At 46.9% G+C, this 57,671-nt stretch carries 48 protein-coding genes (1 of these 48 running past the window's edge); 33 read left to right on the forward strand and 15 right to left on the reverse strand.

Features of this window, described 5'->3' with window-relative positions; translation table 11 throughout:
• The first annotated feature begins 587 nt into the window (after positions 1-587).
• The 7 genes from KTG12_RS00005 to KTG12_RS00035 all read left to right on the forward strand — a co-directional run bounded on the left by KTG12_RS00005 (position 588) and on the right by KTG12_RS00035 (position 12,209).
• Complete coding sequence (locus tag KTG12_RS00005; protein ID WP_005649723.1) at positions 588-1,802, forward strand: ROK family transcriptional regulator; 1,215 nt, start codon at positions 588-590, stop codon at positions 1,800-1,802.
• A gap of 134 nt (positions 1,803-1,936) precedes the next feature.
• On the forward strand, positions 1,937-2,854 hold the full coding sequence (locus KTG12_RS00010) for a dihydrodipicolinate synthase family protein (RefSeq protein ID WP_005649724.1): 918 nt from the start codon (positions 1,937-1,939) through the stop codon (positions 2,852-2,854).
• A 13-nt stretch (positions 2,855-2,867) separates the two neighbouring features.
• Positions 2,868-4,070 carry an AGE family epimerase/isomerase gene (locus KTG12_RS00015; RefSeq protein WP_005649726.1) on the forward strand — a complete coding sequence of 401 codons (1,203 nt, stop codon included), beginning with the start codon at positions 2,868-2,870 and terminating at the stop codon, positions 4,068-4,070.
• The gene (locus KTG12_RS00020; protein WP_005633703.1) at positions 4,057-5,307 is read left to right on the forward strand and encodes an MFS transporter; all 1,251 of its coding nucleotides are present in this window, start codon (positions 4,057-4,059) and stop codon (positions 5,305-5,307) included. The genes KTG12_RS00015 and KTG12_RS00020 overlap by 14 nt, the downstream gene beginning before the upstream one ends.
• Positions 5,308-5,401: 94 nt before the next feature.
• The gene (locus KTG12_RS00025; RefSeq protein WP_005633705.1) at positions 5,402-7,021 is read left to right on the forward strand and encodes a sialidase family protein; all 1,620 of its coding nucleotides are present in this window, start codon (positions 5,402-5,404) and stop codon (positions 7,019-7,021) included.
• 6 nt (positions 7,022-7,027) lie between these two features.
• Positions 7,028-9,037: a family 20 glycosylhydrolase gene (locus KTG12_RS00030; RefSeq protein ID WP_155143947.1), complete on the forward strand. Its 2,010-nt coding sequence runs from the start codon at positions 7,028-7,030 to the stop codon at positions 9,035-9,037.
• A gap of 4 nt (positions 9,038-9,041) precedes the next feature.
• Complete coding sequence (locus KTG12_RS00035; RefSeq protein ID WP_005649729.1) at positions 9,042-12,209, forward strand: cyclically-permuted mutarotase family protein; 3,168 nt, start codon at positions 9,042-9,044, stop codon at positions 12,207-12,209.
• 1 nt (position 12,210) lies between these two features.
• Here KTG12_RS00035 and KTG12_RS00040 read toward each other — a convergent pair whose 3' ends face one another.
• The 5 genes from KTG12_RS00040 to KTG12_RS00060 all read right to left on the reverse strand — a co-directional run bounded on the left by KTG12_RS00040 (position 12,211) and on the right by KTG12_RS00060 (position 16,162).
• Positions 12,211-12,810, reverse strand: a complete 600-nt coding sequence (locus KTG12_RS00040) for a TIGR00730 family Rossman fold protein (protein WP_005633713.1) — start codon at positions 12,808-12,810, stop codon at positions 12,211-12,213.
• A gap of 87 nt (positions 12,811-12,897) precedes the next feature.
• Positions 12,898-13,641 (reverse strand): TIGR02757 family protein, encoded by a 744-nt coding sequence (locus KTG12_RS00045; RefSeq protein ID WP_005649731.1) that lies wholly within the window; start codon positions 13,639-13,641, stop codon positions 12,898-12,900.
• Positions 13,642-13,644: 3 nt separating this feature from the next.
• Positions 13,645-14,352, reverse strand: coding sequence for a DNA alkylation repair protein (locus tag KTG12_RS00050; RefSeq protein WP_005633717.1), 708 nt, complete (start codon positions 14,350-14,352; stop codon positions 13,645-13,647).
• The gene (locus tag KTG12_RS00055) at positions 14,349-15,311 is read right to left on the reverse strand and encodes a 2-hydroxyacid dehydrogenase family protein (RefSeq protein ID WP_155143949.1); all 963 of its coding nucleotides are present in this window, start codon (positions 15,309-15,311) and stop codon (positions 14,349-14,351) included. The genes KTG12_RS00050 and KTG12_RS00055 overlap by 4 nt, the downstream gene beginning before the upstream one ends.
• A gap of 44 nt (positions 15,312-15,355) precedes the next feature.
• On the reverse strand, positions 15,356-16,162 hold the full coding sequence (locus KTG12_RS00060; protein WP_005633721.1) for an alpha/beta hydrolase: 807 nt from the start codon (positions 16,160-16,162) through the stop codon (positions 15,356-15,358).
• A gap of 719 nt (positions 16,163-16,881) precedes the next feature.
• Between KTG12_RS00060 and KTG12_RS00065 the strand changes: the two genes are divergently transcribed.
• From KTG12_RS00065 to KTG12_RS00085, 5 genes are all read left to right on the forward strand, one after another.
• Positions 16,882-18,114: a nucleoside recognition domain-containing protein gene (locus tag KTG12_RS00065; protein WP_005649734.1), complete on the forward strand. Its 1,233-nt coding sequence runs from the start codon at positions 16,882-16,884 to the stop codon at positions 18,112-18,114.
• A gap of 124 nt (positions 18,115-18,238) precedes the next feature.
• Positions 18,239-18,685 carry an rRNA maturation RNase YbeY gene (gene ybeY, locus KTG12_RS00070; RefSeq protein WP_155143959.1) on the forward strand — a complete coding sequence of 149 codons (447 nt, stop codon included), beginning with the start codon at positions 18,239-18,241 and terminating at the stop codon, positions 18,683-18,685.
• A gap of 269 nt (positions 18,686-18,954) precedes the next feature.
• Positions 18,955-20,118, forward strand: coding sequence for a 6-bladed beta-propeller (locus tag KTG12_RS00075; RefSeq protein WP_155143961.1), 1,164 nt, complete (start codon positions 18,955-18,957; stop codon positions 20,116-20,118).
• A gap of 300 nt (positions 20,119-20,418) precedes the next feature.
• Complete coding sequence (locus KTG12_RS00080; protein ID WP_155143964.1) at positions 20,419-23,052, forward strand: sensor histidine kinase; 2,634 nt, start codon at positions 20,419-20,421, stop codon at positions 23,050-23,052.
• Between the two features lie 8 nt (positions 23,053-23,060).
• Entirely contained in the window at positions 23,061-23,816 is a 756-nt protein-coding gene (locus tag KTG12_RS00085; RefSeq protein WP_122116558.1) for a LytTR family DNA-binding domain-containing protein, read from the forward strand.
• Between the two features lie 22 nt (positions 23,817-23,838).
• On the opposite strand, the gene KTG12_RS00090 is transcribed toward KTG12_RS00085, so the two are convergent.
• The 3 genes from KTG12_RS00090 to KTG12_RS00100 all read right to left on the reverse strand — a co-directional run bounded on the left by KTG12_RS00090 (position 23,839) and on the right by KTG12_RS00100 (position 25,528).
• Positions 23,839-24,261, reverse strand: coding sequence for a hypothetical protein (locus KTG12_RS00090; protein ID WP_005633806.1), 423 nt, complete (start codon positions 24,259-24,261; stop codon positions 23,839-23,841).
• A 12-nt stretch (positions 24,262-24,273) separates the two neighbouring features.
• Entirely contained in the window at positions 24,274-24,933 is a 660-nt protein-coding gene (locus KTG12_RS00095; RefSeq protein ID WP_138272575.1) for a hypothetical protein, read from the reverse strand.
• A gap of 97 nt (positions 24,934-25,030) precedes the next feature.
• Positions 25,031-25,528 (reverse strand): PH domain-containing protein, encoded by a 498-nt coding sequence (locus KTG12_RS00100; RefSeq protein WP_005645125.1) that lies wholly within the window; start codon positions 25,526-25,528, stop codon positions 25,031-25,033.
• A 105-nt stretch (positions 25,529-25,633) separates the two neighbouring features.
• Between KTG12_RS00100 and mnmG the strand changes: the two genes are divergently transcribed.
• From mnmG to deoC, 5 genes are all read left to right on the forward strand, one after another.
• On the forward strand, positions 25,634-27,511 hold the full coding sequence (gene mnmG / locus KTG12_RS00105) for a tRNA uridine-5-carboxymethylaminomethyl(34) synthesis enzyme MnmG (RefSeq protein ID WP_138272576.1): 1,878 nt from the start codon (positions 25,634-25,636) through the stop codon (positions 27,509-27,511).
• 85 nt (positions 27,512-27,596) lie between these two features.
• Positions 27,597-29,402 carry an excinuclease ABC subunit UvrC gene (gene uvrC / locus KTG12_RS00110; RefSeq protein ID WP_122204104.1) on the forward strand — a complete coding sequence of 602 codons (1,806 nt, stop codon included), beginning with the start codon at positions 27,597-27,599 and terminating at the stop codon, positions 29,400-29,402.
• A gap of 4 nt (positions 29,403-29,406) precedes the next feature.
• The gene (dtd, locus tag KTG12_RS00115; protein ID WP_138272577.1) at positions 29,407-29,859 is read left to right on the forward strand and encodes a D-aminoacyl-tRNA deacylase; all 453 of its coding nucleotides are present in this window, start codon (positions 29,407-29,409) and stop codon (positions 29,857-29,859) included.
• Between the two features lie 6 nt (positions 29,860-29,865).
• Positions 29,866-30,198: a nucleotide pyrophosphohydrolase gene (locus KTG12_RS00120; protein ID WP_005633817.1), complete on the forward strand. Its 333-nt coding sequence runs from the start codon at positions 29,866-29,868 to the stop codon at positions 30,196-30,198.
• A gap of 4 nt (positions 30,199-30,202) precedes the next feature.
• The gene (deoC, locus tag KTG12_RS00125; protein WP_005633819.1) at positions 30,203-31,138 is read left to right on the forward strand and encodes a deoxyribose-phosphate aldolase; all 936 of its coding nucleotides are present in this window, start codon (positions 30,203-30,205) and stop codon (positions 31,136-31,138) included.
• Positions 31,139-31,312: 174 nt separating this feature from the next.
• On the opposite strand, the gene KTG12_RS00130 is transcribed toward deoC, so the two are convergent.
• Together KTG12_RS00130 and KTG12_RS00135 are read right to left on the reverse strand one after the other, a co-directional pair.
• The gene (locus KTG12_RS00130) at positions 31,313-32,158 is read right to left on the reverse strand and encodes a Bro-N domain-containing protein (RefSeq protein ID WP_046452874.1); all 846 of its coding nucleotides are present in this window, start codon (positions 32,156-32,158) and stop codon (positions 31,313-31,315) included.
• A gap of 240 nt (positions 32,159-32,398) precedes the next feature.
• A complete protein-coding gene (locus KTG12_RS00135) occupies positions 32,399-33,373 on the reverse strand; it encodes a polyprenyl synthetase family protein (RefSeq protein ID WP_005633823.1) in 975 nt (324 codons plus the stop codon).
• A 99-nt stretch (positions 33,374-33,472) separates the two neighbouring features.
• Between KTG12_RS00135 and polA the strand changes: the two genes are divergently transcribed.
• The 6 genes from polA to KTG12_RS00165 all read left to right on the forward strand — a co-directional run bounded on the left by polA (position 33,473) and on the right by KTG12_RS00165 (position 41,317).
• Complete coding sequence (gene polA / locus KTG12_RS00140; RefSeq protein ID WP_138272578.1) at positions 33,473-36,295, forward strand: DNA polymerase I; 2,823 nt, start codon at positions 33,473-33,475, stop codon at positions 36,293-36,295.
• 334 nt (positions 36,296-36,629) lie between these two features.
• Complete coding sequence (locus tag KTG12_RS00145) at positions 36,630-37,301, forward strand: hypothetical protein (RefSeq protein ID WP_046452503.1); 672 nt, start codon at positions 36,630-36,632, stop codon at positions 37,299-37,301.
• Positions 37,302-37,445: 144 nt separating this feature from the next.
• Positions 37,446-38,549, forward strand: coding sequence for a redox-regulated ATPase YchF (ychF, locus tag KTG12_RS00150; protein WP_022321415.1), 1,104 nt, complete (start codon positions 37,446-37,448; stop codon positions 38,547-38,549).
• A gap of 21 nt (positions 38,550-38,570) precedes the next feature.
• A complete protein-coding gene (locus tag KTG12_RS00155; protein ID WP_022321416.1) occupies positions 38,571-39,986 on the forward strand; it encodes a DUF1080 domain-containing protein in 1,416 nt (471 codons plus the stop codon).
• A 111-nt stretch (positions 39,987-40,097) separates the two neighbouring features.
• A complete protein-coding gene (locus KTG12_RS00160; protein WP_022321417.1) occupies positions 40,098-40,355 on the forward strand; it encodes a hypothetical protein in 258 nt (85 codons plus the stop codon).
• A gap of 38 nt (positions 40,356-40,393) precedes the next feature.
• Positions 40,394-41,317, forward strand: a complete 924-nt coding sequence (locus KTG12_RS00165; RefSeq protein ID WP_046452501.1) for a TolB family protein — start codon at positions 40,394-40,396, stop codon at positions 41,315-41,317.
• A 383-nt stretch (positions 41,318-41,700) separates the two neighbouring features.
• On the opposite strand, the gene KTG12_RS00170 is transcribed toward KTG12_RS00165, so the two are convergent.
• Positions 41,701-42,843, reverse strand: a complete 1,143-nt coding sequence (locus KTG12_RS00170) for an acyltransferase (RefSeq protein ID WP_005645146.1) — start codon at positions 42,841-42,843, stop codon at positions 41,701-41,703.
• Between the two features lie 24 nt (positions 42,844-42,867).
• Entirely contained in the window at positions 42,868-43,986 is a 1,119-nt protein-coding gene (locus tag KTG12_RS00175) for an AraC family transcriptional regulator (protein WP_138272579.1), read from the reverse strand.
• 202 nt (positions 43,987-44,188) lie between these two features.
• Between KTG12_RS00175 and KTG12_RS00180 the strand changes: the two genes are divergently transcribed.
• Positions 44,189-45,145, forward strand: coding sequence for a fimbrillin family protein (locus KTG12_RS00180; protein ID WP_138272580.1), 957 nt, complete (start codon positions 44,189-44,191; stop codon positions 45,143-45,145).
• Between the two features lie 437 nt (positions 45,146-45,582).
• Here KTG12_RS00180 and gadC read toward each other — a convergent pair whose 3' ends face one another.
• A complete protein-coding gene (gene gadC / locus KTG12_RS00185; RefSeq protein ID WP_122204928.1) occupies positions 45,583-47,163 on the reverse strand; it encodes a putative glutamine/gamma-aminobutyrate antiporter GadC in 1,581 nt (526 codons plus the stop codon).
• 199 nt (positions 47,164-47,362) lie between these two features.
• Here gadC and KTG12_RS00190 point away from each other — a divergent pair, with 199 nt between their 5' ends.
• Both KTG12_RS00190 and KTG12_RS00195 read left to right on the forward strand, forming a co-directional pair.
• Positions 47,363-48,136 carry a potassium channel family protein gene (locus KTG12_RS00190; RefSeq protein ID WP_022321422.1) on the forward strand — a complete coding sequence of 258 codons (774 nt, stop codon included), beginning with the start codon at positions 47,363-47,365 and terminating at the stop codon, positions 48,134-48,136.
• An 81-nt stretch (positions 48,137-48,217) separates the two neighbouring features.
• Positions 48,218-48,436, forward strand: coding sequence for a hypothetical protein (locus KTG12_RS00195; protein WP_122204927.1), 219 nt, complete (start codon positions 48,218-48,220; stop codon positions 48,434-48,436).
• A gap of 86 nt (positions 48,437-48,522) precedes the next feature.
• On the opposite strand, the gene glsA is transcribed toward KTG12_RS00195, so the two are convergent.
• Complete coding sequence (gene glsA, locus KTG12_RS00200; RefSeq protein ID WP_122204936.1) at positions 48,523-49,488, reverse strand: glutaminase A; 966 nt, start codon at positions 49,486-49,488, stop codon at positions 48,523-48,525.
• Between the two features lie 2 nt (positions 49,489-49,490).
• Positions 49,491-50,930 (reverse strand): glutamate decarboxylase, encoded by a 1,440-nt coding sequence (locus tag KTG12_RS00205; RefSeq protein ID WP_122205676.1) that lies wholly within the window; start codon positions 50,928-50,930, stop codon positions 49,491-49,493.
• Positions 50,931-51,119: 189 nt separating this feature from the next.
• Here KTG12_RS00205 and KTG12_RS00210 point away from each other — a divergent pair, with 189 nt between their 5' ends.
• The 7 genes from KTG12_RS00210 to KTG12_RS00240 all read left to right on the forward strand — a co-directional run.
• Positions 51,120-52,352 carry an MFS transporter gene (locus KTG12_RS00210; protein WP_138272581.1) on the forward strand — a complete coding sequence of 411 codons (1,233 nt, stop codon included), beginning with the start codon at positions 51,120-51,122 and terminating at the stop codon, positions 52,350-52,352.
• Between the two features lie 18 nt (positions 52,353-52,370).
• Complete coding sequence (locus KTG12_RS00215) at positions 52,371-53,273, forward strand: DMT family transporter (RefSeq protein WP_173022990.1); 903 nt, start codon at positions 52,371-52,373, stop codon at positions 53,271-53,273.
• Positions 53,274-53,394: 121 nt separating this feature from the next.
• Positions 53,395-53,847 carry a DUF4252 domain-containing protein gene (locus tag KTG12_RS00220; RefSeq protein ID WP_005633868.1) on the forward strand — a complete coding sequence of 151 codons (453 nt, stop codon included), beginning with the start codon at positions 53,395-53,397 and terminating at the stop codon, positions 53,845-53,847.
• A complete protein-coding gene (locus KTG12_RS00225; RefSeq protein ID WP_005633870.1) occupies positions 53,837-54,355 on the forward strand; it encodes an RNA polymerase sigma factor in 519 nt (172 codons plus the stop codon). Before KTG12_RS00220 ends, KTG12_RS00225 begins: the two co-directional genes overlap by 11 nt.
• Positions 54,339-54,746, forward strand: coding sequence for a hypothetical protein (locus KTG12_RS00230; RefSeq protein WP_005649758.1), 408 nt, complete (start codon positions 54,339-54,341; stop codon positions 54,744-54,746). Before KTG12_RS00225 ends, KTG12_RS00230 begins: the two co-directional genes overlap by 17 nt.
• Before the next feature lie 4 nt (positions 54,747-54,750).
• A complete protein-coding gene (locus KTG12_RS00235) occupies positions 54,751-55,245 on the forward strand; it encodes a DUF4252 domain-containing protein (RefSeq protein ID WP_138272583.1) in 495 nt (164 codons plus the stop codon).
• 414 nt (positions 55,246-55,659) lie between these two features.
• Positions 55,660-57,671, forward strand: partial view of a TonB-dependent receptor gene (locus KTG12_RS00240; protein WP_005633876.1) — the 5' portion only. 1,099 nt of this gene lie beyond the right edge of the window; the window shows 2,012 of its 3,111 coding nt (coding positions 1-2,012); it begins with the start codon at positions 55,660-55,662; its stop codon lies beyond the right edge, outside the window.

Consider the following 57,671-nt stretch of genomic DNA (forward strand, 5'->3'; position numbering starts at 1 on the left):
ACAAAGCTAAATACTCTTGTTTGAAGAACAATGGTAGCATCGCGGAGACGCTTACATAACCATCATGGCGAAAGACGATAACATGCTGTGTATCAATTATACGATAAAAACAGGGACCGTTCGGGAACAGATGCGAAACCTGTTAAAACGGCTTCTTTTTTCATCAAGACAGGCTTTTCTTTTGTCAAAAACAGCTTGCAAAGCCGCTTGAGACCCGGGTGTACCCATCATAGAGACCCGGGTGCGGGAGAGGTGCAGACCCGGGTCTGCGCGAAGCCGTTCCGGGAATGCAGAGAAGTTTATCCGCTATACCAGGGGCACTTTTATGCCCAGTTTTTGCATCTTATCCAGCGAAAAGAGGCATTTTTATGACAAAAACGCCCCCGTTTTGTCAATGGCTATTCTGCTTATGTAAACATAAACAGTGCATTATCATCCATATAAATAAACATTCAAGTAAAAAGCATGATGGTAGGATGGAACCTTCCGGCACGATTACTCTGAATTTTTTATTTTCACAACCATATATTTGAAAAAAATTTACATACTTTTGTGAAGCCATTTCAATATTATAATATTCTATAGCCATGAATACAAAATTTTTACTATCTTCCGATAATAACAACCGCAATGAACTTCTGAAAAAGAAGATCATCCATTACTATATTGCCAATGGCGATGCGACCATTGCCGATCTGGGCCGTGAAATGGACCTGAGTATTCCGACCGTCACCAAACTGGTCGCCGAGCTTCAGGACGACGGCTATATCCTGGACTTCGGAAAGCAGGAAACCAACGGAGGACGCAAACCGAACATCTATGGCCTCAATCCGGCATCCGGATATTTCGTGGGAGTCGATATGCTGAAAGACAAGTTGAATATTGCAGCGATCGACTTCAAAGGCGACAAAGTACAACTCGAAGAAAATATCCCATACCAACTTGAAAATACACCAGCCTCGCTGGAGCAATTCTGCAAGATTATTGACGATTTCATCGTTTCATTGCCTGTCGAACGGAATAAGATATTAGCGATTGGAGTCAATATCACCGGCCGCGTGAACCCAGCATCGGGCTATAGTTACAGCATTTTCTATTTCGAAGAGAAACCCCTCGCTCAGATTCTTGAAGAACGGTTGCAGACGAAAGTTTTCATTGAAAACGACAGCCGGGCCATGACCTACGGCGAATATATGAAAGGAGTCGTACAGGGAGAAAAGAACATTCTGTTCGTCAATATGGCGTGGGGACTAGGTCTAGGTATCATCATCGACGGCAATTTATACTACGGGAAATCCGGCTTCTCCGGGGAGTTTGGACATTTTTGCATGTTCGAAAACGAAGTGCTATGCCATTGCGGCAAGAAAGGCTGTCTCGAAACAGAGGCTTCCGGATCGGCTTTCCACCGTATCCTGATAGAACGTTACCGGGAAGGCAGCAACACCATACTCGCCGGGAAACTGGACAGCGGAGAGGAAATCTCGCTCGGCGACCTGCTCGAAGCAGTGCGGAAAGAGGATGTACTTTGCATCGACATCCTCGAAAAAATGGGCGTAAATTTAGGAAAAGGTATTGCCGGACTGATGAATATTTTCAATCCGGAACTGGTCATACTGGGCGGAACGCTTTCACTAGCAGGTGAGTATATCAGCCTGCCGGTCAAAAGTGCTATCCGTAAATATTCGCTCAACCTGGTCAACCAAGACACGGAAATCAAAATATCCAAATTAGGAGAAAGAGCAGGCGCATTCGGAGCATGTCTCTTATCAAGAAGTAAGCTACTCGGTATGATACATTATTAATAAAACATTCTTTTCTTTAGACCATTATCTATAATAATATTTTAATCAAGGCTATATTATTAAAATATTTTATTTACATTTGCCGGGTATTTAAAAAAATACCAGACAATAAAACACATTAAATCGCTCAGATAATGGAAAAGATTAAAGGCTTAATTGATGCACCTTTCACACCGTTCTACGAAAACGGAGAAGTAAATTACGAACCGATAGAAGCATATGCCAAGCTTCTGGTCAAAAACGGTTTAAAGGGAGTGTTTATCAACGGATCTTCGGGAGAGGGCTATATGCTGACCGACGAAGAGCGCATGAAACTGGCTGAAAGATGGGTAGAAGTGGCGCCTTCCGGATTCAAGGTCATCGTACACGTAGGCAGCACCTGCGTAAAAGCGAGCCATAAGCTGGCTGCTCATGCCCAAAAGATCGGAGCCTGGGGAATCGGAGCCATGGCCTCTCCTTTCCCGAAAGTGAATCGGATAGAAGAACTGGTGAAATACTGCGAAGAAATCGCTTCCGGAGCACCTGAACTTCCTTTCTATTACTATCACATCCCGGCTTTCAACGGCGCTTTCCTACCGATGGTCGAACTGCTGAAAGCGGTAGACGGGCGTATCCCGAACTTCGCCGGCATCAAATATACATATGAAAGCCTTTACGAATACAACCAATGCCGCTTATATAAAGACGGCAAATTCGATATGCTTCACGGACAGGACGAAACAATCCTTCCATGCCTGGCAATGGGCGGTGCACAAGGCGGCATCGGCGGGACAACCAACTACAACGGCAAAGAACTGACCGGGATACTCGAAGCCTGGGCTGCCGGAGACCTCGAAACAGCACGCGAACGCCAGAACTTCTCACAGGAAGTGATCAACGTGATCTGTCGTTATCGCGGCAATATCGTGGGTGGCAAGCGGATCATGAAGCTGATCGGGCTCGATTTAGGTAAAAACCGGACACCGTTCCAGAATATGACAGATGAGGAAGAGACCGCTATGAAAGCCGAACTGGAAGCGATTCATTTTTTCGACAGATGCAATAAATTCTAAATCCATAAACGCCATGAACGACACAACAAAACCGTCCGAATACCTCGGATATTGGGGAGAAAAATACAAAAATGATTTACTGACCGACATTCTGCCTTTCTGGCTGAAATACGGTATCGATCATGAGAACGGAGGCTACTTCACTTGTTTGGACCGGGACGGTTCGCTGCTGGACACGAACAAATCGGTCTGGTTCCAGGGACGGTTCGCCTTTATTCTCGCTTATGCTTACAACAACCTCGAAAAACAGGCCGAATGGCTGGAAGCCTGTAAAAACGGGATCGACTTTATCGAGAAATATTGTTTCGATACAGACGGCCGCATGTTTTACGAGGTGACTAAAACAGGAACTCCCGTACGAAAACGCCGATATGTATTTTCCGAAACGTTTGCCGCAATCGCCATGGCTCAATATTCGATCGCTTCGGGTGACAAGAGCTATGCTGAAAAAGCAGTCAAGCTGTTCAAACAGATTCTCTATTACAAAAACACACCGGGCGCATTAGAGCCCAAATTCAGAGAAGGATTCGTTGCAAAAGGGCATTCCTTTTGCATGATCCTGATCGATACTGCCGCCCGCATCCGGGAGGCAGTAGACGATCCTGTCCTGACACGTCAGATCGACGAGTCGATAGCCGAACTACGTCGTGATTTCATGAAGCCGGAATTTAAGGCCATCCTCGAAACGGTCGGGCCGAACGGCGAATTTATCGATTCGATTCCCGGCCGGACCATCAATCCGGGCCATTCCATCGAAACGGCATGGTTTATCCTCGAAGAGGCCAAGCACCGGAACTGGGACCCGCAGCTGAAGCAGATAGGGCTCACGATCCTGGACTGGTCCTGGGAATGGGGTTGGGACAAAACACACGGTGGAATCACCTATTTTAGGGATTGCAAGAACCGCCCGCAGCAGGAATACTGGCATGACATGAAGTTCTGGTGGCCACAGTGCGAAGCCATCATCGCCACGTTGTATGCCTATGAAGCCACAGGCGATCCCAAATACCTGGAAATGCACAAGCAGATAAACGAATACACGTATGCCCGTTTTCCAGACAAGGAATACGGCGAATGGTTCGGCTATTTCCATTACGACGGGACGCTCTCGCAGCCGGCAAAGGGAAACATGTACAAAGGTCCGTTCCATATTCCCCGGATGCTTTTGAAATGTCATCTTTTATGTAAAGAAATTCAGGGCTATGACAAACAATAAGAAATACTATCCCTGGATCGTTGTCGCTCTGCTTTGGGGCGTGGCTTTGTTAAACTACATGGACAGACAGATGCTTTCAACCATGAAGTCTGCCATGATGATCGATATTACCGAACTGGAATCTGCCACGAACTTCGGACGCCTGATGGCGGTATTCTTGTGGATATACGGCTTGATGAGCCCGGTCGCCGGCATGATCGCCGACCGGATCAACCGGAAATGGCTGATCGTCGGCAGTCTCTTCGTCTGGTCGTTCGTCACGCTGATGATGGGATATTCGACTGATTTCAACCAAATTTATATTCTCCGCGCCATTATGGGAGTCAGCGAAGCCTTGTACATCCCTGCCGGACTTTCGCTGATCACGGACTATCATCAGGAAAAAACGCGATCATTAGCTGTCGGAATCCACATGACCGGGCTCTACACCGGACAGGCATTGGGTGGCTTCGGAGCAACGATCGCAGGAGCATACAGCTGGGAAACGACTTTCCACTGGTTCGGGATTATCGGAATCGCGTATAGTCTGGTATTGATTCTTTTCCTGAAAGAGAAAAAAGATCATACGGTCGCCAAGCTTGACTCGGAACCCGGCCCGAAAGAGAGTCCGGTAAAAGCGGCTATAAAAGGAATGGGGATGTTGTTCGTCAACATTTCATTCTGGATCATCCTGCTCTATTTCGCCACTTCGAGTTTGCCGGGTTGGGCTACTAAAAACTGGCTGCCGACTTTGTTTTCGGAGAATTTGTCCATCGATATGTCGGAAGCCGGGCCATTGTCCACCTTCACGATCGCGATCTCTTCCTTCATCGGAGTGATTGCGGGCGGTATCTTGTCCGACAAATGGATTCAGCGGAATGTACGGGGACGCATTTATACCGGTTCCATCGGGCTTGCCTTGACCATTCCGGCACTCCTGCTGTTAGGATTCGGCGACAGTTTCGCCATGATTGTAGGCGGCGGACTCTGTTTCGGTATCGGTTTCGGTATTTTCGACGCCAACAACATGCCGATCCTCTGCCAGTTCGTATCGCCACGCTACCGGGCGACCGCCTACGGCATTATGAACATGACCGGGGTATTTGCCGGAGCGATCATCACAAAACTGTTGGGCGAGTCGACGGATGCCGGTAACTTAGGGCATGATTTCGCAATGATGGCCAGCTTGGTATTCGTAGCCTTAGTGGTGGAAGTCATCTTCTTACGTCCGAGAACGGTCAACATGACCGACAAGTAAAACCTGTAAGGTTTCCAAAGGTATTGACTTTTCCTGCAAATGTCATTATCTTTGGAAATCCTATTTTATAATAACCCAATCAACAAAAAACATCATGAGAAAAATCTTTCTTTACTTCAGCCTCCTTCTCTTCATGCAAACAGCCTTTGCCGCCGACAGCTTGTTTGTCAGAAAGCCGCAGATCCCGATACTGATTGACCGGACAGACAATATCCTGGTGGAAATGCGTGTACAGGCACACAAAGGGGATGTACTCAACAAGCTTTCCCTGCAATTCAAAGAAGGAATCGACTTAAACGACATAAAGGCTCTACGCTTTTTCTATAGCGGAACGGAAGCGACCTCCCGGCAGGGAAAGCATTACCGTCCGGTTTCCTACATTTCCAGTCACGCAGAAGGCAAGACAAAGGCTGCTAATCCCGCCTACTCCATCAAGCAGAGCGAAGTAACTGATATCACCAATGTCGTGACCTTCACCAGTAACCAGCCGATGGTGGAAGGAGTCAACTACTATTGGATCAGTATCGAGATGAAACCGGAGGCTTCCCTGTTAACGACCTTTACTGTCCAGATGCCGATGGCTGAAATCAATAATATGCCGGCGACAATTGTCTGGGACGGCAAATCAGATGTCCGCCGCATGGGAATCGGTGTCCGCCACGCCGGTGACGACGGGGCTTCGGCCTACCGTATTCCGGGGCTGGTAACGACCAACAACGGGACGCTTCTGGGCGTGTACGATATCCGCTACAACAGCAGTGTGGACCTGCAGGAAATGGTCGATATAGGGGTAAGCCGCAGCACCGACAAAGGACAGACCTGGGAACCGATGCGTGTTGCGATGACGTTCGGCGAAACGGGCGGCCTGCCTCACGCACAGAACGGTGTGGGAGACCCGTCTATCCTGGTGGATGAAAAGACAAATACGATCTGGATCGTTGCTGCCTGGACACATGGCATGGGGAACGGACGCGCCTGGTGGAATTCCATGCCGGGTATGTCGGCCGACAGCACCGCCCAGCTGATGCTCGTCAAAAGCGAAGACGACGGCAAGACCTGGAGCCAGCCGATCAACATCACCCCGCAGGTGAAAGATCCTTCCTGGTACTTCCTGTTGCAAGGACCGGGCCGGGGCATCACGATGAAAGACGGGACGTTGGTTTTCCCGATCCAGTTCATCGACTCCACCCGTATACCGAACGCCGGTATCATGTACAGCAAAGACCGGGGAACCACCTGGCATCTGCATAATCTGGCACGTACGAACACGACCGAGGCGCAGGTAGCCGAGATCGAACCGGGTGTCCTGATGCTGAACATGCGTGACAACCGGGGAGGCAGCCGCGCCGTGGCCACCACCCGCGATTTGGGCAAGACCTGGTATGAACATCCGTCCAGCCGCAGTGCCCTGCAGGAACCGGTTTGTATGGCAAGCCTCATCCACGTGGACGCTAAAGACAACATCACGGGGAAAGACCTGCTGATCTTCTCCAACCCGAACACGACGAAGGGACGTAACCATATTACCATAAAAGTAAGTACCGACGGAGGCATGACCTGGCCGCTTTCCAACCAAGTGACACTGGACGAAGACGAAAGCTGGGGTTATTCTTGCTTGTCCATGATCGACAAGGAGACAGTCGGCATCTTCTACGAATCGAGCGTCGCCCATATGACTTTTCAAGCTGTCAAACTGACCGATCTGGTCAAGTAGTCCTGCATGAAACGCATACTCTTCATATTGATAAGTTTATATATAGGGATATTGGCTGCCTGTGCTGCCAATATCCCTCATTTGCTTCCATGGCCGCAGAAAGTGGCATGGAACGGGAAAAAGTTTCAATATAGGGGAACTTTTGTTTCCCTTACGGAAAACTTTTGTTCCATAGGCATGGAACAACCGGCAGGCAATAAGATAACGGGCAATCCGTCAAGCCATCCGGCACTATCGGTCAAATGGGTGGAGGATTTCCCCGATATCCCTCTCAATCGCAACGAAGCCTATAAACTGCGTGTCACATCAAAAGGAGTGGAGATCGAAGCCATCACCGAAACGGGCGTTTACAGGGCAATCCAGACATTACGCCAATTGACGGAAAAGAAAGGCAACGGCATTGCAATCACCGGATGCGAGATCACCGACTGGCCCGCCTTTCGCATCCGCGGCTTCATGCAGGATGTAGGACGCACCTATATCTCGACGGACGAATTGAAACGGGAAATAGCGATCCTGGCACGTTACAAGATAAACGTCTTTCACTGGCACCTGACGGAAAATCAGGCATGGCGCCTGCAAAGCAAGGTGTTCCCAATGCTGAACGACAGCGTCAACACGACCCGCCAGCCGGGGAAATACTACACGCTGGAAGAGGCACGGGAATTGGCCGCTTTCTGCAAGCAACATCATGTCCTGCTGATCCCGGAGATCGACATGCCGGGACACAGTGCCGCTTTCGTCCGTACTTTCCGCCATGACATGCAAAGCCCGGAAGGGATGAAGATACTGAAACTCCTGATCGACGAGGTTTGCGAAACGTTCGATGTCTCTTACCTGCATATCGGGACAGACGAGGTGCAGTTCACCAATCCGGATTTCGTACCCGAAATGGTCGCTTATGTCCGCTCCAAGGGGAAAAAGGTGATCTCCTGGAATCCGGGATGGCACTACAAGCCGGGAGAGATCGACATGACGCATCTGTGGAGCTACCGAGGAAAAGCCCAGAAAGGGATTCCGGCGATCGACTCCCGTTTCCACTATCTGAACCATTTCGACACGTTTGCCGACCTCTTCGCCCTCTACAACAGCCGCATCTACAACGAGCTGCAGGGCAGCGATGATCTGGCAGGCACGATCCTGGCAATCTGGAACGACCGGATGATCCAGCCGGAAGCCGATATCGTCAAACAGAATAATTTCTACCCGAATATGCTCGCCATGGCCGAACGTGCGTGGAGAGGGGGTGGAACTGAATATTTCGACAAGCAAGGAACGGTTTTACCATCGGAAGACAGCGAGTCGTTCAAGTCTTTCGCTGATTTCGAGAACCGCCTGCTCTGGCATAAGGAACATTGTTTCGGGGGATATCCGTTCGCTTACGTCAAACAAACGAACGTCAAGTGGCGTATTACGGACGCATTCCCGAACCAAGGCGACCTGACGGCATCATTCCCGCCCGAAAAGGAGTTGAAATCCCACTATACATACAAAAACAAGACGTATGAGACACAGGATGCGACCGGCGCAGGCATCTACCTCCGCCATGTCTGGGGGACGCTTGTTCCAGGGATCTACAAAGAGCCGCAAGAGAACCACACGGCGTATGCCTGGACCTGGGTCTACTCGCCTAAAGCACAGGATGTAGGCGCCTGGATAGAGTTTCAGAACTACAGCCGTTCGGAAATGGACTTGCCGCCACTTCCGGGAAAATGGGATTACCGGGAAAGCCGAGTGTGGGTCAACGACCGGGAAATCCTGCCTCCGGTATGGACGGCAACGCACCGGACCAAATCCAACGAGGTGCTGCTCGGCAACGAGAATTGTGTCGTGCGTCCTCCCATGCCTGTCCATCTGCAGAAAGGATGGAACAAGGTATTCATGAAACTTCCGGTCGGAAAGTTCACCGCGCCGGAAATCCGCTTGCCGAAGTGGATGTTCACATTCGTATTTGTCACACCGGATGGTGAAAAGGCTGTGGACGGCCTGGTCTATTCACCCGATAAGAAACGATAAGCAAATGAAAAATATCCTGCTCTGTTTATTCATCGTATTTAGTGCCACGATCCAGGCGCAAAAGATCAAGGTGGCCTGTGTAGGCAACAGCGTAACGTATGGTCACGGAATTGAGAACCGCGAAAAGAACAGTTATCCCGCCCAGCTCCAACGGATGTTGGGCAACGAATACGAAGTCGCCAACTTCGGAAAAAGCGGGGCGACGCTATTGCGAAAGGGACACCGTCCTTACAACGAGCAGGAGGAATGCAAGGCCGCCCTCGACTTTGCCGCCGACCGGGTCGTCATCCACCTCGGACTGAACGACACCGATCCGCGCGACTGGCCGAATTACCGGGATGACTTCACGAAGGATTATCTGACCCTGATCGATGCTTTCCGACAAGCGAACCCGAAGTGTGAAATCTGGATCTGCCGCCTGACGCCGATCTCCCACCGCCATACGCGCTTCAAATCGGGCACACGCAACTGGTACTGGCAGATACAACAAAACATTGAAGATATCGCAGTACTCGCCCACACCGGACTGATTGACCTGCATACAGAACTTTATGACCGCCCTGACCTCTTGCCCGACGCCTTGCATCCCACAGCCGAAGGAGCCGGAATCATCGCACGGACGGTCTACCGGGCATTGACCGGAAATTACGGTGGTCTCCAAATGCCCGTGATCTATTCGGACAATATGGTACTCCAACGGGAGAAACCGCTCCGGATAGCCGGAACAGCCAATGCCGGAGAAAAAGTGACGGTCAGCATCGCCGGACAGAAAGGTGAAGCGATAACGACCTCGGACGGGAAATGGTCGGTCATCCTGCCACCGATGAAGGCAGGAGGCCCGTACACGTTGAGTATCTCCGCCGAATCAGGGAAACTGGATTATACGAATATCCTGATCGGCGAAGTATGGCTTTGCTCCGGACAGTCGAATATGGCATTTCAGGTGAGCAGTGCCGTTGACAGCCAACGAAAGGCTTTTCTGGAATTTGCCGCAAGGAAACCGCAAATCCGTCTTTTCGATATGAAACCACGTTGGCTGACAAATGCGGTGGAATGGGACATTTCGACACTGGACTCCCTCAACAGGCTCCAATATTACCGGGATACTGAATGGAAGGAATGCAACGAGGAAACGACGAACCGTTTCTCCGCCGTAGCCTTTGCCTTCGGACAGATGTTGTCAGACAGCTTGCAGGTCCCGGTCGGACTTATCCTGAACGCTATAGGCGGTTCACCGGCGGAAGCCTGGATAGACCGCAAAACGCTGGAATTCGAATTCCCCGACATCCTCTACGACTGGAAGCAGAATAATTTTATCCAGGACTGGGCGCGGGAACGCGCCGCCCTCAATATCCGTAAATCGACGAACAAACAGCAACGGCATCCTTACGAGCCTTGTTACTTGTACGAATCCGGTATCCAGCCGCTCGAAAAGTTCCCGATACGGGGTATCATCTGGTATCAGGGAGAATCGAACGCTCACAATATGGAAGCACATGAGAAGTTGTTCCATCTTTTGACAAAAAACTGGCGGGAGAACTGGGCGGAAGAATTGCCTTTCTATTATGTGCAACTATCCAGCATCGATCGTCCCAGCTGGCCTTGGTTCCGGGACAGCCAGCGCCGGATGCTCCAATCGATCCCCAACAGCGGCATGGCGGTCAGCAGCGACCATGGCGACTCCCTGGATGTCCACCCGCGCCACAAACGGGAGATAGGGGAACGCCTCGCTCACTGGGCACTCAACAAGACATACGGGCACGAGATCCTTCCTTCCGGTCCACTCTACCGATCGGTGATATTCAAGGACAGCACTGCCTATGTCACATTCGATTACGGAAAAGGCATGCACAGTTCCGACGGCGACAAACTACGTACTTTCGAGATAGCCGAACACGATGGTTTATTCGTCCCCGCGGAGGCACAAATCATCGATGGAAAGACAGTAAAAGTATGGAGCGGCCAAATCCGGAATCCGAAATTCGTCCGTTACGGCTGGCAACCTTTCACCCGTGCCAATTTAGTGAACGAAGCGGGGTTGCCGGCTTCGACATTCCGTTCGGAAGCGGCTCCGGTCAGCTGGTTTCGGCTGCCTGACCTACCCGGCACTGAAAAAAGCCCGTCATTAGGCGTATCTGCTCCGTTTACCGGTGTCAGTGGCGGGCAGTTGTTCGTGGCCGGCGGATGCAACTTCCCCGGCAAACCAGCGGCCGAAGGGGGAACAAAAGAATACTACTGCAATATATATGCATTAGATATAACCGCCCGATCTCATGCCGGATGGAAAAGGATCGGCAAACTGCCAATACCGCTTGCTTACGGGGCATCGGTCACAACCCCCGAAGGGCTCGTTTGGATCGGAGGAAATAACAATAAAAAGGTCTCCCGACAGGTCTTCTTCGTCAACTGGGACGGGGAAAAACAACAATTGCATATCACCGAACTGCCGCCACTTCCCATGCCGTTGGATAATCTCTCGGCCACATACGCCGATGGTTGCCTGTATGTCGCCGGGGGTAAGGGCAAGCCGCAAACGGTCCCAATAGGTCAGGACGGTTCGCAAACCGCCCCTACGAACCCACTCTTTTCATTACAGCTAACACCGTCGCTTCAAAAGGAATGGGTCCGGCTTCCGGATTTCCCCGGACCTGCCCGAATACAGCCTGTCCTCACGGCACAGCAATCCGAGGATGGCATACGACTTTATCTGGCAGGCGGTTTCCAGCCGGCATCCGCCCATCAGGAAGCCATTGTTTGCACAGATATGCTTTCTTATCATCCGAAGACAAAACAGTGGAGAAATGAAGGATTCCTGCCTTCTTTAGCAGGCGGTTCCCACCGTACCGTTACAGGAGGTTGCGCCATCGCATCAGGCGATAGCTCCATCCTGCTGGTAGGAGGCGTGAACTACGACCGTTTCCGCGACGCCCTAAACCACCCCGAGCCGGATTATCTGCTACATCCTGTCGACTGGTATAAATTCAATACCTCCCTGTTACAATACAATACTTTCACAAAACACTGGACCCACTTAGGCAACTACGAAGAACTGGCACGTGCCGGTGCCGGCATCGCAAACAATGCCAACACGGTAATCATAATTGGCGGAGAGTTAAAACCGGGCATCCGCACACCGGAGGTTAATGCGTTTAAACTAACGTGCCATCCCTGATTCACACCAAAGCCAATTTACGAATATTCGCATCCCAAACCGGTTCCGAAAAAATCAGTCCGACAGCTTCGGCCGGGGTAGAGGCGACCGTCCAAAGTGCTGCATGCTGCGGGCGCATGAAATGCTCGTCGACGGCCCGGCGGAACATCTCCAAAAGAGGATCGAAGTAGCCGTTTATATTCAGGATGACAATCGGGTTGAGATACAAGCCTAACTGTTTCCAGGTAATGACTTCCAACAATTCTTCGAGAGTGCCGCATCCGCCCGGAAGAGCGATCACGGCATCCGAAAGATCAGCCATTCGTTGTTTGCGCTCATGCATACTGTCGACTTCGACCAGATCGGTAAGCCCCTTGTGACACCAATCCTGTTCTACCATAAAACGAGGGATCACACCGGTCACAGTCCCGCCGGCAGCCAGCGCAGCATCCGACACGGCACACATCAGGCCTGAATTGCCAGCCCCGTTGATCACTCTCAGGTTCCGTTCGCCCAACAGATGTCCCAACTCGGTCGCAGCCTCCCGATATGCCGAAGCGACCTGCGTGCTGGAGGCACAATACACGCAAACGGAAGTTATCTTATTTCTTTCTCTTTCCATCTTTCTTTTTGCATTATGATTTTAAAACAAAGGGGATTCAACAAGCCATCAACCGAAATCATCAGACTCAGCGCCTTCCAAAACCACTTATTTTCCCTTATTTATATCATATCCGAACAAGGCGAAATCGCCCAGGCAAGGATCATCCGGGAAGATATGCGACAGGGCCTCGGTTATCTCGAGCGCCGTTTTCAGGGTGGCGGTTCGCTGCTGTGTCAAACCAAGTTCCAGTGAAATTTGGTGAACATGCGTGTCCAGCGGAATAATCAATTGGCGGGGATGAAAGACTGTCTGCCAAATCCCGAAATCGACGATTCCATCGGTCCGGACCATCCAGCGAAGGAACATAGCCAGGCGTTTACAGGCAGAAGTGCCGCCCATCACCGGAATACCGTTTATGCCGGAAAAGAGATCCTGCAATTTAAAAACCGGATTCGGGTAAGAGCTTGCAGCCAATGCATCTTCCAATGAATCATACCGCTGATATATCTCTTTCAACCGACCACAGAGGGCACAGAGGTCCGAATGCGTATAAAAGCGATAAAACGTATCGCGTTTGCCGGCTGGGACATCCGAAACCAGTTCCCAGTACCGGCCGGACAATACCCATTCGTAAGGACTTCCACCCATCCGGCTATGTAACCAGTCCGCCTTGCGGAGGATCAGTTCCCTGCGTCCATAAGAGATCCAGGAAGTGATAAAAGCGGATATTTCGATATCCCGTTTCTCCGTAAACCGATGAGGAAACTGAACCGGATCATCGGATATAAAAGACCTCACATTATAGATCCCGGCCCATTCCTTCAATTTCGCTTTCAGTTGTTCGTCCATCCCTTACTTCATCTTTAAGAAATACTGGCGCCGGTCTTCGGGATAATGCTCGATGGCATAGCGAAGAGCCGTACGCGGAAGCTGTGTCGCATAACGTTCCAGAAAGTCGGTGAGGGTATCCCGATCTCTTTTGCCCACCTCGCGGAGCATCCAGCCTACGGCTTTATGCATCAAATCATGTTTATGCGTCATCAACCGTTCGGCCAACGCCAGCGTATCGGTAAAATCCGAACGGCGGATAAACGCCCAAGTACAGACGATCGAAATCCGCTGTTCCCAAAGATTATCGCTGGCAGCCAGTTCATACAGGACGGAACGGTCCCGGTTCACCAAATATTCGCCGACAATATCCCGGCAGGACAAATCCACCAAATCCCAATTATTGCAGCGGCGGGTATTCTTCAAATAGAAACGATACATCTTTTCCCGTTCAGCTTCCGGTGTCTTCTTATCCTGAAAACGGTAGACCAAAACCAACAGGGCGCAAAGACGGGCCTCATGCCAGGGACTATCCAACAAGCGCTGCAATTCATCGAGAGGCATCGCTTTGTTAGCTTTCGCTATACTGCGAGTTTGCGGAACGACAACCCCTAAAAAGCGGTCGCCTTCGCCATATTGCCCCGGTCCGGTCTTGAAAAATCGGCTCAGATGGGCCGCCTTTTCCGGTGAACCGACCGATTGCAGTTCACTCAGCACAAACTCCGCCGTCATGGACGCAGTACCCGTGACACAGGACGGTCGCCTTCCAAGAATCCGATTACATTGTTGCAAACCGTACGCGCCATGATAATACGCGTTTCCAATGTCTGCGTCCCAATATGGGGCGTAAGGACGACATTTTCCATTTCCAGCAACTCCGGCGAGGGATAATCGCCGAACTCGAATACATCCAGACCGGCGCCATGAATCGTCCCGTCTTTCAACGCCTGCACCAAAGCCTTTTCATCGACCAAAGGACCGCGGCCGGTGTTGATCAGAACGGCCGTCGGTTTCATCTGTTTCAATTCGGCTTCACCGATGATATGGTAGGTTTCCGGTGTATAAGGAGCATTCAGAGAGACGAAATCGGATTGGGAGAGGAGCTCCTCCTTGGAAACGTATGTCACGTTCAGCTTTGTCTCTTCTTCGACATACAGTTGGCGACGGTTATGATAGAGGACTTCCATACCACAGGCATTCGCACGTTTGGCAAGGGCCTTTCCGATACGTCCCATACCGATAATACCCAGCGTCTTCCCAGTCACGTTGATACCTAAATTCTCCAAGACGCCGACTTTCATGCCAAGGCCTTCCCGGCGCAGCTTACGGTCGCATTCGGTAATGCGGCGTGCCACATCGAGCATCAGGCCGAGTGCGAGATTAGCGGTAGGGGCCGTCACGGGGTCGGGGGTATTAGCAACCGTGATTCCTTTCTCAAGGCAGTAGGCGACATCGATATTATTGTAACCGACGGCATAGTTTGCCACCATTTTCAGTTTGGGGGCATGGTCGATCAATTCCTTGTTTACCGGGAAATCGAACATCGAGCACAACACGTCATACTCCGGAATCATCTCTAAAACTTCTTCGTACGTGAAATCTCTTCCTTCGGGAAAAGTAACCTCATACTTGCTTTCCAGCTCGGTAAAACCTTCGCGGAACATGTCGTAAGTAACTAATATAGTTGTCATAACTATTCTTTTTAAATTTGCAAAAATATAAAATTATCCGATGTTCACTTCTTTTCATGGTCACGGATAAACCGGACGGCTAAAGGGAAAGCGGCGGCGCACATACTGCCGTGGTCGAAACCGCCCAACTCGTAAAGGGTCACATCAGGATGGCCGAGCAGTTTGAAAAGGCGGTAGAAATAGGCGGACTCTTCGTAACGGCCATACAATTCCTTTTCACGGTCACCGGAAAGGATCAGAATAGGGGCGCAATCATTCCGGACATGGTACAAGGGAGCCGTTTCGTCGATTGTCGGCTGCAAAGGTTTCAACCCTCGCTGGTTGCGGGTTTCGAAATGAGTGATTACCTGGCCGCTGAAAGGGATGATCCCGGCGAGCTTGTCGGCATCTTTCCCATAACGCGCCAACAACTTCTTATCCAATCCGACCATATCGACCAGATATCCGCCTGCAGAATGGCCGGCAATATAGATGGAGGAGGTGTCGCCTCCGTATTTTCCTATATTATCGAATACCCAAGCAACGGCGGCAGCGGCATCATCGACGATCTCCATCGTCTTCACATGCGGAGACAAACGGTATTCGACACCTACGACTACCATGCCGTCCGTTAATAACCCGGAAGGGATTTCACGACTCCCGCCGGTCAAACCGCCGCCATGAAACCAAACCACGACCGGCGCATTTTGTACATCCGGCTGGTAAGCAATATCCAGACGACACATTTTAGAAGCATATTCATCACCTGTATTTCCACGGTACGGGACATTACGATCATAGGAATAATTAGCAACGATAGCCATCACAGCAAACCAGGCAAGCAGAAAGGTTAATCCGATTTTATTCGTCATATTATACACTAAATTTGAATTGATTAAACACAAAAAACATCCTCCAAATGTAATCAGCTTTTTACAACTAAACAAACAATCTGCCATTTCGCACAGGGCAACCGCATCAAAATCATAAAGCGTCCATCCGTTTTCGCCACCGATACGGACTAATCATATGAATGTTTTTGCAAAAGCAACTATCATACTATCATATCCGCATGTGTATCGGTTTAAACCAATATATTATGTTATGATAGTTACCGTTTTGAACTATCATTCATCTGTCATAACCATCATGGCAAAAAACGATAACGTGCTGTGTATTAATTGTACGATAAAAACAGGGACCGTTCGGGAACAGGTACGAAACCTGTTAAAACGGCTTCTTTTTTCATCAAGACAGGCTTTTCTTTTGTCAAAAACAGCTTGCAAAGCCGCTTGAGACCCGGGTGTACCCATCATGGAGACCCGGGTGCGGGAGAGGTGCAGACCCGGGTCTGTGCGAGACCTTTACGGGGGTGTGGGGATGTTTATCCGCCATGTTAGAAGTGTTTTTATGCCCTGTTTTTGCATCTTTTTCAAGGAAAAAAGTCGTTTTATATTTAAACGGCCCCGTTTTGTCAATGCTATTTTGGTGCGGTTAGCCTGCCATTTCCCGCCTTCTTTTTCCGATAAAGCCGATTATTTCCTATTTTTGTAACCATTAACAAGTATCTTATTACCTGTCAACAACTACTATGGTTCTAAATTATATCTGGATCGCTTTCTTTCTGATTGCTTTCGTGGTGGCGCTTTGCAAATTAGCCATCGGCGGAGACACGGAAGTTTTCACCCATATCATCAACGCTTCTTTTGCTTCGGCAAAGACAGGGTTCGAGATATCCCTCGGACTGACGGGAGTCCTGGCTCTTTGGCTCGGCATCATGAAAATCGGGGAAAAAGGGGGCGTGATACAAGCCTTTGCCCGGTTGACGGCACCCGTGTTCAGCAAGCTCTTTCCGGGAATACCGAAAGACCATCCGGCAACAGGTTCTATCTTCATGTGCATTTCCGCCAACCTGTTAGGCTTGGACAATGCCGCCACGCCGATGGGACTGAAAGCCATGAAAGAGTTGCAGGAGCTAAACACGCAGAAGGATTCAGCCAGCGATCCGATGATCATGTTCCTTTGTATCAATGCTTCAGGACTGACACTGATTCCGGTCTCCATCATGACCTACCGGGCACAGATGGGAGCGGCAAACCCGGCTGATGTCTTCCTGCCCCTCATGCTCGCGACCTTCTCTTCTACCCTGGTCGCCATACTGGCGGTCTGTATCAAGCAACGGATCAACATCCTGCAACGGAACCTGCTGCTTTTCTTCGGCGGGATGATCGCGTTCATCGGTGGTCTGGCCTTGCTTTTCGGGATGATGAGCCAGCAATCGGTCTCCCTCTACTCCACCCTGTTTGCCAACATTTTGCTTTTCTCTATTATATGCGGATTCATTATCAGCGGTATCCGCAAAAAAATCAACGTATACGACACCTTTATCGAAGGCGCAAAAGAGGGTTTCCAGACTGCCGTGACGATCATCCCCTACCTCATCGCCGTATTGGTTGCCATTGCCGTTTTCCGGGCTTCGGGAGCGATGGATTTCCTGATCGACGGCATCCGCATGGGAGTCTCGGCAGCAGGGCTGGACACGCAGTTCGTGGAAGGTCTGCCTACCATGCTGATGAAACCGCTCAGCGGCAGCGGGGCGCGGGGTATGATGCTGGATGCGATGAACACCTACGGCGCGGATTCGTTCATCGGCCGCCTCTGTTCCATCGTGCAAGGATCGAGCGACACGACTTTCTACGTCGTCGCCCTTTATTTCGGCAGTGTCGGAATCCGCAACACCTACTATACGATCCCCTGTTCGCTACTGGCCGATTTAGCCGGGGCGGTGGCAGCGGTCACTATGACGTATCTGTTTTTTACCTAATATCAAAATGACACTCCTACCCCATGTAAATCGGATTAGTAGTGCATCTATCTTGGAATTAGCATAGCAGGTAATTATTTTTAACATATCATTCGGTAAGATAAAACATAAAAAGAATAACAATATGGCAATAGCATTCTACGCGGAAGACACCAAGCTTCCGGCAATCAAAAAGAGAGCGGTCGGCAACTGGGTAAAGGAAGTTGCCGCCACATACGGTAAGAAGGTCGGCGATATCAGCTACATCTTCTGCTCCGACGAGAAGATTCTGGAAGTAAACCGCCAGTACCTCCAACATGATTATTATACAGATATCATCACGTTCGATTATACGAGCGGCGATAAGATCTCCGGCGACCTGTTTATCAGCCTCGATACGGTGAAGACTAATTCCGAAGCCTTCAACACTCCCTACAACGAGGAACTCCACCGTACCATCATCCACGGTATCCTCCACCTCTGCGGCATCAACGATAAAGGACCTGGGGAACGCGAGCTCATGGAGGCCAACGAAAACAAAGCCCTGGCGATATTGCCGGAGGAATGCTGGGAAAGTCAACTTTCCCGGTAAAAAGAAATGTCTGGAGCCGCTTCCTGTTAAGGATGCTACTGAAGAGGTTGTATGATATGTGTGCCTGATAAAAGCCTGCACATGCTCCGGTGAAAACAGAAATTACCGGAGCAATGCTCCCAAAACCGATTACTCACTATCACTACCCAAATACTCATACCAAACGGCTATTTGCTTATTTGCCGGATACTCCCCCGATGTTATCACATAGATTTGGATACCTGGAAACAGGCAAATAAGGGATTGGTAACAATAATAAATGATCCGGTATGAAAGGCACAACTACTTTCTTTCTATCTATTCTGTTAATAACGACAGGTTGTAAAAGACTGGATCAAACGGCAGACGACTTGATCACAGTAGATGTAACCAATAATTCTTTTCCCAAAAAGGAACTGGCTCTTCAAGATTTCATGGATGTAGAATATATCCCGCTGGAAACAAACGATGATTTTGTTAATCAAGGGTTTGTGCAGGCTATAGGTAAAGAATTCATATTAGCAAAGAACTATAGGGATGACGGTGATATTTTTGTGTATGACCGGACCGGAAAAGCCATTCGTAAGATAAATCGTAAAGGGCAAGGAGGAGAAGAATACATCTCTTGTAGAAGTGTTACATTGGATGAAGAAAACAATGAAATGTTTATAAACGATTTCTTGGCAAGAAAAATAAAGGTCTATGACTTGGAGGGAAATTTTAAACGAAGTATCAAACAGAAACAAGATGGTGATACCCAGTTTTATTTGGACATATTTAATTACGATAAAGAGAATCTGATTTGTTACGATGAATGCAATCAAGAGATACCATTCCTACTCGTATCGAAGCAAGACGGAAACATAACCAAAGAGATTAGAACCCCATTTAAAGAAAAGAAGCTATTTCTTCAACTTTTAAGACATGAAGGAGGAACGAGAGCTGCCGGACCGGGCGAATACAGTAGAATAATCCCATTCAATGGCAATTGGATTCTATTAGAACCCTCGTCAGACACGATCTACACATTAATGCCCGATTACAATTTGCGGCCGTTTATCGTGCGAACACCTCCTATTCACATTATGAATCCAGAATCTTTCTTGGTTTTAAAGTTGGTTTCCGATCGTTATTATTTCATGGAAAGTATAAAGAACGTATATGATTTCAGCAAAGAAGAAGGCTTTCCGAGAACCTACTTCGTGTACGATACAGAGGAAAAGGATTTCTTCAGGTATATCATATACAATGGCGATTATTCTTATAAAAAAGAATTCTATATGGTCATGCTGACCCCTATCAATTCCAAAGGTGAATTATGGGCAACTATAAATGCTTTCGACCTTTGCGAGGACTATAAAAAAGGGAAGTTGAAAGGCAAACTAAAAGAAGTCGCTGCAACATTGGAAGAGGATGACAATCGGGTGATCATGTTGGTCAAACACAAAAAGTAATCCTTAGGATATATTAAAATCAAAACCTTTAAACGGCAAAATCCCGTCCTGCCAATTTTTAGAAGCATCGGATCTTATCCGAGATTATAAAGGGGGAAAGCTAAAGGGCTGATTGAAAGAAGTGGCTGCTACAGTAATTCCATCCTTTTCACAAAGTCAGAAATAAAATAAACAATATACAACAAACTTTTATTTCAAATACTCATTCAAAACAACCATCCGCTCATTAAGTCAATAATAAGCGGTCTTTACGGGATATATTTGAAGGGTAATTCAATGATTCATCTTATTTTTACAGGTATGAAAACAACAACGCTCCTATTGCTTCTCCTTTTTCTAGTAAACAGCAGTTCGGCTGAAACGTTCATCCCCTATACCCCCGACTCTTTGAAAAAGGGCGATTGGGTGGAAATCGAGTCCGTCCACTACTATCCCTATGTGGCTCCGGGCATCGAAGAAAAGGTTCCCTGGCGGGCGGAAAACATCCGACGAGTCATCTTTAAGGCGACCGTAACGGATCTGAATGAACGTACCCTCACCCTTGATTATACGTTCAAGAGCCTGTACGATTGCAGGAACGATACCGGGAAGCCCGGTTTCTACTATTTTGACAGCCGTTATCAACAGGACTTCACATTCGATCACGGGATGGTCGGCAAACGGTTCCTGCGCGTCACATACGATCGGGAAAGCCGGAAAGCACATACTTTAGACAAACAAGAAACTACCTTTTCTTACTCGAAAAACTATGTTCCTTTCGGAGTAAGACAGGCAGGGTTGTCTGCCTATCCGGGAACGACTATCCAGGATTCCTTACCCTTGGACAAACAGCTTGCACCGGCGGTACAGGATATCCTGACCGGCTGGCAGGAAGACGGGATGCCTCGGCTGGCACAAAACACGCGGGTCATCGACGCCTCGTTCTCCCTTCCTCCGAATACGGAATTTACGTGTAGCTATGTCAATTTCGACTTGTCTGACGATTCGACCGTCCACAAGAAGATATTCATCCCCTACCCGACCGAACACAAAGTGGGCGAACGGGTGACGATCCTGCTTACTCCGGGGGATTCCATCACGCAAGACAAAGAATTGTTTGCCACAACACACAAAAGACGTTATCAGGGACGGGGAAGCGAACAAAGCAATTTCCAATACAGCTACCGAAGATTCGCCGACCTGTACGAATCAGACCTTTATATGTACCCTTCGGACCTCGAATCTCCCGATAAAATGAAAAAAGCCTTCCAACTCCGCGAATCTTTGTTCCAAAATGTATTAGCGAAAGATTTTAAAAACATGGATCCTTATTGGCAGATGGTATTCGAACGTTCGGAACAGTATCTTAAAGGGGCGCTTGCCCTTCATCTCTATATGTATGCCAGCGATAAAGAAGTTTGGCACAAAAGCGGCTTGGTCGACTGGCAAGCTCCCTATTTCGTCTCGGTCAATCCACTTATCGATTTTGCATACAGCATGCATCGACCGGAGGTCGCTAATTACTTTTATTTTTTGAATGTTTACACGATGTATAAGAAACAGGAATTGAAAGCAGATAACCTGAACCTAAAAACACAAAAAGCGAAGGAAAAGGCAGATGATTATTATCTGAATAAACATATCCTCTCCGGCTTTCCCAAATATCAAGTAAACGGAATGAATTTACAATTTTTAATGCACGATAAAACGTTAGCTGAAACTCAAGAAGATTACAACGATTTTATCCGCTCCTGTCCGGATACCAGCCTGACAAATCAGCTTCGAAGAGCATACGATAAACTATTGCCCTTCGAAGCCGGAAAAAATATCCGGGAAAGCGGCCTTAAGATAGCCGATAGCCTGCATCTGGTGAAAGGAAGCGACCGAAAATACATCCTGCTGTTTTTATCAACGAGGGAACAAGGTCTTCCAGCGCCAAGCCTTCAAAATGCACTCGATTTCAAGAAACGCCTCGAATCGGAAGGGCTGGCCTCCATCGTACAACTCGAATTATATTCAAAATTCCAATCTAACAATGCCAAACGGGTAAAGCCTTTTAAAGCTATTTCCGATCTGCAAATAGAAGAATTAAGGCGTAAGGAACTCGGCACCGTGACTATCCTGATGCGTGAAGACGGGACCATCCTCCATCGGCAATTTACGAATTGGCAATTTGACCCCAGCCCCGCCTTGGAAATCATTCAAAACGACCTGAAACGGGAAGACGAATCTTTCAACGATTTTCTAAAAGGATTCAAAGAAGGAGTATTAGGTACGCTTTTAATCGCTGCAATCATCGGTATCGCTTATTATTCCAGGGTGAAAGGGAAGCAAAAGAAGGAACGTAACCGCCGCCGTATCCGTGAACTCGAACTACGCGCCATCCGTTCACAGATGAACCCGCATTTTATTTTTAATGCGCTCAGTTCGATCCAGAATCTGATCAACCGCTCGGCCAATCAGGAGGCGAATAAGTATTTGATCGACTTCTCACGCCTGTTGCGGAAAGTGCTGGCGACTTCCGAAAAGAAACTGATCCCCCTCTCTGACGAGATCGAACAGTTGCAGCTCTACCTGAAGCTCGAACAGCTCCGTTTCCCCTTCTCCTACTCGCTGACGGTAGACAATAATATCGAACCGGATGCGATCGAGATTCCGGGGATGCTGATACAGCCTTTCGTCGAAAATGCCGTCAAACACGGAATCGCTCCGCGCGGTACGGGAGAAATCATAATTCGATTATCTTTGCAAGACCAGTTGTTGGTCATCGACATCATCGACGATGGTCCCGGAATGGTAACTGAAACGGAAAGCGGCTTCGGTATCCGTGCCATCAGCAACGAGTTCGAGATATTAAAGGATTTGTACAATACGGAAATCGGCATAACGATCGAAAACAGGCAGAAGAAGGAATCTGTTTCCGGTTGCCATGTCCGGCTATCCATCCCTTTATAAGACAAAATATGGACACCAAAATAACCGCAGCAATCGTAGATGACGAGCAGGGGAACCGGGAGAACCTGCTCCGCATGATCGGGAACTATTGTCCGCAGATCAGGATATCGGCCATTTGCAGCTCCGTCATCGAAGCCCGTACCGTACTGCCCGAAGCTAAACCGGACATCCTTTTCCTAGATATCCGGTTGGGCGACGACACCGGTTTCTCCCTCTTAGGTAGCCTTCCGGAAATTCCTTTCGAAGTGATTTTCGTTACCGCCTACGATAGCTATGCGATCCAGGCCATCCGCTTCAGTGCGCTCGACTATCTGCTGAAGCCTATCGACCCGGAAGAACTGACGCATGCCGTAGACAAGGCGGTCCAGGTCGTCCTTCGGAAACAGGAGAACAAACGGATGCAGAACCTCCTGCAAAACACGCAAGCATTGGACAAACAAAAGAAAATAGCTCTGTCGGTCGCCGATAAGATAGAGTTTGTAGAAATCGGTTCCATCATCCGTTGCGAATCCGAAAGCAACTACACGACTTTCTATTTGAAATCGGGAGAAAAACTGATCGTATCGAAGACACTCAAGGAGTTTGACGAACTACTGGCCCCTTACCATTTCCTTCGCGTCCACCAATCACATCTGATCAACCTGGATGAAATCAAAAGTTTCATCAAAAGCGACGGTGGATATATACGCATGAAGGACGGAGCCTCGGTCAGCATTTCCCGCCAACGGCGAAACTATGTGATGGAAGTATTAAAACAATTATAAACCAAGCCATCTAAATAACTGCTCATTCCTTATATTTCAAATCGAAACGGCCTTCCGTAATGCGTCCTCCCTCGAAAGTGCCGCTGAACACGCCGTCCGACATACGGGAGATGTAGACCTTGCCATCTTCCATATTTTGATTTTCAAAAGAGAGATTCACATAAGGAAGCGTTTCTCCCTCCTTGGGATCGGCAATCGTAAAACGGATATACGAACCGAGACCGACCTGCGCCGAAACCGTCACGCTGGAACCCTCTTCCCGCTCCAAATATTCCGCAGAAGGCATCCCCCACCGGCCGCTTGTATACACCCAGCCGTCAACCAAGCAACCAAATGTATTCGCCCCGGTCGTAGTAGCTTCGGGCATGATCGTCGGATCGACCGATTCGTTCTCTTCACAGGCCACACAAAACAGCAACAAACAGATAAATAACAGATGTCTCATAACCGTATCTGATTAAAAGTGTAAATTCATACCGAACAATAAGGATAATTGGGAGAAACATCCTCCGCCACCACTCAATTCAGGAGATTCGACCTGCCATTTCTGACCGTGATACCTGACCGAATAGCTCTCGGAGGAGGTAACGATCCAATTCAATTTTGCAGAAATCCCCACCAATGGAGAAAGACGATACTCGCCTCCCGCCGACAGATTATAGGCCAGTTTATTCATTGACACATTCCGCGGCTTGCCGTACACAAAACTTTTATCTTTATAATGCTGATATCCCACCCCGGTCGATAAAGACAGATTGTATTTCTGCTTCACCATAAACAAGGCAAGCTGAGGCGCGATATAATGCATCAGTATCTTGTCGGAACTTTCGTCATGAGTATTTTTATAACGTCCACCCTGATAGATAAGTCCGGGAGCGAGTTTAAACGAACCGAAGATATATTTGTCTCCTAAGAAATAATAATTGGCATCCCAGGCGATCCCATTCCGCAAATCATTCCGATAAGCATCGGAGTTGTTCGTGATCCCGATCATTTTCCCCAAATACCAGGAAGGCCCTGCATGAACGGAGAATATCGACTTCCCGACAGACGTCTCCTGGGCCAAAACCGACACAGCTTGTATCAACAGCCCTAACAAAAGTACATACTTTTTCATATCATTTCTTTTAGACTTATAATCATAAGTATAAGATGCTCAGAACCAGTAAAACGCTGCACTGGCGGTTATGATAGGATAGGGTCGTATTGTCTCCCTATCTCCAAAGTATCGCTTGGTTCAGATAATGGATAAATTCAGGATCATCGGGTGCAATGATAAAGTTACCACGGCGGGAAGTCGTAATCAGAATACGGTTATCAGAACGCCGGGCAAAAACTTTTACACGTCCGATAGCAGTAGAAGAAAAATATCCGAGATCACCAAACAACCAACCGACACCAAATGAACGGATCATTATTCCTAAATCCAGCCGGTCGACCTCGCGAGCCGAAAGGATTTCCTCTATGTTTATATACGTCTTCCGAAAATACGCATCTATCACCAGTTTTTCTCCATCCACAATAAAACGGTTTGGCATAAATCCTCGAGTAAGCATACAAAAGATCGAACTGACGGCAAACAAACCTAACAAAACAGACAGATTGCCATCCCAAGCCGGAAATATACAGATACCATATAAAAGCAGAAGCATGACAGACGTTTTTATTTTATTGGCATTGTCCATCGAAGAAGAAGATATCCGGGTTTCCATACTCTTATTCCTTTAGTATTACTTAGATATTCCAAGACTCACAAATATAACAAAAATCCCGTACAAACTATTATCTTTGCAAAAGAAACAAAGACAATTAGGACAATGACTTTCAATTACGATGTAATCGTGGTAGGTGCCGGTCATGCAGGCTGTGAAGCCGCAGCGGCAGCCGCCAATATGGGTTCAAAGACGCTTCTCATTACAATGGATATGAACAAGATTGCACAGATGAGTTGCAATCCGGCAGTCGGAGGTATCGCCAAAGGACAGATCGTCCGTGAAATCGATGCCTTAGGCGGATATATGGGAATTGTGACGGACCGGACAGCCATCCAATTCCGTATGCTGAACCAAAGCAAGGGACCGGCCATGTGGAGTCCGCGCTCCCAGAGCGACCGCGCCCGTTTCATCGAATGCTGGCGGGGAATACTGGAAAACCTGCCGAACCTGTATATCTGGCAGGATACCGTACGCGAACTGTTGCTCGACGGGAATACCGTATGCGGCGTAAAAACGGATATGGGAGTCGAGTTCCATGCGAAAAGCGTGGTTCTGACAAACGGGACTTTCCTGAACGGGCTTATGCATATCGGACGGACACAGATCAGAGGCGGTCGTATAGCCGAGCCGGCTGCAACCGGACTGACCGAACAACTGGTCTCATTAGGCATCAAATCCGAACGGATGAAGACCGGAACACCTGTGCGTATCGATGCACGCAGCGTGCACTTCGATGAAATGGCGGAACAGCCCGGAGAAAACGACTTCCATAAGTTTTCTTATATGGACACCTCGCACCGCGTTTTGAAACAACTTAGCTGTTGGACAACGTTCACCAACGAAGCCTGTCATGCAGTCCTGCGCGAAGGTCTCCCCGACTCCCCGTTGTATAACGGGCAAATCCAAAGCATCGGCCCACGTTACTGTCCGAGCATCGAGACAAAAATCGTAACGTTTGCGGACAAGCCACAACACCAACTATTCCTGGAACCGGAAGGTGAAACGACACAGGAATACTACCTGAACGGCTTCTCATCCTCCCTTCCGTTGGATATCCAGCTACGTGCCTTACAACAGATACCGGCATTCCGGGACATACAGATCTATCGTCCGGGATATGCTATCGAATATGATTTCTTCGATCCGACGCAGCTCCACCATAATTTGGAAACAAAACTAATCCGCAACCTCTTCTTTGCCGGACAGATCAACGGGACGACCGGATATGAGGAAGCCGGCGGACAAGGATTGGTAGCCGGCATAAACGCACATATCAATTGCCACGGCGGAGATCCGTTCGTTTTAGGACGCGACGAAGCCTATATCGGCGTACTGATCGACGATCTTGTCACAAAAGGCGTAGACGAGCCTTACCGTATGTTTACCTCACGTGCAGAATATCGCATTCTGCTCCGCCAAGATGATGCAGACATGCGTTTGACGGAAAAGTCGTATCATCTCGGTTTGGCAAAGCAGGACCGCTACGATCTGTTGAAAGAGAAAAAGGCAAGCCGGGATGCGATTATTTCTTTCGCAGAAAACTACTCCATCAAACCGCAATATATAAACAGTGGCCTGGAGGCGTTGGGCACTACCCCGCTCGCACACGGATGCAAGTTGATCGAACTGATTCCACGTCCTCAGATCACCTTGGAGAATATCGCGGAACTGGTTCCGGCATTCCGGACAGAGCTGGACAAGGTCCCTGTTTCACGAAAAGAGGAGATCATCGAAGCGGCAGAAATATTAATCAAGTATAGCGGCTACATCCGCCGCGAGCAGATCATCGCCGACAAGATAAACCGCCTGGAAAATATCCATATCAAAGGCAAGTTTGACTACAATGCGATCCAGTCTTTGTCTACGGAAGCCCGCCAGAAACTGACACGGATAGATCCAGACACGATAGCCCAGGCAAGCCGTATTCCGGGCATCTCACCGAGCGACATCAATATCCTTCTGGTGATGCTGGGACGCTAAACGTGGAATGTTCCACGTGAAACATTTACTTTAACAACAATAGCGTAAAAGACTGAAAATAGGATAGAAACAGATGCAAAAAGCAATGAGCGCAACCGAGGAACATATAAAAACAATCCTTTCCGTCATACCGGAATCGCCTGGCTGCTACCAATACTTTGACGAGAAGGGGACGATCATCTATGTAGGCAAAGCAAAGAACCTGAAGCGTCGCGTTTCCTCCTATTTCAACAAAGAACACGACAGCAACAAAACACGTGTCCTGGTCAAGCAGATACGAGACATCAAATATTTTGTTGTCGACACGGAAGAGGATGCACTTCTTTTGGAGAATAACCTGATCAAGCAATATCGTCCCCGGTACAACGTGCTATTGAAAGACGACAAGACCTATCCGTCCATCGTTGTCAAGAACGAATATTTCCCGCGCGTATTCCAAACCCGGAATATCGTACGGGACGGTTCGCGCTATTACGGTCCCTACCCTTCCATCTATACGGCAAAGGTCATGCTGCAAATGCTGAAAGAACTGTATCCGCTACGTACCTGCAAATATCCTCTTACTCCCGAATCCATTGCGAAAGGACGGTATAAGGTATGCCTCGAATACCATATCAAGCGCTGCAAAGGGCCTTGTGAAGGATTGCAGACATTGGAGGAATACCAGCAAAACATTTCCGAAATAAAGGAAATCCTACGCGGGAATATCTCGCAAATAAGCAAACATCTGTATGAAGAGATGCAGAAACTGGCAGGAGAATTGCGGTTCGAAGAAGCACAGAAGATCAAAGAAAAGTATGAAGTCATCGAGAATTACCGCTCCAAATCGACAGTGGTCACCCCGATGCTCCACAATATAGACGTATTCTCACTGGCCGAAAACGAGAATTCCGCCTACATCAATTACCTGCATATCGGCAACGGAGCGATCGTGCAAGCCTATACATTCGAATATAAAAAGCGTTTGGACGAGTCGAAAGAGGAGTTGCTCAGCTTGGGGATCATCGAAATGCGCAACCGCTTTAAAAGCACTGCACGCGAAATCATCGTTCCTTTTCCGTTGGATATAGAACTGGAAAACGTTTCGATCACCGTTCCGCAGCGCGGAGATAAAAAGAAGCTGGTGGAATTATCGGAAATGAACGTGAAGCAGTATAAGGTCGACAAGCTGAAACAGGCGGAGAAACTGAACCCGGAGCAACGCAGCACACGTCTTTTAAAAGAGATACAGGAGACGCTCCATCTCCCCAAATTACCGGCTCATATCGAGTGTTTCGACAATTCCAATATACAGGGAAGCGACGCGGTAGCTGCGTGTGTCGTCTTCAAAATGGCGAAACCATCGAAAAAAGATTACCGGAAATACAACATCAAAACGGTTGTCGGCCCGGACGACTATGCCTCCATGAAAGAGGTCGTACGTCGCCGCTACCAGCGTGCCATCGTCGAAGAGACTCCCCTGCCCGACCTGATCATCACCGACGGTGGAAAGGGGCAAATGGAAGTCGTACGCGAAGTGATCCAGGACGAACTGCACTTGGACATTCCGATAGCCGGGTTGGCAAAAGACGGGAAACACCGGACTTCGGAACTCCTGTTCGGCTTCCCTCCCGAAACGATCGGCATGCCGATACAAAGTTTCATGTTCAAATTCTTCACGCAAATACAGGACGAGGTGCATCGTTTCGCCATCACTTTCCATAAGGATAAGCGCAGCAAAAGCCAGACAAAATCCGAATTGGATACGATAAAAGGGATCGGAGAAAAGACAAAAGTATTACTTTTACGTCATTTTAAGAGCGTAAAACGAATACGTGAAGCCGGCTTCGACGAACTGAAAGAGGTAATCGGAGAAGCCAAAACAAAAGCATTATTAAATGGTTTAAAATAAAGATATGAGAACATTGATACAACGGGTACAGCATGCCTCCGTAACCATAGACGGACAGCTGAAATCCAAAATCGGGAAAGGTCTGCTCGTACTGGTCGGTATTGAAGACCGCGACACGCAAGAAGATATCGAATGGTTGTGCAAGAAGATTGCCAACCTGCGCATCTTTGACGATGAAAACGGCGTTATGAACCGTTCTATCGTCGAAACGGAAGGCGAAGTGATGGTGGTCAGCCAGTTTACCCTGCACGCCTCCACAAAGAAGGGAAACCGCCCTTCCTATATCCATGCCTCCAAACCGGACATAGCCATTCCGATGTACGAAGCTTTTTGCGCCGAGATGGGCCTGCAGATCGGAAAGGAAGTACAGACCGGCACGTTCGGCGCCGACATGAAAGTGGAACTGGTGAACGATGGGCCTGTCACGATCTGGATCGACTCACAAAACAAAGAATGAAAAGATATGGCAGAAATTACGCTTAAACAGGCACAGGAGCAGGTGGACAGCTGGATCAAAACGTATGGTGTCCGCTACTTCAACGAACTGACGAATATGACCATTCTGACCGAAGAAGTCGGCGAACTGGCCCGCATCATGGCCCGCACATATGGTGAACAATCTTTCAAGGAGAGCGAGAAACACCGCGATTTAGGCGATGAAATGGCCGATGTCCTATGGGTATTGCTTTGCCTTGCCAACCAGACAGGCGTCGACCTGACGGCTGCTTTCGAAAAGAACCTGCAAAAGAAAACGAACCGGGATAAAGAACGACATATAAACAATAAAAAACTATAAGATTATGGTACACGAACACGATCACGAATGTGGATGCGGACATCACCATCATGATGAAGACACCGAACATCTCCACACCAATAAATACCAGCAAGCATTCGCCAAATTCGAGGCGGCCGGCACAACGGAAGAAGTGACCGGACGGGTAAAGACACTGCTCGGAAAACATGGGAACGACAACTTCACTCCCGACGTTTTGAAGCAGATTCACGGTTTCATCGACCTGACTTCCCTCACCAGTATCGACACGAAAGAGAGCATCTGGAAACTGGTCGACAAGGTGAACGATTTCGAAGGAACCCGCCCCGACGTACCCAACGTTGCCGCCATCTGCACCTATCCCCTGTTTGTTGAGACGGTAAAAGAGGCCCTCTCCGCACAGGAGGTAAAGATTGCGTCCGTAGCAGGCGGTTTCCCTTCCTCGCAGACCTTCATGGAAATAAAGATTGCCGAGACAGCGATGGCCGTCATGCAGGGAGCCGATGAAATCGACGTTGTCATGAACTTAGGCTATTTCCTCGAAGAAAATTATGACGAACTTAGCGAAGAAATTCAAGAGATCAAAGAAAGCTGCCGTGATGCCAAACTGAAGGTCATCCTTGAGACAGGTGCTCTCCAGACTCCCGAAAGCATTCAGAAGGCGGCTGTCCTCGCAGTCTATTCCGGTGCGGACTTCATCAAGACATCGACAGGGAAAGGTTATCCGGGAGCCACTCCGGAAGCCGTTTACACGATGTGCCAAGTCTTGAAAAAGTACCATTCCATCACGGGAAAACGTGTCGGTATTAAAGTTGCAGGCGGTGTCCGCACGGCAGAAGAGGCTGTCCGCTACTATACCATCGTCAAGGAAGTATTAGGAAACGATTGGTTGAATAAAGACCTGTTCCGCATAGGAGCCAGCAGTTTGGTGGAAGACATCGAACACCGTCTGGGAAAATAAGAAGAAAAGCAACGGGATATTTCTCACAAACCCATAGTCTTTTCTTCCAAAGATAACGACATAAATTCGGCTACACCCGGATGTTCCCACCTGCTACACCCGGATCTACCTTAAACGAACACCCGGATGCAGGGATCGCCTACATCCGGGTGTCGTCGTGTTTATATAAGCAGTTTATTCATCTTTCTCTGTATCTTCCGGAAGTTTTTCCAAGGTGCTATGCGCATTCAAGGGAGAGACAACAGAACGTCCCAACTGACTTTCCAATTGCTGCCTGGCCACTTTGGCGACCTTGCCGCCTTCCATCGCTACAGAGGCGTTTTCATCGAAATTTTGAGGGTTCTTTACTTGCGAAAGTTCCGTTGTGGAGGCTTCGGCAAGCATATTCAAGATCAACTCCGTATTAGTCATATTATCCCGGAGGTTTTCTTTCTTAAGCCCCTTATACGCCTTATATTCTTTCGTTGTCTTATCAGACCAAGTCTTTGTGATAATATCGGTCAAAAAAGCGAACTGTACCCCTTCTTCCATTCCACAACGCTTCCATTCGTCCGTCAGATTCTTACGGATCTCAATGCTTTTTAATCGTTGATTGATCCAGCTGTCAGAGTATCCCAAACGTTTATATTCCCACATAGCACGATCTATCGTCAATTCAGGATCCTGCAATTCATCGATTCTTTCACTGGCAATCTGCGCCATCCACCCTTTAAAAGGTTCGGCTTTGGGAGAAGGGACAGATTGAATCAGGCGGAAAAGTTGTTCGGTATCGGCAACATCGGTAAGACGTTTCTTTCCATCTTCGGCAACCAATTTCAACTGGTTACAATTTGTAACCGTTTCATTTCCCTCCTTCTTCAACCGATTTTTCAATACTTTCCAATAATTTCGAGGATCAGGACTGTCGGTTAACACACCTATTACATCTACAATAGAAAAGTACCATTTTTCCAGTTCATCGTCCCAAACGGTCCGGACTTTACGCTCTTCGAAGAGCTTAATCGCTTCTTTTTTTGTCATAGTCACTGTTTTTAAGTAATATCTGGCAAAGATACTGATAATAAAGCAGCAAACCTAAATTTCCTTCGGCATATTTATCAAATTGATTTTCAACCAATAACGTATTAAATGAAAAGAAAAGTGTGATAGAGAGTGACACAGGAGTGATAGATGAAAAGGGCATCTATCACACTCAATACATGTTGATATACAAAGGATGCAAGAAAAAAAGTGATAGAGTGACAGTAAATACGCGAAAATCTATTTACGGCGCTCTACGATGTAATCGGCAAGCAGCAGCAAACCTTCGCGTGCTTCCGATTCAGGAAGTGTCATCAAAACCTCGACCGCTTTGTCATGATATACCTGCATACGCTGTTCAGCATATTCGATTCCCCCGTTCGCTTTCGCAAAATCAATCAGCAAATCTATATTCTCTGTGGTAAAGTCTTTTTCATTTATGATATGAAGGCAATGTTCTGCCTCTTCTCTCCTACCCGTCTGCAACGCGTGCAGCAAGGGGAGCGTGACCTTTCCCTCCCGGATATCGTTGCCGGTCGGTTTGCCGATATTCGCTTCTTTGAAGTAGTCGAAGATATCATCTTTGATCTGGAAACAGTAACCTAAGTATTCGCCGAACTCACGGCATTTTTCCACCATTTCACCGGATGCCCCGGCAGAGATGGAACCGATCTCGGCACAAGCGGAAAGCAGCATGGCCGTCTTTTTCCGTATCACCTGCATATAGCAGGATTCGTCGATGATGCTTTCTTCGGCCGTTTCCAACTGCTTGATCTCCCCTTCCGAAAGATCGCGTCCGAGATTGGAAACAATACCTATGATTTGCAGATTACCTGTCTGGATAGAACGGATCAACGCGGTGGAAAGGACATAATCGCCCACTAAGACAGAAATGCGGTTATCGAATATGGCATTCAAGGAAGGAACCCCGCGACGCTGTTTTGTCTCGTCGATCACATCATCATGAATCAGTGTGGCAGTATGAAGCAGTTCCAACAGAACAGCCGAATTGATCGTATTATCCGTTACCTGCCCACATGCTTTAGCCGTCAAAAGTACTAATAAGGGGCGGACATGTTTTCCGCTCGCATTCAGTATCTGGTCAATAGCTGATTGCAAACGATTCGTTTCGCTTCGCAGCGAAGCAGCAAACTCATCATTAAAACGTTTAAACTCTACGGCAACCGGTTGTTCTATTTTACTTCTATCCTTCATAATTGATCCTAAGATGCGCAAAAGTAACAAAAAGTATCGAGTAAGCGAGTTTTTTCGTACATTTACCGACAATTGTCACACTAAAACGTGTTAAAAGAGATGAAGTTATTCCTCATAGATGCATATGCATTGATTTATCGGTCTTACTACGCTTTTATCAAGAACCCGCGTATCAACTCCAAAGGCATGAACACTTCGGCCATCTTCGGTTTTATCAACAGCCTGGAAGATGTCCTGAAACGTGAAAACCCGACCCATATTGCGGTAGGCTTCGACCCGAAAGGTCCGACTTTCCGCCACGAAGCCTACGAACAGTACAAGGCGCAACGGCAAGAGACGCCGGAAGATATCCGCAAGTCGGTCCCTTTCATCAAAGACATCATAGAAGCCTACAATATCCCGATACTGGAAGTTCCGCGCTATGAGGCCGACGATGTTATCGGCACGGTTGCCAAGCAAGCCGAAAAAGAAGGTTTCGAAGTATATATGATGACACCTGACAAAGACTACGGCCAGCTGGTATCCGAACATATATTCATGTACCGCCCCCGCTTCGGCGGTGACTACGAGATTATGGGCGTACCCGAAGTACTGGACAAATACGGCCTGACATCCGTCGACCAGGTGATCGACCTTTTAGGACTGATGGGCGACAGTTCCGACAACATCCCCGGATGTCCGGGTGTCGGTGAAAAGACCGCCCAGAAATTATTGGCCGAATTCGGAACGATCGAAAATCTTTTGGAGAATACCGACAAGCTGAAAGGCTCCCTTCAAAAGAAGGTCATGGAGAACATGGAGCAGATCCGCTTCTCCAAATTCCTGGCAACAATCAAGACGGATGTACCGATCCGGTTCGATGCTGCCAAATGCATCCGTGAAAAGATGAATGAGGAACGTCTCGTAGAGATTTACACTGAATTAGAATTCAGAACATTTATTAACAGAATGAGCGGAGAGCCGGAAAAAGTCAAAACGGAGTCCAAAACAGCACCGGCGCCAGCAAAAGCCGATACAAGAAAAAAAGCAGCTCCGGCAGGCCCGATTCAAGGCTCGCTCTTTGAAGAATTTGCGACCGAACCTACGGCTGTTCCCAAATATTCGACTCTCGCGAACTTAAAGTCTACTCCTCACACCTATTATCTTGTTGATACAGAGGAAAAAAGAATAGAATTAGGGCGGTTTTTGAACGAACAGGATTTTTTTGCTTTTGACACGGAAACAGATGGTATAGATCCATTGAAGGCCGGATTGGTCGGAATGTCGTTCGCCGTGAAGGAAAACGAGGCCTGGTACGTCCCTGTTCCGGCAGCCCGCGAAGAAGCCGACAAAATTCTTGCCCACTTCTCCCCCGCCCTGCAGAATCCGAAATCTCTCAAGATCGGACAAAATATAAAATTCGACATCCTTGTCGTCCGCAAATATGGAATCCGGATAGCCGGCCCTCTATTCGACACGATGATCGCCCACTACCTTCTGAATCCCGAACTGCGTCACGGTATGGACTACCTCGCCGAAACATACCTTAAATATAAAACAGTACGGATCGAGGAACTGATCGGCCCGAGAGAAAGGAAACAACTTACCATGCGTGACGTCCCGGTTGTCCAAGTAGCCGAATATGCCGCCGAGGACGCGGACATCACGCTCAAGCTGAAAAACTATTTTACCCCCTGTCTGGAAAAAGAAGGACTCGAATCGCTTTTTTATGACATCGAGATGCCTTTAATATATGTATTGGCTGAAATGGAATATACGGGAGTGACGCTTGACACCGTCGCCTTGAAACAATCGTCCGAGGAACTGACGACCGCACTCAAGAAGTTGGAGAAAGAGATCTACGAACTGGCAGGAATGAAGTTCAACATCAATTCTGCCCGCCAGGTCGGCGAAGTCCTTTTCGATCACCTCAAGATAGAAGAGAAAGCGAGGAAGACAAAGACAGGCAGCTATAGCACGAGTGAAGAAATACTGGAAAAAATGCGTTCCAAACATCCCGTCGTGGGAAAGCTGCTCGAATATCGAGGGCTGAAGAAGCTGCTCAGCACCTATATCGATGCCCTACCCGAACTGATCAACCCGGAAACCGGCAAGATCCACACGTCCTACAACCAAGCAGTCACCTCGACCGGCCGCCTCAGTTCCACCAATCCGAACCTGCAAAACATTCCGGTACGCGATGAGTTGGGACGTGAAATCCGGAAAGCCTTTACAGCCGAAAACGAAGACTGTATTTTCTTCTCCGCCGACTATTCGCAGATCGAACTTCGCATCATGGCCCATCTGAGCCAGGATGCCCACATGATAGAAGCCTTCCGCAGCGGAGCCGACATTCATGCCGCCACAGCCGCCAAGATATACGGTATTCCGGTTGAAGAAGTCACTTCCGATATGCGTCGGAAAGCGAAAACGGCCAATTTCGGCATTATCTACGGAATCTCTGTTTTCGGGTTGGCCGAACGGCTGAGCATCCCACGCGCAGAGTCAAAAGAGTTGATCGAAGGATACTTCAAAACCTATCCAGACATCCGTGCATACATGGACGAAAGCATCGAGGTGGCGAAAGAAAAAGGATATGTAGAGACGATCTATAAGCGCAAACGTTTCCTGCCGGATATCAACTCCCATAACGCGATCGTACGGGGATATGCCGAACGAAACGCGATCAACGCTCCGATCCAGGGCAGTGCAGCCGACATCATCAAAGTTGCCATGGTTCGCATCTTCAACCGCTTCGAAACCGAAGGTCTGAGGAGCAAGATGATCCTGCAGGTACACGATGAATTGAACTTTAACGTCTACAAAGACGAATTGGAAAAAGTGAAACAAATCGTGTTGGATGAAATGGAAAATGCAATCAAACTGCAAGTTCCCTTGATCGCCGACTGCGGTGAAGGGGTAAACTGGCTGGAAGCGCATTAACAAAAACACATAAAGTTTATAAATCACAGCATTTATACACTATCTTTGTCGTGAAATTTATTGCAAGGAGTTGCAATATCACATAGTAAAACAGAAGCGTTATCATATTGTCCTTAAGCAAGAAAATCGCCAATTTTTCATCCAGCAAGGACAGTAGACAACAATTGCCTCACGTTTTTTGTATATATATACATAATATATAAACATCAAGCGTGGGCTGTTGTCTATCTGCTGGATAGGTGTTTGGCGATACCTCTTGCTTGGATAGATGGCAGTTCCCACGCTTTTATTATATTTTCCGTCTTAGGGGGACAGATGGAGCAATTGGAAAATTATGTATTTCATATTCCCTGACAATCTTCCGGCATCCGTACAAAAAGCAGCGTTCGAATTCACATCCGGACAGTTCCCCTTGTATCGTTACATAACACCGGATACAGAGATACTGAATCGGGGTATTTCAATCGCTATCCCGGATGAAGCCAGCCACATCCGTTCCATCCGCCTCACGACATCACTGAGCCATTTCACTTACTATTACCCCGAAAAAGGATATAAGATCGCGCAAGGTATCCATCTTCCCCCTTTCCGGGTTCCGGCAGTCGGAGATCTCTATGCAAACGGCGTGATCATACAGGCTGGAGCAGATTCTCCCGGTCAGCATATAGAACCCGATATAGCCCCTTATAAAGGTTCGGTAATGGAGATACGGGAACAGACACTCGATTATTTCGATGCCTTGATCTATTGCGAGTCCATTTCCGAAGGGACCTTAGACAACTGGCATCTGCCGGATATGCTCAATCTGGTATTACTGCACACCAGGCAACGGGAATTCAACATGTTCCTCGCCAAGTATCAAGGAACTTTTTTATACGACGAGGAATACTGGTGCAAAGACAACAGCGTGATCGATCTGGGAGTAGCATTCAATATGGCAAACAGCCGCCTCGCTATATGCCCCAAAAAGGAAAAGCGGCAGGTTCGGGCCATACTGGATTATTAAAAGACTCAAATTCCTCTCCCGCTTATTCGCCCAAACAATATTTTCTATATCCGGTTCGCCTGTATCCGGCAACATAAATACAAAAGATTGTATATCTTTGCAGTCTGGAAACAAAGTTTGAATAAATCATAACAACAAAATAGAATGGCATTACAATGTGGCATCGTAGGACTTCCCAACGTAGGAAAGTCTACTCTTTTCAATTGCTTATCGAATGCAAAAGCACAGTCTGCTAACTTCCCGTTCTGTACGATCGAACCGAATGTCGGCGTGATCACCGTACCGGACGAACGTTTGAACAAACTGGCAGAAATCGAACATCCCCAGCGTGTTATCCCTACTACGGTGGAAATCGTAGACATCGCCGGCCTTGTAAAAGGCGCCAGCAAAGGAGAAGGGCTGGGAAACAAATTCCTTGCCAATATTCGCGAAACAGATGCAATCCTGCATGTACTGCGTTGCTTCGATGACGACAATATTGTTCATGTGGACGGCCGTGTCGATCCGGTTCGCGACAAGGAAATCATTGACACCGAATTGCAGATCAAAGACCTGGAAACCATTGACAGCCGTATTGCCAAAGTGCAGAAACAGGCTCAGACAGGCGGTGACAAGCAGGCTAAAATCGCTTATGAAGTACTTTGCAAATATAAGGAAGCACTGGAACAGGGTAAAAGTGCCCGCACCGTTTCTTTCGAGACGAAAGACGAGCAGAAGATCGCACACGATCTATTCCTGTTGACCGACAAACCGGTAATGTATGTCTGTAACGTAGATGAAGCAAGCGCAGTCAACGGTAATAAATATGTGGATGCTGTCCGCGAAGCCGTAAAAGACGAAGGAGCTGAAATATTGGTCGTAGCGGCCAAGATCGAAAGCGAGATTGCCGAATTCGACACCTACGAAGAACGCCAGATGTTCTTACAGGAGATCGGTTTGGAAGAATCCGGCGTTGCCCGTCTGATCAAGTCCGCTTACAAACTCCTGAACCTGCAAACATTCCTGACCGCCGGTCCCGACGAATGTCGTGCCTGGACTTTCCATAAAGGATGGAAAGCCCCGCAATGTGCCGGTGTGATCCATACCGACTTCGAAAAAGGCTTTATCCGCGCCGAAGTCATCAAATATGAGGATTATATTTCCTACGGTTCGGAATCTGCTGTAAAAGAAGCCGGAAAGATGAGTGTCGAGGGAAAAGAATATATCGTTCAGGACGGCGATATCATGCATTTCCGCTTTAATGTGTAATTACCTAAAACAAAATACATTATGATTGATAAAACCAGTACAGCATTAATAGTGGCCTTGATAAGTATCTTAGGGCTTACCAGCTGCATACGATACAACGTTGCAGAACCATTAGACCGTTTCAGCAGTCCCGAAATGGGAACTGCCGACGGTAATGAAATAACCGTGACAGCCGGATCGACCTGGTTTGCTGAAGGAGAATATGAGAACTTTATACTTACCGGGCAAGCTCTCACCGGGGAAAATGCGGAAGCGGCCTTGTTGTTCCATCATACCGACGGGAAATCAGGCTATGAGGTAGCATTCCGGAACGGAGCCATCGACGGCACACGTAAAAGCGGCAGCCTCACATCCGTGCGTAACCTCTACCGTTCATTAGCTGAAGACGGGAAGTGGTTCGACTTTGAAATTGCTGTACGCGGGCATAACATAATGATTGCCATAAACGATACGGTAGTAGTATGCTATACCGAACCCGAACACCCCTATCGTACAAAAGAGTATGCCGGGCGCTTGCTCAGCCGCGGTTCTATTGCACTAAAAGGTATGAGCGGTGATGTAACCTTTCGTAACCTCAACATGACCCGCTTGGAAAAAGACGCGGTCAATGAGGCAGACACAATGCCACGGATAGACGAACAGAACGATGCTGTGATCCGTTTCCAGCAGCAAAACTTCCCCGTGATAGATTACCACGTGCATTTGAAAGGCGGCCTGACGAAGGAGATGGCGCACGCCATGTCAATGAACTACGGTATCAACTACGGTGTGGCTCCCAATGCCGGTGAGGGTGGCGTAGGCCGTATGCTTGCCGATGACAAGGAAGTGTACGAATACTACAACGAAGTAAAAGACATGCCATTCCTGCGCGGTGTGCAAGGTGAAGGCCGTAAGTGGACAGCCACCTTCTCTCAGAAGGCTTTAGGCGTATTCGATTATCTCTTTACCGACGGAATGACCATTGTGGACCATAAAGGACGTCTGTCAAGGATATACCGCCCCGAAGAGGTACACTACGACGGTGTTACCAAAGAACAATATATGGATCACTTGGTGGACCAGACCGTCAAGATCCTTACCAATGAGCCGGCCGACATCTATGCCAATCCTACCTTCCTGCCGGAAGAGTTGAATGCAGAGTATGCCAAATACTGGACCGATGAGCGTATCGACCGCGTCCTGGATGTATTGAAAAAACATAACATTGCACTCGAAATCAACGCACGCTACAAAATTCCAAGCTTCGACATCATCCGCAAAGCGAAAGAGCGTGGAATCAAGTTCACCTTTGGGACGAACAATGTCGATGCCGATTTCGGCAAACTGGAATATTGCCTGCAAGCCGTCGACGAATGCGGTCTGACAGCAGAAGATCTCTGGTTTCCGACTATGAGCGTACGCGGTACTCGCGAAGTGGTGCTGTATAATAAGTGGTAAAATCTTCTCTTTACAAATAATTTTCATTTTCAGGTGCGCTGTCTATACTTAATCAACAGCACACCTGTTGTTTTATAGATACTCCTATCACATTCTATGGAATATTAGAAAGTGACCAAACTTATCCTCTACAGCAAAGCTGGCCATCTCCTGCTGGACGAACCGTTCAACGCCTCTCCTATTGCTGCAGAAGAAATACGTATGCACATCACCGAAAGCGCCCGGACAAGAGGCATTATCTTGATAGACCACAATTTCAGGGTAGTGCACAAAATAGTAAACCGCACCCTGCTTCTGGATCAATGCTACCTAAAGAAAACCAAGGAAAAGAAAAAATTAATCCCTTACGGTCATTATCGTCCCGGCTAATTTTAGTATCTTTCAGCGCATATTAATTCTCAATCATTATGAAAACCTGTTGTATGATTCTCTTAGCGGCTTTCACGTCGCTCGCATCCGCCCAACAAAACGACGTAACCAGCATATTGGAAGTACTGGACGTAACAAACGGCAGGCGCACCGTAGTCAAAGAATTCCCCTACCGTGTCGAAGCTCCAAACTGGACACCCGACGGCCAGTGGCTCGTGTATAATAGCGGGGGAAAACTGTACAAACTCTCCCCCGATTCGCCCGGCGAACCTGAAATGATAAACACTGGCTTTGCCACCCGATGCAACAACGACCATGTCATAGCTGCCGACGGCAAGCAGATAGCTATCAGCCACGGGACGAAAGAAGACGGCAAATCACGCATCTATACCCTCCCGATGCAAGGAGGGACACCTCGCTTGATCACCCCGATTGCTCCTAGCTACCTACACGGATGGAGCCCGGATGGACGGCAACTTGCCTATTGTGCCGACCGGAAAGGCAATTATGACATTTACATTATTCCAGTTGAAGGAGGAGAAGAAAGACAGCTGACGACAGCAGAAGGATTGGACGATGGTCCCGAATATTCCCCTTGCGGAGAATATATCTGGTTCAATTCCGTACGCACGGGTTTGATGCAAGTATGGAGAATGAAGAAAGACGGCTCCGAACAAACCCAGATGACGTTTGACGAAACCCGCAATTCCTGGTTTCCTCATGTCTCGCCTGACGGTAAATCCGTTATCTTTATCACTTATTATAAAGGAGATCTGGAACCGGGGCAGCATCTTCCCAATAAGAACGTTGAACTTAGGATTATGCCAGCCACAGGAGGAAAGCCAAAAACATTAGTCAAGTTATTCGGAGGACAGGGCACAATCAATGTCAATTCCTGGGCTCCGGATAGTAGGCGCGTCGCATTCGTCAGTTACCGCCTCTCCTCTCCTTCATCCAAATAAGCATTCTTGGCGGTGTCAAAACTATTCTACCCCCACGCTTAACGCACCGCCAAGCTTTTACATTATATAGAAAAACATCATTTCTAATAAAAAAAGGAATGCCGTACCGACATTCCCTACCAAACACACATTTACCTCTTATTTCATACCATATTTCTGCATTCCATATTCACCTAATATTTCAAGGCATCTGAGGCACTTTCTAAAAAACTTCTTCATAGCTTCTCTCTTTTTGTTTAAAACGACTCATGCAAAACACACCCGCATTAGTATTGCACAATTATGTTTTACAACACAAAAATAGAGGTAAAACAGATACGTTATTCACCTCAAATGTCTATTTAACATCATTTGTACAAACAGCCGAACAATAAAAAAGCACCTTAGCCTATGATATATTTCGCATGTGGCAACTTACTCACCAGATAAGTAAATGACCATGAACAAATAAAGGTAAGAATGGTCGAAACAGGAACCAAGGCCGGAATAGGTGTTCCAATCCACTGCGCGAACATATAGGAAGGACCGACAAAGAAATAATGCACGCAATACAAGCCAAAACCACATTTGGTCAGATTGGCAAGGGCACGGCAAATAACCGGCGAAGTAATCCGTACTTTCCGTACCAACAAGAAAACGGCAGCCGTCATCAACAATGCGTTAGGCGAACAATAAGTAAAGAACAACTCCATCCCCTCCTCGCTCACGTTCGGATCGGATGTCATATAGCGAAAGCCGGCTAATGTAATAAAATAGCCAACTAAAAACAGCGGAACCGTCACCGAGAAAGTCTTGCCAAGCGACCAATCCGTTCTTTTCCCTAAATAATGTCCTAACAGCAAATAGCCGTTGAAACCGGCAAAATAATAAAATAGACCGAATGAATTCCATGAGCAGGTTCCGAACTGGTAATGCGAAACAAACTCCGTCAGATAAGGGATAAACAACGAAATAAACCAAAACGCCAGAAACATACGCTTCGCCTTATCCGACGCCTTTTCCACCCATGCGGAAAAGACCGGCATATACAGATAAAGTCCTATCAGCACATAGATATACCACATTGGCGTCGCATAGACCGTAAAGGTTACAGGGATCAAAGCGATCGTCTTCAACGCCTCTACAAACGAGGCCGAAGGGTTTGGTTCCCAAGGGAAAAAGTCCGTCACCAGTTCCGGGCTGCCTCCTATCCACTGGATGAACCAGGGCGCCAGATCAAACAAAACAGACCAGATCAGAAATGGAAACAACACACGTGGAATGCGTTTCTTATAAAAGGCAGAAGCCTCTTGCCTGACCGGCAACAAAAGAAATCCGGTCATCATCACAAAAAGCGGCACACTGGCACGCAGCATGGAGCCATAAACAGAACCCCAGAAATTGAACTCCGGATTGGCACGCGATTCAGGCGAAGCGTTAAACGGATCAGTGCAATGAATGGCAATCACCATCAAGATGGCGACAAGACGAAGAACATCCAGCCAGACAATATGCGGTCTGGCAGTAGTAGTTTGAACAGTGTCCATGGTAGAATAAAGATCGTTATGTATTTATTTGTTATTCTTATACTCCGACGGGATCGTGCCCGTACACTTCTGGAAAGCCCGCCGGAACGTACTGATCGAATGGAATCCGGAACGTTCGGCAATCTCCTGTATACTGGCATTCGGCTCGGCATCCATCAAGCGCTTGCTTTCCTCGATCCGGAACTGGTTGACATAATCGGAGAACGATTGTCCCAACTCCCGGTTAAACAATTGGGAAAGATAAGAACGGCTGATAGGGAAGATCCGTTGCAAATCCGTCAGGCGTAAATCTTCGCGAAGATACGGTTTTTCTCTTTCAAACCATGCACTTACTTCCTCTGCATAGCGTTTACTGAGAACCCTGTGTTCATCATCGTCATTGTCGTCCTCCTGATACGGAAGATCCCATCCACTTTTAAAAGAATGCTCCAAAACAACTACCTTCAGAAATAGCGCCTTATAAAAGAAATAATACCAAACGAACAACAGGACTGTTTTGTCGATCACATACATCAATGGTGTATTGGTCAGCAATAAGACAAGATAGAAACCATACAGAACAATCAAAATTATCATGGTTTTCCTTAACCATTCCAAATCATATTCTTCCGGATCGGAAACATTCTCTGCTAAAAAAACATTGAAGTCTTTACTGTACCTTGCTATCAGATAAACGGGCAGAATCATATAAAACAAAGTCAGCAGAAAGACTGTCATACGAAGCAAAACATCCATATTCAAGTATTCGAAAACCTCCCTTATTGAATAGTAGGTATGAATTTCACCTCCCGACAAACGATAAGTCAGGTAAGCCAGTCCACCAAAAACAACCGGACTGATAAATAAGAAAAAACGTTTGCAGGTAAGAAACCCGGGCCGTAAGACCTCAATCACATAACAAGCAAGCGTTGCCGTTACCAAAGCACCCATAATCAATATATCCGGATGGAAAGCCTCTTTCGGTTTATGCAGGTAAAGGTTCACAGACAACCTTATGGCAGCCAGAAAAGCCCACAAAAACAGACCCCACCCTAATATCCTTTTCGCCCGGTTATCACCGGCCCGGAGCAATAGGGTAGCTCCACCGAAGATACAGAATCCGATGATCTGTAAGCTTAATAAAAACTGAATTTTGTCCAACATAATATATCCCTCGTATCAAGTAAACAAATTGAAGCATTAAATAGTTGATCTGAACCATTAGTAGACAATTTGATGCCTGTAGATAATTTGCACCTCGTGGTTTTATACGATTTCATCGTGGTTTTATACCGAATGCACCCTCTACCTCTCCAAACTGACTGATCTTTGTACCTGCAATCACTTCACAAAAATAATACAAAGAATGAATAAATTACTACTATTTATGATGACGGCGGTTAGTATTTTTAGTTGCACAAACGACTACGACCCGGGACTCATTGAAAATTTAGGCATGAAAGAGCAACCTTTAAGAATAATAACAAAGGTGCTGACAACAAAGTCTCCTAATTTTATGCAAGAATTTACAAGAGGATCGGTCATCGGGTTGCATGTCGTCTCGGAAAGTACCGGCAACATCTACGATAGTAATCCGGATTACAAAAACGTGCGGGCTGAAGCCTTTCTGGTAAACAACAAGCTGAACTGGCGCCAATCACCCGATATTTATCTGAACGAGGAACCAGTCACCGTTTATGCCTATTACCCGTATCAGTCGCAGGTTAATTTCGACCCGGAGAATATCCTGGTCCGCATATCGCCGGACGCTTCCCTGACGAAAGATTACATGTACGGGATACAGGCCAGCGGGCAACGAGCGGTCAACCAGATTTCCCCAGTCGCGTTGCTTAACATGAATCATACGCTTTCGCTCCTGAGCTTCCAACTGCGAATGACACCGGAAGCAGAAGGCTGCTTCCTACTCCATGCGATACAGATCGGAAACAAAGCCGGCGGTACAGCTCTTTGCTTCAGGGGTAAGATGAACATTAAAACCGGAAATATCGGCGGATGTGCCGGGACAAATGCCTCTACCCGACTAAAACTGAATACTCCGCGCATGTTGAAAAAGATACCGGACGAGCCGCAACAACTAATGGTAATCCCCACATCGCGTATCAGAACAGACGGAGATGTGGAAGTGCTCTTCACCATCAACGAAACGACATTCAAATATAAAATTCCCGCCAATACGAAGTGGGAAAAAGGAAGAAGATATATCTACAACCTTCTTTTCAACGGTAAAGACATCACACTCGAAAATGTAAGTACCAGCGAATGGCTTCCTGTTGAAGGGAATATGGAAAATACTATTCTGTAATGTAAGTTTTATTTTATGTTCGGTTATGTCAGGTGTAACAGCCGAATATCGCCACTCAAAAGACATATGAAAGCGCCCCGCCCATTTTATCCCTTCTCAACTTATCGCCAACAACACACCTCTATTCAAATTTAACCAGGACGGGGCCGCTTTTCATCTCACTTCTCATTTACAAAAATATTTATGCATGATGAACTTGTAACTGAATGTATCATATCCCATGCACTCGTCAAGCTACGGAACCCCCAATATGTAACTGTTTGAGCACTCACATCTCCTGATACTAGTCTCTTAAATAAACAAGGGCAGTCCATACATTGTGAACTACCCTTGTTTCATTCTATAATCAATAATATTTTCAGGAAAATAATAATTTATCTCTCACTCCGGTCTCTGCCCTTAACGCTCACCAGCTTAGGCCGGAGCAAGCCTGACGGTTAGATCTTGCCTGACGTTCCGGAAGAAGATATGCCGGTTACAGTGTTGCGATCCGATGTTTTAGAAGCGGAAGCCGTTGTTTCAGAAGCTATACTTGTAGTAGTCGCAGCAGTTCCTTCTACCTGTTTGTCGACTTCCCAATGGAACGGTTCAAAGGCAGTATTCGGGTCCACCCAAGACGGTTTTTTGGCAGCATAGATAATGAACGGAGCGGCTACCACCACGATAGCGCCGATAATCAGCACGGCAAACCAAACGGTATTGTTACCTGTAGAAATTTGACTGGGCGGAATAAAACTCAGTACGAAGGCAAGCAATGAACCGCAAAAACCAAGGCCGCCGATAAACCACATCAGACCGTTGCCACTCTTACCGATACGGAACGGACGACCGGCTTTCTTCATCCGATAACGCAATGCGATTGCACCAGAGAACATCAGCATATACATAATCAGATAAAGGATAACTGTCAACTGTGACAAAATCTGATAGAAACTTTGTACGGAAGGCATAACCACGAACAACAAGCTCAGGAATGTAACAGCCAAGCCCTGAACCAGCAGGATATTTTTCTGCACACCCAACTTATTTGTTTTCTGGAAGAACGGAGGCAGATAACCGGCTTTGCCAACGGCAAAGATACCTTTTGACGGACCGGCCACCCATGTCAATACACCTGCCAACACGCCGAAAGCCAATGCAACTGCGATAACCGGCGACAGCCAAGAAGCATGAATAAACTTGAAATAGTTGTCAAAACCGACCAACAAACTCTGAGTCAGGTTAATGTCCTTCTGCGGGATAATGATACCTAATGCAAATGTTCCCAACACGAAGATCAACACCGTGATCAGCGCACCGATAAACACGGCCTTCGGATAATTGACGGAAGGGTTTTCGACATCTTTCACATGAATACCGCCCATTTCCATACCGGCATAAAAAAGGAAGATACTGGAAGCAAGCACCAGGTTATCGAACTTCGTAAAGTCAGGGAAGAAATTGCTGTGGAAGTCCATGTTGGAATGACCGCCGGAAGCCAGGTACACGATACCTAAGATAATCAACAAGGCAGCAGGGATGATCGTACCGACGATGCCACCCACTTTAGCCACTTTACCTACCCAGCTCAGACCTTTCAAAGAGATAAACGTAGCGAGCCAGTAAATAATCAATACGACAACCAGCGTATACATTTTGTTTGAAGCCAGCGTCATATCGTGCGCATCGTTCATCCCAATAAAGGCGATGGATACAGCACCGAAAGTCAATACGGTCGGATACCAGATCGTACTCTCGATCCATTGTACCCAGATAGCCAGGAAACCCCATTTCTTTCCATAGGCCTCTCCTACCCATCGGAATACCCCGCCCTGTTTATCCTGGAACATGGCAGCCAACTCAGCTGCCACCAACGAGGTAGGAATTAAGAACACGATTGCCGCAAACAGATAATAAAAGGCTGAACTCAGTCCATACACAGCCTCAGCAGGCAACCCGCGGAGCGAGACGACTGCCGTGACATTCATAATCGCAAGAGTAAATACTCCAAGTTTTACTGCTTTTCCAATATTTGCCATGAATTTTACTATTAAAATGTGAATTTTGTTTTGCTTGTATTGACAGTATAACAACTCGTTTTTGTGTTAGTTTGTCAACAGGATGTCAAACTTGGTTAATTAACAGACAAGTGTTAAAAACAAAAGGTGTCATTTTGCTGTTTCATCGGATAAAATGTAAATGATGATTTACAAAATAAATACCAAATATTAAAAGACAATGAGAACTGCATTCAATGACTTTTTTTATGAAAAGCGAGGCATTTACGGAGTGCTTCATGTGATGATATTGCTACTCTCGCTTTTCCTGATTGTGGATATTTCGATCGACACGTTCAACAACATACCGTTCATCTCTCAGACTTCGTATCTGAAAACGCAGTTCTGGATCTGCATGTTCTTCATCGCCGATTTCATATTGGAGTTTTTCCTGTCAAAAGATAAAATTCATTATTTGCAAACCCATTTCCTCTTCCTGCTGGTTTCGATCCCTTATCTTAATATTATCAATTACTACGATTTCACCTTCTCGGCCGAAGTGACCTATTTCCTACGTTTCATCCCGCTCGTACGCAGCGGATGGGCACTGGCGATCGTCGTCGGCTGGCTAACTTCGAACCGGGCCTCCGGACTCTTCGTCTCCTACCTGACGATGTTGCTGGCAATGGTCTATTTCTCCAGCCTGATCTTTTTCGTGATCGAACAGAAGGTGAACCCTGAAGTAAAGGATTACAACGACGCCCTCTGGTGGGCTTTCATGGACGTGACGACTGTCGGTTCGAACATCATCGCGATCACGCCTACAGGGCGTATTTTGTCGGTCCTGCTGGCCGCTCTCGGCATGATGATGTTCCCGATCTTCACGGTCTATGTCACGAGCCTAGTACAATCGGCAAACAAGAAAAAAGAAGATTATTATAATCAAACGCATCCCGTCTCCTCCGGACAAGCATCAGAAGCCAAACCGGCCGGTTCCACTCAAACAGACAAATAAATTCAAAACTACTTATTGTAAAAAACAAGTTATTTAACAATTGGCAGGTCTGACGATGAAAGAATTCAAATATTCTTCTTTTTGAATATAAAACGTACTTTTCCCATTTATTTGCCGATCTATTACCATGAAGACGGTCGTCATCGCCAAAATACTGCGCAACTCTTGGCTTTTCCTACTCAGGCTGACAAAACAGAAGCAATAACCGGACAAGTTGCCTATCACATACTTTCTGTTGTCAAACAAAAACCGTCAGGCCGAACAAAATGTAAGATTAAAATGAACTGGAATTTCAAATGAAAAACTATTCCCGCAAAAAAACAAGCCTCCCGTCTCCCTATTATTTCAGGGGAGTGGAGGCTCGTCAACTAAAAGAATAAACCGTTTTAACCGGTGATTGTAAACCGGGTACTGCCAAAAATGGAGAGCCCCAGTTTATTCATTATATATTTGATCGCCAATTGTGCTTTCACCGAATTGCCGGAGCTATCCAATGGAGGCGCAAAGGCGGAGATTCCGAAGTGTCCGGGCATGATCCCCATGACACCGCCGCCAACACCCGTTTTGGCAGGAATACCGGAAGTGTACAACCAGTCTCCCGTACGTTCATAGAAACCGACCGTAGCCACTAAGGATGTGATTTTAGGCGACAAAGAAGCGTCGAAGACAAGTTTCTTTGTAACCGGGTTCACGCCATCGTTGGCAATCGTTGCTGCGGCGATGGAAAGTTGTTCGGCTGTGATACCCAACGAACACTGGCGAGTATACAGGTCGAGCGACATATCCGGATCGTCATAGATACGGTTGTAATTCTTCAGTAACCAGGCGATAGAACGGTTATTGAAGTTGGTGGCAGTCTCTGACTTGTACAGTTCATCGATCAGTTGCGGAGCACTCCCGCAAAGGTCGGTGATGTTGGAAACGATGGCTTCCCACTTCTTGTCGGAACTACCGACCGGTTGCACCATACTGCAAGCCGTGATCGCTCCGGCGTTTACCAGTGGAGTGGAAGGATGGTCATTTTCCAACAAGATCGCCATGATGGAGTTGAAAGGAAGACCGGTGGCATCGGCACCGATCATCTTTAGCACTTTCTCGGCTCCGTACTGGCGAAGTGCCAGGATAGCCGTATGTACTTTCGAAACGGATTCGATCCCGAAACAGTAGGAAGAGTCCCCTAACGTAATGGTTCTGCCATCCAACAGGCAGATACTGATACCGAACAAGTTCTTGTCAATATTAGCCAGATAAGGGATGTAATCAGCATTCTTGCCACCCGTATTATCCTTGAACTGCTCGTAAGCCTCCTGTGCCGCTTCTTTTATCTGTGAAACGGAAATTGTTTTACTCATGATCATTTCTTTTTATGGGGCATACCCGTATGAGTAAACACAGAACCTTTCACTTCCTGATTCTTATCCTGTGCGATACGGGTAGGAGTCGGATATTCCAGTTTTTCAAGTTCCGCAACAGCTCCTGTGATATCATTCAGCAACTGGTCAGCCATGTCGCGACTAAATCCCTGACGGGCAACGATACGCATCACGACATGGTTTTCAAGATTGTTTGGCAATGTATAGGCAGGAACCATCCAACCGCTTTGTTTCAGTTTATCCTGCAGGTCGTACAGGGTCCATTTCGCTTTTTTCGCATAGTCCGGTTTCAGATACCAGATAAACAACGGGTTCACGACTTCGTTGCTGTAGTTCACGAACGGAGCCATCTTACCGATCTGATCATGTAAGTATTGGGTAACCGCCATGCTGTTTTCCTGAACTGCTTTATACCCTTCGAACCCGAGACGGATAAATTGGTAATATTGTCCGAGGATCTGGGCGGCAGGACGGGAGAAATTCAGACCTACCTGTGTGATATTGGCTCCCAAATAATTTACACTGAATGACATGGAGTCGGGCAAATATGACTTGTCTTTCCAGACAACCCAACCCAGGCCCGGATAAACCAGACCGAACTTATGTCCGGACGTACTGATGGAAAGAACCCATTTCAAACGGAAGTCCCACTTCAATTCCGGTTTCAGGAACGGGAGGATAAAACCGCCGGAAGCAGCATCCACGTGAATTGGAATATCGTAGCCGGTCTTTGTATTGTAAGCATCAAGAGCTTTGTCCAAAGCCTCCACATCATCGTTCAGACCTGTCCATGTAACCCCTTGGATCGGCACGATACAGATTGTATTTTCATCACACATCTTCAATGCTTCTTCGGGATCGAGCGTAGTCTTCTCCAATGTCAGAGGCACCTGACGCATTTCGATCTGCCAAAGCTGGGCGAATTTTTCCCATACAACCTGAAATCCGGTAGAAATAACGAAGTTCGGCTTATCCACAGGCTTACCGGCGGCTTGCCTTTTCTTACGCCAGCGCAACCAAGCTGCGACACCTCCCAACATACATGCTTCGGACGAACCGATAGCCAATGCACCGGCTTTCCATTTTGCCTGTTCGGGAGTATTCCACAAATTGGCTACGATGTTGATACATTTGGCGTTCATAACGGCAATACGCGGATATTCCGTTTCATCGATATAGTTGATGTTGATCGCCTCGTTCATAAGTTTGGTTGCATAGTCGTCCATATAGGTAGTTACGAATGTCGCCAGGTTCAAGCGGGGCTGTGTCTGTGCAAACGTTTCGTCTTTAACCATCTGATACGCGATTTCCGGGGTGGTAGGACCATCAGGGATTTTGTCTACAGGAGAGGCTTGTAGCATCTTTTCCGAGCCAAAGATTGCTGTCTTGGCATCACCTTTTCTGAAATTAGAATCTTCCATGTCTTTTTGTTTTTAATTAATAATGGCGCTATCGACTTGTTTCGGCCGATTGTATGGCAAAAACAGCTACTATCCGCAATTGTTCTGCGTTTTTCGTTAAACATACGATATTTGGGGTTTATTAAAACAATGAACTTTCACTATTCGGGATTGTTTCAATACAATAAAAAATGATGTAACGAAACGATTATGCGAATACAGACCGGACAGGGGACGATTCCTCTTATCACGCTAATAGGCATATGGTCGATATCGGCACTGAATGCACTGCCCGGCCTGGCTGTCTCCCCAATCTTAGGAAGACTTTCTGCAATCTTTCCGCATTCCACAGAACTGGACATACAGATGCTTTCATCACTTCCTTCCCTCTTGATCATCCCTTTTATCATCCTGTCGGGCAAACTGACGGAAAAGATCAATAATGTCCTTCTGTTGCAAGTGGGACTGGTGATCTTCTCGTTGAGCGGCATCCTGTACATGCTTTCCACAAAAATGTGGCAACTGATAACAGTCAGCGCATTATTGGGGATCGGTTCCGGATTGATCGTGCCGCTTTCCACCGGTTTGATTTCCCGCTTTTTTACAGGAACATACCGTACGAAACAGTTCGGGCTCAGTTCCGCCATTACGAATATAACGTTAGTGCTGGCCACCGTTCTGACGGGGTATCTGGCAGAGGTGAACTGGCATTTGCCGTTTGTCGTCTACCTGTTTCCGCTGATCTCGATCGTTCTCTCGTTCTATCTGAAAAAGAATATTTCACCGTATCCCGGTATAGGCATAAACACCACTAGCCGGAGAACGGAAAGGCCTACCAATAGCAATTTCGGGAAGTTCGGTATACAGATTCCCCACCTGATGCAGATCATGTCGTTCTATGGGTTGGCTACTTACTTAGTGATCATCATCAGCTTCAATCTTCCTTTCCTGATGAAAGAATATCATTTTACCAGCGGTAATTCGGGTATTATGATCTCGCTATTTTTCTTGGCTATCATGTCGCCAGGATTTATACTGAATCAAATTGTCTCCTTCTTCGGCAAAAAGACCAAATTTGCCTGTATGGTCTCGATCGCTGTAGGAATGGCACTTATACTCGTTTCCCGCACCGAATGGTTGATCGGGCTGGGTTGTATCTTTGCCGGATTAGGCTATGGTGTCATACAACCGATAGCTTACGACAAAACGACCCGCACGGCTATTCCTGAAAAAGTGACGCTTGCACTGGCATTCGTTATGGCCATGAACTATCTGGCCATTCTTCTTTGCCCTTTCATTATAAACATACTCAAGGATATGCTCCATATCGAGACACAGCAGTTCGCTTTCATCTTCAATATGGCCATTGCCCTGATAGCTGCCGCATGGGCCTACCTGAAACAAGATTCGTTCTTGTTCGACGACCGCATCAAACAAGTATAACATAAAATCCCAAGCATCGTGAAAAATAAAATAAGAGAAGCCAATATTTACATGATTATTTCCAAAACTTTCAGCGGGTTGAATATGAATGCGTTGAAATACCTCCTACCGCTATGGATAAGTCCGCTGATGGGTGTAACCCTGCGCTGTACATTTGCCGCCCTTGCGTTCTGGATTATCGGTATGTTCACCAAGCCAGAGACATCCAGCCGCCGGGAAAAGATTCTCTTATTCCTGTTGGGGGCACTCGGCATTTATGGCTTCATGTTCTTTTACTTACTGGGATTGAGCAAAACGACCCCTGTATCAAGCTCCATTTTCTCCAGTTTACAGCCTATCTGGGTGTTCATCCTTTCTGTCATCTTCTTTAAAGAAACAATCACAAAGATGAAAATAACCGGTATCCTGATCGGATTAGGCGGCGCATTGCTCTGCATCCTGACACAGAAAAGCGACGACCTGGCTTCCGATGCCTTCACCGGAAATCTGCTTTGCCTGCTAAGTTCCTTAGCTTATGCAATCTATCTGATTGCAAGCAACCGGATATTGAAACATGTGGGAGTTATGACAATGCTGCGATACACCTTTTCCGGTGCGGCCTTCTCCGCCATCATCGTTTCTGGATTTACAGGATTCGAAACGACACTTTTCACACTCCCGATCCATTGGAAACCGATGGCAGTCTTGGCATTCGTCCTGATTTTCCCGACCGTTATCAGTTACCTGTTAATACCGGTCGGACTAAAATATCTGAAAACCACACTGGTGGCCATCTATGGTTACCTGATCCTGATTGTGGCAACCATTACCTCGCTGGCATTAGGACAAGATCGCTTCAGTTGGTCCCAATTAATAGCTGTCCTCCTGATTTGTTCGAGCGTTTATTTCGTTGAAATAGCAGAAAGTAAGGAAAAATCATAAATTTTTCTCTTTCTTTGTAACAACAGCTTTTCCGTTCCCGTCTACTTAATGAACGCTCTCCAATAGCGCGCGTTGAAGAGCCGGAACTAACGGAATAAGTAACGATTAATACATTAGAAAGATGAAAAAATACATCGCAATCCTGATCCTCATCCTATTCTGCCAAGCAGGATATAGCCAGAGCATGGACAAACTGTTCAACGACTTTGCCAAGCAAAAAAACGTAACCCACGTAACGGTCGGCCCGTTCCTGATGAAAATAAGCAGCCTGTTCACCGAGACGATGGGTGTAAAAAGCATCGAAGTCCTTTCTTTCGAGGAATGCGGCAATACCGTCAAAGACGATCTCCGCGCTGCTATCAAGAAACTGAAAGACCCGAATTACGAAACAATGGTCAATGCCAACGAAGAGGGCAACCGCACGAAAGTAATGGTACGTATTGACAAAGACATCATCCGCGAACTGGTAATCTTGACAACCGATGGAGGCGACGATGCCCTGATCCGCATCAAAGGAAAGATCAAACCATCTGACATCGAAAAAGTAATAAACGACCACAAAGATGGATGTTGAGAACTTTAAAAGGCTGTTCCTTCCCCTCCATCCCAAGCTCTTCCGGATTGCTTATGCGCTGGTCGAAAACAAGGCCGATGCCGAAGATATCCTGCAAGATGCCTACTATAAGTTGTGGAGTCGGCGGAATGAACTGACCGATATCCAAAATCCGGAAGCTTTCTGCGTGACGCTGGTCAAGAACCTCTGCCTCGATTTCCTTCGCTCACCTCGTGCTAACAGGCGCGACGCAGATGTCACCGAAGCCGTCACTCTTTCTACCGCTTCTTCACCGGACGAAGAGTTGGAAAGACAAGACAAAGTACAGCAAATCCGCCACCTGATCGACCGCCTGCCGGAAAATCAGCGGCAAGTTCTCCGGTTGAGAGGGATCGAAGACTGTTCGATGGACGAGATAGAACAGATCACCGGCCTGAGTGCCGTCAACATACGGGTGCTACTCTCCCGGGCACGAAAAATAATCCGGGAACAACTTGAAAAATATTATACATATGAATATGGACGATAAAAAGATAGATGAACTGATCAATAAAGCCCTTCAAGAGGAACAAGCTTTACCCGAAGGACTTTCCCGTAGACTGGAAAAGCAGATCGACACCTGGGCTTCCACGGAAGAAAAGAAGACCCGTTCATTGACCCGTAGACGGACTTTATATTGGTTAAGTGGAGTTGCCGCCTCCATCCTGTTGTGCATCAGCTTTTTACAATACAAATCGTCGTATCAAGCTCACGACCGGCTCAGCGACACTTACACCAATCCGAAAGATGCCGCCGCCGCTGCCGAAAAGGCTTTACTCCTACTCTCGCAGAACCTCAACAAAGGCATCAGCCAGGTGGATAACGCCGGGCAGGAGATAGATAAAGTAAACAATATTTTAAACAAACACTTAAACGATTAATCTTATGAAATTAAAGAATACATTCCTGATCCTATTTCTTTGTTGCACCAGCTTGTGCTTTGCCCAGGATAAACTGTTCGAAAAATATGCCGATATGGATAATGTTACATCCGTCTTCATCTCCAAAAAAATGTTCGACATGATCCCTAATGTAGAAAGTGGTGGCCTCAACCTGATGAATCTGAAAGGGAAAATAAACAACCTCCAAATCGTCACTTCCGACAAGCAGGAAGTCCGGGACCAGATGCGAAAAGAATTCAGCAGCCTTATCAGCAAATCACATGAAGAACTGATGCGGGTCAAGGACAACGATACACGCGCCTCTTTCTACATCGTCCAGAACGGTGACCTAATCAACGAAATGATCATGCTGGCCGACACAGATTCAGACTATGTGGTCATCCGGATAACAGGCAAATTCACCTTGCAGGATATACAAGATGTGGCGAAAAGTTTTTCCCAAAACGATAAAAAAGAGGTAACGATCAGTTACAACTAAAACCGGAAAAGTATAAATATCCCGAAAAGATAATTATGCTTTTGTGAATACCTTAGTTCTGGTAGAACTAAGGCTATTCTTGTCTGTTGTTTGCTACCGTGACAAAATTAGCTATATAAAACTACTAGATGTTTTCAAAAATGATATTAAAATTAGTCAAATTGATATTCTTTCAAAAAAGATATTCTCCTTTTTCCCTTCCAGAAGACTCCAATAACCTCCACAGATAAGCCAAAACCGATAATCGAGCCTACTTTTTTACAACTATCCGTACTGTATAGTTCATAGTTCTACCAGAACAAATTCAATTGCAATCTTAAATCATTAGCCTATGGAGAGAAGTAAATAACACACCTAAAAAGTTTTTGTAGAGAAAATTAGAGTATTTCAACTGTTAAATTAAATTTTAATATTATGATCAAATCGATATACAGCAACTTATTGCCTAAAGCTGTACTATTATCAGTATTTTTAAGCCCCGGATATGTGATTTCAAAAGCTCATGCAAACACAGATTCCATCAGTGGTATAGAACAAACGAACGGTAAACTGTCCGGACGGGTTATCGATGCAAAAGGAGAACCTATACCAGGTGCAAACATTTCCGTCAAAGGCACCACCATCGGTACCATTACAGACATGGACGGTAATTTTTCCATTGATGTTAACCCCAATCAAATACTCACCATCAGTTTTATCGGATATGAAACAAAAACAATCCCTGTCTCCAACCAGAAAACATTAAATGTCGTTCTGCAAGAAACTGTAAACCAACTGGACGAACTTGTTGTCGTTAGCTACGGTACACAGAAAAAAAGGGATTTGACCGGATCTGTTTCCAAGATAGATGCAGGAGAATTAGAAAGTTTTCCTGTAGGACAATTTGCCCAAAAACTTCAAGGACAGGTAGCAGGTGTACAAATTAACCAATCTACAGGACAGCCGGGTAAAGGTATGGGATTCCGTATCCGTGGTGCAGCATCTATCAATGGTGGTAGTTCACCTTTATTCGTGGTCGATGGAATCCCTATCAATATGGACCTAAGCAGTATCAATCCGGATGAAATCGAAACCTTTTCCATCTTGAAAGATGCCGCTGCCACTTCTTTGTATGGATCACGTGCCGCCAACGGTGTCGTACTGATCACAACGAAAAGAGGAAAACAAGGTAAAACTCAAGTGGATGTGAATGCTTCATTCGGTATTCAGACTTTAAAGGGACTAAAGACTCCGGATGTTATGAACGGGGAAGAATTTGCCCAATACAAAAAAGAATACTACGAAGATGCTGCCAGATATGAAGGTTATACCGGAGGAGTTCCAGAACAATATCAAAATCCATCCCAATACGGTACTGGTACCAATTGGTATGACTTACTGACACGCAATGCCGCCACACAGAATTACAGTATCAGTGTGACAGCCAATAAAGACAAGTTCAATACAGCTATCGTATTAGGCTACTTCCGCCAAGACGGTGTTATGTACAATTCTAATTTCGAACGTTACTCTTTACGTGCAAACAATGATTATCAAGTAAACGACCGCTTAAAATTAGGACTGAACATAGCTCCCACCTTGCAAATCAAAAACAACCAAAATACAGACGGAGGTTGGCAGATATTAAGTGCTGCGTTCTTGGCTGACCCAACTGTAAATCCTTACGATGAAAATGGAGAACCTATTCTTTCTCTAAACTCTCCAGGGATGTTCCCTCAACCTAACTGGATACGTGTTTTACATGAAAAAACAAGTAAAACACAGGATTTGGCCTTATTAAGCAATGCTTTTGCAGAACTGGATATATGGAACGGTATCAAATATAAATTCCAGGCTGGTTTCGATTTAGGTGCCAAGAACTATAGAGATTTTACACCTTCGACAGCCGGTGGAGCCATGTTTACTGCTCCCCCTCAAAAAGCAAGTGGACAATACAACACCAACTTCCACTATAGTTGGACTATCGAAAATATGTTGATGTATAACCATAAATTCGGAAACCATAATATAGATGCACTGGTCGGTTATAGTGCACAAAAATATTCCAACGAATATAACCAGCTAACAGCAACTGACTTTCCAAGTGATGATATTCCTTGGATGGGTGCCGGTGCTACAAAAAACGGTGACAACAACATCGAGCAATGGGCATTAGCCTCTGTCATCGCACGCGCGAATTATAGCTTCAAAGACCGCTATTTACTCCAGGCGACATTCCGCCGAGATGGTTGCTCCCGTTTTGGGGCAGGCAATAAATATGCAAATTTTCCTTCCATATCCGCCGGATGGATTGTATCTGACGAAGCCTTCATGGAACCAGTAACCAATGTTATGAACTACCTGAAAATAAGGGCCAGTTATGGACTAACTGGTAACTACAACATTGGTAATTACCGATATATTGCGGGAGTTAGCACTTATAACTA

This window comes from Parabacteroides sp. MSK.9.14 (assembly GCF_019041495.1).
GTDB lineage: Bacteria > Bacteroidota > Bacteroidia > Bacteroidales > Tannerellaceae > Parabacteroides > Parabacteroides merdae.

Excerpts from the sequence above, each read along its gene's own strand:
- KTG12_RS00010 (WP_005649724.1), top strand. The coding sequence starts at position 1,937 with ATGGAAAAGATTAAAGGCTTAATTGATGCACCTTTCACACCGTTCTAC.
- KTG12_RS00120 (WP_005633817.1), top strand. The coding sequence starts at position 29,866 with ATGGCAGAAATTACGCTTAAACAGGCACAGGAGCAGGTGGACAGCTGG.
- KTG12_RS00165 (WP_046452501.1), top strand. The coding sequence starts at position 40,394 with ATGAAAACCTGTTGTATGATTCTCTTAGCGGCTTTCACGTCGCTCGCA.
- KTG12_RS00190 (WP_022321422.1), top strand. The coding sequence starts at position 47,363 with ATGAGAACTGCATTCAATGACTTTTTTTATGAAAAGCGAGGCATTTAC.
- KTG12_RS00075 (WP_155143961.1), top strand. The coding sequence starts at position 18,955 with ATGAAAGGCACAACTACTTTCTTTCTATCTATTCTGTTAATAACGACA.
- KTG12_RS00205 (WP_122205676.1), bottom strand. The coding sequence starts at position 50,930 with ATGGAAGATTCTAATTTCAGAAAAGGTGATGCCAAGACAGCAATCTTT.
- ychF (WP_022321415.1), top strand. The coding sequence starts at position 37,446 with ATGGCATTACAATGTGGCATCGTAGGACTTCCCAACGTAGGAAAGTCT.
- KTG12_RS00005 (WP_005649723.1), top strand. The coding sequence starts at position 588 with ATGAATACAAAATTTTTACTATCTTCCGATAATAACAACCGCAATGAA.
- KTG12_RS00065 (WP_005649734.1), top strand. The coding sequence starts at position 16,882 with ATGGTTCTAAATTATATCTGGATCGCTTTCTTTCTGATTGCTTTCGTG.
- KTG12_RS00095 (WP_138272575.1), bottom strand. The coding sequence starts at position 24,933 with ATGAAAAAGTATGTACTTTTGTTAGGGCTGTTGATACAAGCTGTGTCG.
- KTG12_RS00145 (WP_046452503.1), top strand. The coding sequence starts at position 36,630 with ATGTATTTCATATTCCCTGACAATCTTCCGGCATCCGTACAAAAAGCA.
- KTG12_RS00055 (WP_155143949.1), bottom strand. The coding sequence starts at position 15,311 with ATGACAACTATATTAGTTACTTACGACATGTTCCGCGAAGGTTTTACC.
- KTG12_RS00030 (WP_155143947.1), top strand. The coding sequence starts at position 7,028 with ATGAAACGCATACTCTTCATATTGATAAGTTTATATATAGGGATATTG.
- uvrC (WP_122204104.1), top strand. The coding sequence starts at position 27,597 with ATGAGCGCAACCGAGGAACATATAAAAACAATCCTTTCCGTCATACCG.
- KTG12_RS00225 (WP_005633870.1), top strand. The coding sequence starts at position 53,837 with ATGGATGTTGAGAACTTTAAAAGGCTGTTCCTTCCCCTCCATCCCAAG.
- gadC (WP_122204928.1), bottom strand. The coding sequence starts at position 47,163 with ATGGCAAATATTGGAAAAGCAGTAAAACTTGGAGTATTTACTCTTGCG.
- mnmG (WP_138272576.1), top strand. The coding sequence starts at position 25,634 with ATGACTTTCAATTACGATGTAATCGTGGTAGGTGCCGGTCATGCAGGC.
- KTG12_RS00090 (WP_005633806.1), bottom strand. The coding sequence starts at position 24,261 with ATGAGACATCTGTTATTTATCTGTTTGTTGCTGTTTTGTGTGGCCTGT.
- KTG12_RS00170 (WP_005645146.1), bottom strand. The coding sequence starts at position 42,843 with ATGGACACTGTTCAAACTACTACTGCCAGACCGCATATTGTCTGGCTG.
- polA (WP_138272578.1), top strand. The coding sequence starts at position 33,473 with ATGAAGTTATTCCTCATAGATGCATATGCATTGATTTATCGGTCTTAC.
- KTG12_RS00015 (WP_005649726.1), top strand. The coding sequence starts at position 2,868 with ATGAACGACACAACAAAACCGTCCGAATACCTCGGATATTGGGGAGAA.
- KTG12_RS00040 (WP_005633713.1), bottom strand. The coding sequence starts at position 12,810 with ATGGAAAGAGAAAGAAATAAGATAACTTCCGTTTGCGTGTATTGTGCC.
- KTG12_RS00230 (WP_005649758.1), top strand. The coding sequence starts at position 54,339 with ATGAATATGGACGATAAAAAGATAGATGAACTGATCAATAAAGCCCTT.
- KTG12_RS00080 (WP_155143964.1), top strand. The coding sequence starts at position 20,419 with ATGAAAACAACAACGCTCCTATTGCTTCTCCTTTTTCTAGTAAACAGC.
- KTG12_RS00045 (WP_005649731.1), bottom strand. The coding sequence starts at position 13,641 with ATGGACGAACAACTGAAAGCGAAATTGAAGGAATGGGCCGGGATCTAT.
- glsA (WP_122204936.1), bottom strand. The coding sequence starts at position 49,488 with ATGAGTAAAACAATTTCCGTTTCACAGATAAAAGAAGCGGCACAGGAG.
- KTG12_RS00130 (WP_046452874.1), bottom strand. The coding sequence starts at position 32,158 with ATGACAAAAAAAGAAGCGATTAAGCTCTTCGAAGAGCGTAAAGTCCGG.
- KTG12_RS00155 (WP_022321416.1), top strand. The coding sequence starts at position 38,571 with ATGATTGATAAAACCAGTACAGCATTAATAGTGGCCTTGATAAGTATC.
- KTG12_RS00025 (WP_005633705.1), top strand. The coding sequence starts at position 5,402 with ATGAGAAAAATCTTTCTTTACTTCAGCCTCCTTCTCTTCATGCAAACA.
- KTG12_RS00135 (WP_005633823.1), bottom strand. The coding sequence starts at position 33,373 with ATGAAGGATAGAAGTAAAATAGAACAACCGGTTGCCGTAGAGTTTAAA.
- KTG12_RS00180 (WP_138272580.1), top strand. The coding sequence starts at position 44,189 with ATGAATAAATTACTACTATTTATGATGACGGCGGTTAGTATTTTTAGT.
- deoC (WP_005633819.1), top strand. The coding sequence starts at position 30,203 with ATGGTACACGAACACGATCACGAATGTGGATGCGGACATCACCATCAT.
- KTG12_RS00210 (WP_138272581.1), top strand. The coding sequence starts at position 51,120 with ATGCGAATACAGACCGGACAGGGGACGATTCCTCTTATCACGCTAATA.
- KTG12_RS00020 (WP_005633703.1), top strand. The coding sequence starts at position 4,057 with ATGACAAACAATAAGAAATACTATCCCTGGATCGTTGTCGCTCTGCTT.
- KTG12_RS00085 (WP_122116558.1), top strand. The coding sequence starts at position 23,061 with ATGGACACCAAAATAACCGCAGCAATCGTAGATGACGAGCAGGGGAAC.
- ybeY (WP_155143959.1), top strand. The coding sequence starts at position 18,239 with ATGGCAATAGCATTCTACGCGGAAGACACCAAGCTTCCGGCAATCAAA.
- dtd (WP_138272577.1), top strand. The coding sequence starts at position 29,407 with ATGAGAACATTGATACAACGGGTACAGCATGCCTCCGTAACCATAGAC.
- KTG12_RS00035 (WP_005649729.1), top strand. The coding sequence starts at position 9,042 with ATGAAAAATATCCTGCTCTGTTTATTCATCGTATTTAGTGCCACGATC.
- KTG12_RS00220 (WP_005633868.1), top strand. The coding sequence starts at position 53,395 with ATGAAAAAATACATCGCAATCCTGATCCTCATCCTATTCTGCCAAGCA.
- KTG12_RS00050 (WP_005633717.1), bottom strand. The coding sequence starts at position 14,352 with ATGACGGCGGAGTTTGTGCTGAGTGAACTGCAATCGGTCGGTTCACCG.
- KTG12_RS00060 (WP_005633721.1), bottom strand. The coding sequence starts at position 16,162 with ATGACGAATAAAATCGGATTAACCTTTCTGCTTGCCTGGTTTGCTGTG.
- KTG12_RS00235 (WP_138272583.1), top strand. The coding sequence starts at position 54,751 with ATGAAATTAAAGAATACATTCCTGATCCTATTTCTTTGTTGCACCAGC.
- KTG12_RS00100 (WP_005645125.1), bottom strand. The coding sequence starts at position 25,528 with ATGGAAACCCGGATATCTTCTTCTTCGATGGACAATGCCAATAAAATA.
- KTG12_RS00175 (WP_138272579.1), bottom strand. The coding sequence starts at position 43,986 with ATGTTGGACAAAATTCAGTTTTTATTAAGCTTACAGATCATCGGATTC.